55 protein-coding genes (2 of these 55 cut by a window edge) are annotated in these 57,175 nt (G+C 53.8%); 31 read left to right on the plus strand and 24 right to left on the minus strand.

The features are described 5' to 3' along the window. A protein-coding gene (pheT, locus tag H6G13_RS10175) for a phenylalanine--tRNA ligase subunit beta (RefSeq protein WP_190483094.1) crosses the window boundary here: on the minus strand, positions 1–1,339 show its 5' portion. It extends 1,103 nt beyond the left edge of the window; the window shows 1,339 of its 2,442 coding nt (coding positions 1–1,339); it begins with the start codon at positions 1,337–1,339; the stop codon falls past the left edge of the window. 431 nt (positions 1,340–1,770) lie between these two features. Here pheT and H6G13_RS10180 point away from each other — a divergent pair, with 431 nt between their 5' ends. After that, on the plus strand, positions 1,771–3,396 hold the full coding sequence (locus tag H6G13_RS10180; protein ID WP_190483095.1) for a serine/threonine-protein kinase: 1,626 nt from the start codon (positions 1,771–1,773) through the stop codon (positions 3,394–3,396). 74 nt (positions 3,397–3,470) lie between these two features. Here the strand turns inward: H6G13_RS10180 and H6G13_RS10185 are convergent, their stop codons facing one another. From H6G13_RS10185 to H6G13_RS10200, 4 genes are all read right to left on the minus strand, one after another. Further along, positions 3,471–4,088, minus strand: coding sequence for a glutathione S-transferase N-terminal domain-containing protein (locus H6G13_RS10185; RefSeq protein WP_190483096.1), 618 nt, complete (start codon positions 4,086–4,088; stop codon positions 3,471–3,473). A gap of 197 nt (positions 4,089–4,285) precedes the next feature. Beyond that, positions 4,286–4,636: a thioredoxin gene (trxA, locus tag H6G13_RS10190; RefSeq protein ID WP_190483097.1), complete on the minus strand. Its 351-nt coding sequence runs from the start codon at positions 4,634–4,636 to the stop codon at positions 4,286–4,288. A gap of 201 nt (positions 4,637–4,837) precedes the next feature. Continuing rightward, complete coding sequence (locus tag H6G13_RS10195; protein ID WP_190483098.1) at positions 4,838–5,146, minus strand: hypothetical protein; 309 nt, start codon at positions 5,144–5,146, stop codon at positions 4,838–4,840. Positions 5,147–5,159: 13 nt separating this feature from the next. Beyond that, complete coding sequence (locus H6G13_RS10200) at positions 5,160–5,741, minus strand: TetR/AcrR family transcriptional regulator (RefSeq protein ID WP_190483099.1); 582 nt, start codon at positions 5,739–5,741, stop codon at positions 5,160–5,162. A gap of 298 nt (positions 5,742–6,039) precedes the next feature. On the opposite strand from H6G13_RS10200, the gene H6G13_RS10205 reads away from it, so the two are divergent. After that, positions 6,040–6,891 carry an Npun_R2479 family HD domain-containing metalloprotein gene (locus H6G13_RS10205; RefSeq protein WP_190483100.1) on the plus strand — a complete coding sequence of 284 codons (852 nt, stop codon included), beginning with the start codon at positions 6,040–6,042 and terminating at the stop codon, positions 6,889–6,891. A gap of 42 nt (positions 6,892–6,933) precedes the next feature. Here the strand turns inward: H6G13_RS10205 and H6G13_RS10210 are convergent, their stop codons facing one another. Beyond that, positions 6,934–7,353 carry an alr0857 family protein gene (locus H6G13_RS10210; RefSeq protein WP_190483101.1) on the minus strand — a complete coding sequence of 140 codons (420 nt, stop codon included), beginning with the start codon at positions 7,351–7,353 and terminating at the stop codon, positions 6,934–6,936. A 173-nt stretch (positions 7,354–7,526) separates the two neighbouring features. After that, the gene (locus tag H6G13_RS10215; RefSeq protein WP_190483102.1) at positions 7,527–7,742 is read right to left on the minus strand and encodes a hypothetical protein; all 216 of its coding nucleotides are present in this window, start codon (positions 7,740–7,742) and stop codon (positions 7,527–7,529) included. A 187-nt stretch (positions 7,743–7,929) separates the two neighbouring features. Between H6G13_RS10215 and H6G13_RS10220 the strand changes: the two genes are divergently transcribed. After that, positions 7,930–8,265 carry a hypothetical protein gene (locus H6G13_RS10220; protein ID WP_190483103.1) on the plus strand — a complete coding sequence of 112 codons (336 nt, stop codon included), beginning with the start codon at positions 7,930–7,932 and terminating at the stop codon, positions 8,263–8,265. Positions 8,266–8,399: 134 nt separating this feature from the next. Further along, positions 8,400–9,176, plus strand: coding sequence for an SDR family oxidoreductase (locus tag H6G13_RS10225; protein WP_190483104.1), 777 nt, complete (start codon positions 8,400–8,402; stop codon positions 9,174–9,176). 26 nt (positions 9,177–9,202) lie between these two features. On the opposite strand, the gene H6G13_RS10230 is transcribed toward H6G13_RS10225, so the two are convergent. Next, positions 9,203–9,976: an ABC transporter permease gene (locus H6G13_RS10230; RefSeq protein WP_190483105.1), complete on the minus strand. Its 774-nt coding sequence runs from the start codon at positions 9,974–9,976 to the stop codon at positions 9,203–9,205. Positions 9,977–10,342: 366 nt separating this feature from the next. On the opposite strand from H6G13_RS10230, the gene H6G13_RS10235 reads away from it, so the two are divergent. The 5 genes from H6G13_RS10235 (at position 10,343) to H6G13_RS10255 (ending at position 16,454) form a co-directional block, all read left to right on the plus strand. Continuing rightward, complete coding sequence (locus H6G13_RS10235) at positions 10,343–12,298, plus strand: FAD-dependent oxidoreductase (RefSeq protein ID WP_190483106.1); 1,956 nt, start codon at positions 10,343–10,345, stop codon at positions 12,296–12,298. A gap of 18 nt (positions 12,299–12,316) precedes the next feature. Further along, positions 12,317–13,447, plus strand: coding sequence for an aromatic ring-hydroxylating dioxygenase subunit alpha (locus H6G13_RS10240; RefSeq protein WP_242028251.1), 1,131 nt, complete (start codon positions 12,317–12,319; stop codon positions 13,445–13,447). A gap of 60 nt (positions 13,448–13,507) precedes the next feature. After that, positions 13,508–14,332 carry an HAD family hydrolase gene (locus H6G13_RS10245; RefSeq protein ID WP_190483107.1) on the plus strand — a complete coding sequence of 275 codons (825 nt, stop codon included), beginning with the start codon at positions 13,508–13,510 and terminating at the stop codon, positions 14,330–14,332. A gap of 587 nt (positions 14,333–14,919) precedes the next feature. Further along, positions 14,920–15,747 carry a type I secretion C-terminal target domain-containing protein gene (locus tag H6G13_RS29105; protein ID WP_277882502.1) on the plus strand — a complete coding sequence of 276 codons (828 nt, stop codon included), beginning with the start codon at positions 14,920–14,922 and terminating at the stop codon, positions 15,745–15,747. 83 nt (positions 15,748–15,830) lie between these two features. Beyond that, the gene (locus H6G13_RS10255) at positions 15,831–16,454 is read left to right on the plus strand and encodes a chromophore lyase CpcT/CpeT (protein WP_190483109.1); all 624 of its coding nucleotides are present in this window, start codon (positions 15,831–15,833) and stop codon (positions 16,452–16,454) included. Here the strand turns inward: H6G13_RS10255 and H6G13_RS10260 are convergent. Together H6G13_RS10260 and hemF are read right to left on the minus strand one after the other, a co-directional pair. Further along, positions 16,451–16,807, minus strand: coding sequence for an STAS domain-containing protein (locus tag H6G13_RS10260; RefSeq protein ID WP_190483110.1), 357 nt, complete (start codon positions 16,805–16,807; stop codon positions 16,451–16,453). The two genes, H6G13_RS10255 and H6G13_RS10260, sit on opposite strands and share 4 nt — an antisense overlap. 352 nt (positions 16,808–17,159) lie before the next feature. Beyond that, positions 17,160–18,194 (minus strand): oxygen-dependent coproporphyrinogen oxidase, encoded by a 1,035-nt coding sequence (gene hemF, locus H6G13_RS10265; protein WP_190483111.1) that lies wholly within the window; start codon positions 18,192–18,194, stop codon positions 17,160–17,162. 625 nt (positions 18,195–18,819) lie between these two features. Between hemF and H6G13_RS10270 the strand changes: the two genes are divergently transcribed. The 7 genes from H6G13_RS10270 to H6G13_RS10300 all read left to right on the plus strand — a co-directional run bounded on the left by H6G13_RS10270 (position 18,820) and on the right by H6G13_RS10300 (position 24,957). Further along, positions 18,820–19,347, plus strand: a complete 528-nt coding sequence (locus tag H6G13_RS10270; protein ID WP_347277458.1) for an SRPBCC family protein — start codon at positions 18,820–18,822, stop codon at positions 19,345–19,347. A gap of 135 nt (positions 19,348–19,482) precedes the next feature. Then, positions 19,483–20,556 (plus strand): Mrp/NBP35 family ATP-binding protein, encoded by a 1,074-nt coding sequence (locus tag H6G13_RS10275; protein WP_190483113.1) that lies wholly within the window; start codon positions 19,483–19,485, stop codon positions 20,554–20,556. Next, positions 20,553–21,818 (plus strand): rod shape-determining protein RodA, encoded by a 1,266-nt coding sequence (gene rodA / locus H6G13_RS10280; RefSeq protein ID WP_190483114.1) that lies wholly within the window; start codon positions 20,553–20,555, stop codon positions 21,816–21,818. The genes H6G13_RS10275 and rodA overlap by 4 nt, the downstream gene beginning before the upstream one ends. A 199-nt stretch (positions 21,819–22,017) precedes the next feature. Then, a complete protein-coding gene (locus H6G13_RS10285) occupies positions 22,018–22,209 on the plus strand; it encodes an NAD(P)H dehydrogenase subunit NdhS (RefSeq protein WP_190483115.1) in 192 nt (63 codons plus the stop codon). A gap of 40 nt (positions 22,210–22,249) precedes the next feature. Continuing rightward, on the plus strand, positions 22,250–22,894 hold the full coding sequence (locus H6G13_RS10290; RefSeq protein ID WP_190483116.1) for an HAS-barrel domain-containing protein: 645 nt from the start codon (positions 22,250–22,252) through the stop codon (positions 22,892–22,894). A 61-nt stretch (positions 22,895–22,955) separates the two neighbouring features. Continuing rightward, positions 22,956–24,143: an FAD-binding oxidoreductase gene (locus H6G13_RS10295; RefSeq protein WP_190483117.1), complete on the plus strand. Its 1,188-nt coding sequence runs from the start codon at positions 22,956–22,958 to the stop codon at positions 24,141–24,143. Between the two features lie 133 nt (positions 24,144–24,276). After that, positions 24,277–24,957 (plus strand): DUF305 domain-containing protein, encoded by a 681-nt coding sequence (locus tag H6G13_RS10300; RefSeq protein ID WP_190483118.1) that lies wholly within the window; start codon positions 24,277–24,279, stop codon positions 24,955–24,957. 25 nt (positions 24,958–24,982) lie between these two features. On the opposite strand, the gene H6G13_RS10305 is transcribed toward H6G13_RS10300, so the two are convergent. The 7 genes from H6G13_RS10305 to H6G13_RS10335 form a co-directional block, all read right to left on the minus strand. After that, positions 24,983–26,488, minus strand: coding sequence for a GMC family oxidoreductase (locus H6G13_RS10305; protein ID WP_190483119.1), 1,506 nt, complete (start codon positions 26,486–26,488; stop codon positions 24,983–24,985). Between the two features lie 121 nt (positions 26,489–26,609). Continuing rightward, positions 26,610–27,218 carry a heme-copper oxidase subunit III gene (locus tag H6G13_RS10310; RefSeq protein ID WP_190483120.1) on the minus strand — a complete coding sequence of 203 codons (609 nt, stop codon included), beginning with the start codon at positions 27,216–27,218 and terminating at the stop codon, positions 26,610–26,612. A gap of 40 nt (positions 27,219–27,258) precedes the next feature. Beyond that, complete coding sequence (gene ctaD, locus H6G13_RS10315) at positions 27,259–28,938, minus strand: cytochrome c oxidase subunit I (protein WP_190483121.1); 1,680 nt, start codon at positions 28,936–28,938, stop codon at positions 27,259–27,261. A gap of 166 nt (positions 28,939–29,104) precedes the next feature. Then, positions 29,105–30,070 (minus strand): cytochrome c oxidase subunit II, encoded by a 966-nt coding sequence (locus H6G13_RS10320; RefSeq protein ID WP_190483122.1) that lies wholly within the window; start codon positions 30,068–30,070, stop codon positions 29,105–29,107. Positions 30,071–30,096: 26 nt separating this feature from the next. Beyond that, positions 30,097–30,714, minus strand: coding sequence for a DUF2231 domain-containing protein (locus H6G13_RS10325; RefSeq protein ID WP_190483123.1), 618 nt, complete (start codon positions 30,712–30,714; stop codon positions 30,097–30,099). Beyond that, entirely contained in the window at positions 30,711–31,211 is a 501-nt protein-coding gene (locus tag H6G13_RS10330) for a DUF2231 domain-containing protein (protein ID WP_190483124.1), read from the minus strand. Before H6G13_RS10330 ends, H6G13_RS10325 begins: the two co-directional genes overlap by 4 nt. A 506-nt stretch (positions 31,212–31,717) precedes the next feature. Further along, positions 31,718–32,785, minus strand: coding sequence for a hypothetical protein (locus H6G13_RS10335; RefSeq protein WP_190483125.1), 1,068 nt, complete (start codon positions 32,783–32,785; stop codon positions 31,718–31,720). Between the two features lie 115 nt (positions 32,786–32,900). On the opposite strand from H6G13_RS10335, the gene H6G13_RS10340 reads away from it, so the two are divergent. Beyond that, the gene (locus H6G13_RS10340) at positions 32,901–33,629 is read left to right on the plus strand and encodes a hypothetical protein (RefSeq protein WP_190483126.1); all 729 of its coding nucleotides are present in this window, start codon (positions 32,901–32,903) and stop codon (positions 33,627–33,629) included. A gap of 151 nt (positions 33,630–33,780) precedes the next feature. Here the strand turns inward: H6G13_RS10340 and H6G13_RS10345 are convergent, their stop codons facing one another. The 7 genes from H6G13_RS10345 to crtO form a co-directional block, all read right to left on the minus strand. Then, positions 33,781–34,482 carry a lecithin retinol acyltransferase family protein gene (locus H6G13_RS10345; protein ID WP_190483127.1) on the minus strand — a complete coding sequence of 234 codons (702 nt, stop codon included), beginning with the start codon at positions 34,480–34,482 and terminating at the stop codon, positions 33,781–33,783. 102 nt (positions 34,483–34,584) lie between these two features. Next, positions 34,585–35,007 carry an FHA domain-containing protein gene (locus H6G13_RS10350; RefSeq protein ID WP_190483128.1) on the minus strand — a complete coding sequence of 141 codons (423 nt, stop codon included), beginning with the start codon at positions 35,005–35,007 and terminating at the stop codon, positions 34,585–34,587. A gap of 65 nt (positions 35,008–35,072) precedes the next feature. Continuing rightward, positions 35,073–35,855 (minus strand): FHA domain-containing protein, encoded by a 783-nt coding sequence (locus tag H6G13_RS10355; RefSeq protein WP_190483129.1) that lies wholly within the window; start codon positions 35,853–35,855, stop codon positions 35,073–35,075. A gap of 108 nt (positions 35,856–35,963) precedes the next feature. Beyond that, positions 35,964–36,707 carry a 6-phosphogluconolactonase gene (gene pgl, locus H6G13_RS10360; RefSeq protein WP_190483130.1) on the minus strand — a complete coding sequence of 248 codons (744 nt, stop codon included), beginning with the start codon at positions 36,705–36,707 and terminating at the stop codon, positions 35,964–35,966. A gap of 95 nt (positions 36,708–36,802) precedes the next feature. Further along, on the minus strand, positions 36,803–38,473 hold the full coding sequence (locus tag H6G13_RS10365) for a glycosyltransferase family 39 protein (protein WP_190483131.1): 1,671 nt from the start codon (positions 38,471–38,473) through the stop codon (positions 36,803–36,805). 221 nt (positions 38,474–38,694) lie between these two features. Beyond that, the gene (locus H6G13_RS10370; protein ID WP_190483132.1) at positions 38,695–39,252 is read right to left on the minus strand and encodes a DUF2231 domain-containing protein; all 558 of its coding nucleotides are present in this window, start codon (positions 39,250–39,252) and stop codon (positions 38,695–38,697) included. A gap of 72 nt (positions 39,253–39,324) precedes the next feature. Beyond that, the gene (gene crtO, locus H6G13_RS10375; protein WP_190483133.1) at positions 39,325–41,025 is read right to left on the minus strand and encodes a beta-carotene ketolase CrtO; all 1,701 of its coding nucleotides are present in this window, start codon (positions 41,023–41,025) and stop codon (positions 39,325–39,327) included. A 293-nt stretch (positions 41,026–41,318) separates the two neighbouring features. Here crtO and H6G13_RS10380 point away from each other — a divergent pair, with 293 nt between their 5' ends. From H6G13_RS10380 to H6G13_RS10445, 14 genes are all read left to right on the plus strand, one after another. Next, positions 41,319–42,569: a sodium:proton antiporter gene (locus H6G13_RS10380; protein WP_347277459.1), complete on the plus strand. Its 1,251-nt coding sequence runs from the start codon at positions 41,319–41,321 to the stop codon at positions 42,567–42,569. A 180-nt stretch (positions 42,570–42,749) separates the two neighbouring features. Further along, a complete protein-coding gene (gene ptsP, locus H6G13_RS10385; RefSeq protein ID WP_190483134.1) occupies positions 42,750–45,212 on the plus strand; it encodes a phosphoenolpyruvate--protein phosphotransferase in 2,463 nt (820 codons plus the stop codon). Continuing rightward, positions 45,209–46,180, plus strand: a complete 972-nt coding sequence (pfkB, locus tag H6G13_RS10390; protein WP_190483135.1) for a 1-phosphofructokinase — start codon at positions 45,209–45,211, stop codon at positions 46,178–46,180. The genes ptsP and pfkB overlap by 4 nt, the downstream gene beginning before the upstream one ends. A 43-nt stretch (positions 46,181–46,223) precedes the next feature. Then, positions 46,224–48,074 (plus strand): PTS fructose-like transporter subunit IIB, encoded by a 1,851-nt coding sequence (locus H6G13_RS10395; RefSeq protein ID WP_190483136.1) that lies wholly within the window; start codon positions 46,224–46,226, stop codon positions 48,072–48,074. A 171-nt stretch (positions 48,075–48,245) separates the two neighbouring features. Then, positions 48,246–48,767 (plus strand): hypothetical protein, encoded by a 522-nt coding sequence (locus H6G13_RS10400; RefSeq protein WP_190483137.1) that lies wholly within the window; start codon positions 48,246–48,248, stop codon positions 48,765–48,767. A gap of 82 nt (positions 48,768–48,849) precedes the next feature. Then, a complete protein-coding gene (gene gvpU / locus H6G13_RS10405; RefSeq protein ID WP_190483138.1) occupies positions 48,850–49,323 on the plus strand; it encodes a gas vesicle accessory protein GvpU in 474 nt (157 codons plus the stop codon). Positions 49,324–49,813: 490 nt separating this feature from the next. Next, on the plus strand, positions 49,814–50,674 hold the full coding sequence (locus H6G13_RS10410) for an oxidoreductase (RefSeq protein WP_190483139.1): 861 nt from the start codon (positions 49,814–49,816) through the stop codon (positions 50,672–50,674). A 343-nt stretch (positions 50,675–51,017) separates the two neighbouring features. Then, on the plus strand, positions 51,018–51,638 hold the full coding sequence (locus H6G13_RS10415; RefSeq protein ID WP_190483140.1) for a glutathione S-transferase N-terminal domain-containing protein: 621 nt from the start codon (positions 51,018–51,020) through the stop codon (positions 51,636–51,638). Positions 51,639–51,813: 175 nt separating this feature from the next. Further along, on the plus strand, positions 51,814–52,434 hold the full coding sequence (gene ycaC / locus H6G13_RS10420) for an isochorismate family cysteine hydrolase YcaC (RefSeq protein ID WP_190483141.1): 621 nt from the start codon (positions 51,814–51,816) through the stop codon (positions 52,432–52,434). Positions 52,435–52,579: 145 nt separating this feature from the next. Beyond that, complete coding sequence (locus H6G13_RS10425) at positions 52,580–53,155, plus strand: antibiotic biosynthesis monooxygenase (RefSeq protein ID WP_190483142.1); 576 nt, start codon at positions 52,580–52,582, stop codon at positions 53,153–53,155. 105 nt (positions 53,156–53,260) lie between these two features. Continuing rightward, entirely contained in the window at positions 53,261–54,070 is an 810-nt protein-coding gene (locus H6G13_RS10430) for an aldo/keto reductase (RefSeq protein WP_190483143.1), read from the plus strand. Positions 54,071–54,346: 276 nt separating this feature from the next. Further along, complete coding sequence (locus H6G13_RS10435; RefSeq protein WP_347277463.1) at positions 54,347–55,531, plus strand: uracil-xanthine permease family protein; 1,185 nt, start codon at positions 54,347–54,349, stop codon at positions 55,529–55,531. Between the two features lie 23 nt (positions 55,532–55,554). Beyond that, positions 55,555–56,397: an AraC family transcriptional regulator gene (locus tag H6G13_RS10440; RefSeq protein ID WP_190483145.1), complete on the plus strand. Its 843-nt coding sequence runs from the start codon at positions 55,555–55,557 to the stop codon at positions 56,395–56,397. A 68-nt stretch (positions 56,398–56,465) separates the two neighbouring features. Then, positions 56,466–57,175: the 5' portion of an SDR family oxidoreductase gene (locus tag H6G13_RS10445; protein WP_190483146.1), read on the plus strand. The gene runs 178 nt beyond the window's last position; the window shows 710 of its 888 coding nt (coding positions 1–710); the start codon lies at positions 56,466–56,468; its stop codon lies beyond the right edge, outside the window.

Raw genomic sequence — 57,175 nt, forward strand, 5'->3', positions numbered from 1 at the left:
TAGTGCGAACTCGCTCCGCCGGAATCTCGGCAGCAGCCTCGCCTAAATCTGTGACTGGCCCCAGCACCTGGGCGACTCGGTCCAGCCGCAGCTCAATGATACGGCTAGGAGTAATTTTGCCGCTAGCAGTGCGGTCAAAGGCTTGGGCGACCAGGATGCCCCCGGCCAGCTCTTGCAGCAGCTGTAGGGCGCGATCGCAAGCCAGATTTAGCTCCGCCGGGTTGACCCCACGCTCGTAGCGGGCCGAGGCTTCCGTCCGCAATCCCTGGCTGCGAGCCGAGCGACGAATAGCGGCAGCATCAAAATAGGCCGCCTCCAGCATGACCTTTTGGGTGCCGTCAAAAACCTCCGTGTCTTCTCCTCCCATCACCCCAGCTAGGGCCACTGGCCGGTCGTTCGCTGTGATCAGCAGCGTCTCTTGCTTCAGTTCCCGCTGCTGGCTATCTAGCGTCCGTAAAGACTCACCGGGCTGAGCATAGCGCACTCCAATCGTCAGCGTATCACCACCCGCCACCTGCTGCAGCCGCTCTAGATCAAAAGCATGGAGCGGCTGCCCCCACTCCAGCAGCACATAGTTGGTAATATCCACGACGCCGTTAATAGGCCGGGTTCCAGCAGCCTGCAGCCGCTGCTGCAGCCACAGGGGAGAGGGAGCTACCCGGATATTCTCAATCACGGTACCAAAATAGATCGGGCAGGCTGTCTCGTCGGTTAGCTTCACCTGTAGCTCAACCGTTTGATCTGGAATTACAGGCGGCTGATGCCCTGGCAGCGTTAACTTTGCCCCAGTAATAGCCGCCACTTCTCGGGCAATGCCAACCATGCTTAAGGCATCCGCCCGGTTCGCTGTCGAGGTTAGATCTAAAATCACATCGTCTAAACCTAAGAGCGGTCGAGCGTCTTGCCCCGCCTGCATCTCCCCCTGAAAGATGTGAATGCCCTGAGAATCTTTTTCGAGGCCCAACTCTGCTAGAGAGCAAATCATGCCTGCCGAGGGCACTCCCCGTAGCTGGCGAGCCTTAATCGTCAGATCAACCTTAGGCAGGTAAGTTCCCACCGTTGCTACCGGCACATGAATGCCTGCCCGCACGTTAGAAGCACCGCATACAATCGTTGTAGGAGCCTCTGTGCCGATATCCACCTGACAGACACTCAGTTTGTCCGCATCAGGATGGGGAGCGCAAGCCTCCACCTGCCCCACGACGACGCCCTCTGCCCAGGCCCGCCTATCTTCAATATCTTCCACCTCAAACCCCGCCATAGTCAGCGTCTCAGCTAGGGTTTCGGGGGTTAGCTGAATGTCAACCAGTTCCTTGAGCCAATTGAGGGAGATTCGCATCGGATATACCGTAACGCTGCCCGCTGAGCAGCTCTTAATGTTTGTTCATCAACAACCCACCTATTCTACCGCCCCAGATACCCTGCAGGCGGCTGCAAAAATCCTCGATGACCGGATTCGACCTCAGCAGCAAAGAATGCTTAATTAGCACTAAAACCATAATGAAAACTGGCTTAGCCTAATTAAATGCGCCAAGTTAATCAGACTGAGGAATTCTTCAGAGATTCTTTACCGATTTGAGCACACCTTAGGCATATAACCCCCCTACGAATCAGGGAATAATTAGAGTAATGTGACAGTACCCAACGGGCCTGAAGCGGAAAATTCCCATCAACGTAGAAAAACTGTCCCTTGAGCGTGTTTCTTGGTCTCCCCCCGCCACCGTTTCTCCAAGCGACTGCCGTTACCCGAACCTAAATCCGAAACGCAGCATGAGCTACTGTATCAACCCCGCTTGCCCTAATCCCAAAAATCCGCCCACTGCTAATCAGTGTCAGGCTTGTGGGGCAACCCTCCTGCTGCGGGATCGGTATCGCATGTTTCGAGCTTTAGGCAGAGGCGGCTTTGGAGCCACCTTCTTGGCCAGAGACGAGGCGCTGCCCGGCAACCCTCCCTGCGTTATCAAACAGCTGCGTCCTTCCACAGAAGCCCCCCATATCCTCGACATGGCCCGGGATCTGTTTCAGCGGGAAGCCAAGATCCTTGGCAAAATTGGCAACCATCCTCAGCTGCCGCGACTGCTCGACTATTTTGAAATCGACCAGGAATTTTACCTGGTGCAAGAATATATTAACGGGGCGACTCTGCAGCAAGAGGTCAAGCGCGGCGGGGCTTTTACTGAAGCGGGCGTGAAGCAATTTCTGAGCGAAATTCTCCCCATGATTCAGTATGTCCACAACAGCCAGGTGATTCACAGAGACCTTAAACCCGCCAACATTATTCGCCGGGAACAGGACAAAAAGCTGGTTTTGATTGACTTTGGCGCTGTTAAAGATAAGGTCAACCCGGTCAAGGCCAGCAGCACAGAGCAAACCGCCCTAACCGCCTACGCCATTGGCACCCCCGGCTATGCACCCCCGGAGCAGATGGCCATGCGGCCAGTTTATGCGAGTGATATCTATGCTTTGGGCGTCACCTGCATCTACCTGCTCTCCGCTCGATCTCCCAAGGATCTAGACTATGACCCGACCACTGGAGAACTGCTTTGGCGAGAAAAGATCGAGGTGAGCGAACATTTCGCGAGTGTGCTGCAGAAAATGTTAGAAATTTCTGTACGCCATCGCTATCAGTCGATTGACGCTATTCTCCGGGATCTAGATCTAGAGCCCTACATGGACAGCCTGGCTCAGAACATGGCCTTCCAAATGCCGCCTTCGGGCAAAGGCGACCCCCTGAGCGGGCCTATCAGCAGTGCCTCTAGCCCGCTTACCTCCGGCGGCAATTCGACAGGTTCTCCCTCATCTCGAATGGCGGCTGCCATTCGGGCTCGTCGCGATCGCGTCACCTCACGCTCGGGAGCGGTTTTGGGCAACGGTAGAAAACCGCCTTACCTAGGATCTCCTAACCGAATGCCGCCGTCTCATCCCCTACCGCTTTCCTCAACGCCTCAACGCAAGCCCTCTACCCCAAAGCTCACAGCTGACGACATCAAGCTGACCTATGTGAAAGGTCAGCGGGATTTTTCGATGCAGATGTTTGCGCCTCTTGATCTGCAGCGTTCTAACCTTTCTGGCGTTAATTTCAATCAGTCGAAGTTTGTTAAAGCAAACTTTCAGGGCGCAGATTTATCAAGCGCCAACTTTGGCAAAGCTGACTTGCCCCAGGTCGTTTTTCGCAATAGCCGACTGAGCCGCGCCTATTTCAACTTCGCTAATTTGGAAAATGCCGACTTGCGCGGAGCCGATCTCAGCTACGCTTGCCTGTCGAACGCAAACTTACGCGGGGCCAACCTGTGTGGGGCTGACTTAACCGGAGCTACGATTACAGAAGAGCAGTTGGCCATGGCAAGAACGAACTGGTCCACTGTGTATCCGAATGGCCGTAGGGGGATTCTTTGACGAAGGAGCGGAGGGCAGAGGGAAGAGGGCAAAAGAGATGGGCTCAATTTCAAAAAGCTTTCGCACGTTTTGATTTAGGCAACATTGGGCTGCAAAACAGCCATGCCTTTTTGTACGGCAGGCCGCTCAGCCAGGGTAGTTGTCCATTTTTGAACTTGAGGAAAGGTTTCTAGGGAGATGCCTAGGTGATCGTAGGCAGCGACCCACGGATAGGTGGCAATGTCTGCGATGGAGTAGTCGCCCGCTAGAAACGGGTGATCTGTCAGCTGCTTTTCCATCACTCCCAGCAGGCGGAGGGTTTCTTTTTCATAGCGATTAATGGCATAGTCAATCGTTTCGGGAGCAGATCGACGAAAATGCCCTAGCTGACCAAACATAGGGCCGACACCGGCCATTTGAAACATCAGCCACTGGATCACCTGATGTCGTCCCTGCAGGTCTTGAGGCAGCAGTTTCCCTGTTTTCTCGGCCAGGTAGATCAAGATTGCACCTGATTCAAAGAGGGTTACGCCTGTTTCCTGGTCTACAATAGCCGGGATTTTGCCGTTGGGGCTGATAGCGGCAAAATCTGGTTCAAATTGTTCTCCCTTGGAGATATCAATTTTGTGGACGGTATAGGGCAGCCCAACTTCTTCAAGCAAAATGGCAGGCTTGCGGCCATTGGGAGTGGTAAACGTATAGAGGTCAATCATGGGTTTTTGTGCTGTACTGCTGAAACAACTGCCCAGTCTAGGGTTTTTACCGCTCTGAGAGTTTTTCTCAAAGCAGAGTTATCCCAAATATTAGGGCGACGTAGGGAGTGGGCTGGCTGAAAGCGCTCAAGCTAGAGCAATAGGTCAGTCCAAATCAGGGCAGGGGAAATATCGAAGCGATGCCCCCCTGCCTTGGCTTAAGCGGTTACGTTTGCGGTAATTAGGCTATTGAGCTTAGCAACCAGATCGGCTTTGGATAAAACCCCTGCGATCGTATCTACCCGCTCTCCTCGGCTGAAGAAAATCAGGGTTGGGATAGCCATGACGTGATATTGCAGGGCTAGATCATCGTTTTCGTCTACATTGACCTTGGCAATCTTAGCTTGGCCTGCAAACTCAGCGGCCATCTCTTCAATAATGGGGTTCATGATGCGGCAGGGGCCACACCAGGCTGCCCAAAAGTCAACGAGAACAGGAACGTCACTTTGTAGCACCTCAGCTTCAAAATTTTCTGAGGTCAGGGTCAGGTATTTTGCATCATCAGCCATTAGGGGTTTTCTCCTTTGGTAAGTTGGCGGTGAAGGTAGCATTGCCCTAGCGGGCTAAACTCAAATTCTTTGCCCGCATTAAATTAACTATTATCTCAGGCTGGGCTTGTCAATTTGCACAAGCTCTAATTTCTATTTTGGAACAAACGTTCAAGTTTTGTCTGAGAAAATTCTGAGAAGCAGCGTAATTTCACACTGCCTTTATTTGTGCCGACGCTTTTGCGAACGGCGCTCTTGTCGGGAAATATGACAGGCGGTTAGACCCGCTATCGGTGGGGCCACGACTAGGTAGGCTAGCCAGATTCTGGAGGTCATTTTCTGTCGGTGCTGGTCAACGCAAGCAATATCTCTAGGAAGGCAGCCGTAGGGACGCTGAAGGCTGCCTTCAGCCAGCCGCATGGCCAGAAGATGCATGCCAAACCAGAGAAAAAACAGCAGTGCTATCCCCGCTAAAAAGACAGCAATGTCTGAAGCACGAAAGGCAGTATGAGGCTTGAGCGGGTAGGGCACAGGTAGATGAGGGCTAGCTCAGCACGGTCAAGATTGCCTTGACAATATCACGCAGGCTGTGAGGGTCGGGATCTACCTTGGAGATGACCTGGAGGCCCTGCACACTAGCGGTCAGATAGCGGGACAGGGTTCTGAGTTGGGCGTCGCTGGGGATCTCACCTCGATCTTTGGCCCGCACCAAAGCGCTGTAAAAAGCGTCCTCTAGCTTTAAGAGGGTTTGCTTTAGATAGCTAGCGACTTCTGGGTCGTGAGGACTGAACTCAATAATTGTGTTGGTCATGAGACAGCCCTGGCACGGGGAAGCGTTTTCAATACACAGCACTATGCTCTCAAAGTAGTCAGCGATGGCTTGGCGAGCCGCACCAGGAGCCTGCAGCCGGTCAACGGCCTGCTGAATGAAGGTGTTGCTGTAATGTGCGATCGCACTTAAAAACAGCTGTCGCTTATCGCAAAAAGTATCGTAGAGGCTGCCCCGGTTAATGCCCATAGCCTCTACCAGATCCTGGACGGAAGTTGCCTCGTACCCCTTCTGCCAGAAGACCTGCATTGCTTTTTCTAGCACAGCTTCTTGATCAAACGCCTTTTGTCGCGGCATAGGAAAACTTGTGGCATAAGAATAGAGTTGCTGCCCTTGTCATAGCAGACTTGGAACGATCGTTCAATGCTATGATCAAATTATTCAAACTCGTAATGAATACGGCTACCTAGACATCTAGAATCCTCCTGCTTAAACGGGCATTAGCCCAAGGAAATCGAGCAGCGCTGTTTGAAATAGAGCTGTTTTTCTAAAACTGCTAGACCTGCTCAGACTCTAGACTCAGGGACTGCCCCTATATTTTGTCTAGTCTTGGATCTGCTAGCTGCTACCATCCTTCTCCTGACTCAGGTGCGCTATGTTGAATCCCAACAAAATTCTGATTAATTCCTTTGTAGAAGCTCTGCGGGAGGGCTACTCGTCTACCTATGGCGGTCTCAAGCCCGACTACGCCGACATCATCGCTTGGGTTGGCAGCATGGGGCTAGAAAACATCGCCAACGGCAATGCGCTCTACCACAATGTTGAGCACACTATATATGTCACCTTGGTAGGCCAAGAGATTTTGCGCGGCAGGCACATCCGCGAGGGGGGAGTGTCTTGCGAAGACTGGCTCCACTTTATGATTTCTCTGGTGTGCCACGACATTGGCTACATTCGAGGCGTCTGCCGCCAAGACAGCATTCCCAAAAATACCTTTGCTACGGGTCGAGACAACGAAACCGTTTCTCTAGCGGCGGGGGCAACCGATGCTGGGTTAACCCCCTACCACGTAGACCGGGGCAAGCTCTTTGTGGAAGAGCGTTTTGGCGGACACTACCTGATCAATGCCGAGGTAGTGAAGCAAAATATTGAGCTCACTCGTTTTCCGGTGCCCAGCGACAGCGATCACCAGGACACCGTGCGCTATCCGGGACTGGTGCGGGCGGCAGATTTGATTGGTCAGCTAGCCGACCCCCGCTACCTGCAAAAAATTCCCTCCCTGTTCTACGAATTTGAAGAAACTGGGGTTAACCAACAATTGGGCTACCGCAACCCAGAGGATCTGCGGCTGAACTACCCTAAGTTCTATTGGAAAACGGCCTACCCGTTTATCCAAGATGCCGTGCGCTATCTACAGCTGACCCAGGAGGGTAAGCAAATTTTGGCTAACCTCTACTCCCACGTATTTGAGGTAGAGCACGAGTCTCATCTCGCCTCTCTTATGTAGGATCGGCTTAGCCAGGGTCTGCCAAAGAGAAGCTGCTCAGAATTAGCAGACCTTGGGGACTCGCCGGGCTGACGCGTAGCGGCGCTGGGCCTGCTGCCAGAGGGCCATGAGCTGCTGCTCCAGAGACTTCTCGAGTTCGGTGACAAAGATGCCCTCGTCGCTGCTGGCAGACTCTGCGATCCAAACCCCATGTATGGTGACTTCTAACCAGCTGCAGGACAGGTCGTCACTCTCGCTGTCGCAGCGGTCAATGGCAATTGCTTCTGTCTGCCGCGATAGCTGCTGCAGGTAGGCCATTCCCGGCAGATCCGCCGGTAGGGGCAAGGAGGCATAGGTCGGCTGCACTGCAATCGACTGCCCTAAGCGCAGGGTCAACAGCATTCGCTGTGCCACGAGGGCTTCAACGGTTTGGGCAACCTGCTCTAGGATAAGCCCGGTATCTGTGTATGTAATCTTCAGCATGGTGAAGTCTTGAAAATCCGAAGGTGCTGAGAGTGCCAAAAACCAAACAGAGGAATGCGTAAGGCGCAAACCGGCGGGGAGCGTGAGCTTGGCGATAGGGGAAAATACAGCACACAAACCCCCGCTTCCCGGTTGGGAGAAGCGAGGGCTGGATAAACCTTAAAAGAGTCGGGTTAACCCAGCTGAAGTACAGAAGAAGAACTGCACTGCTCGCTTCGCCTATGTCGCCCGTACCAATCGGCGGACAGATCTCCCCCGCCAAATTGGTTAAACAGGTTGTACTTAAAGCCGCGATAGGTGGATAGGAGACCTGCGATCGCACCCATCAGGCCGATGCCGCCGCAGAGGGAGGTCATCACTTGCAGTCCGGTGGGTAGAAATCTTCTCACAGCAGGTCTCCTTGAGCAGTACAGCCAAAAAGCTGGTTGACTAACGTGAATTTCCTATGTCAATACTACAGGTGTAGCATGAAAGTGTCTAGACTATTGTTAGCGGTTCATGAGTGGTTGCTGACCCAGCCTGCTTGTTTCATAACCGCTTTAATCTACCTGTGTCGTTTTGGAGGTGCGCCTTCGTATGCCAACCCTGTCTCGTGTATCAACCAGTGAAATGGAAGTCACCAGCATCCGTCTGGAGCGTGACCTGAAGGAGAAGCTGAAGCTGCTGTCAGGTAATCGCGGCTATCAGGCGTTGATACGGGACGTGTTGTGGCAATACGTAGAGCAATCCTCGGGGGACTATCAGCCCCAAATCACCCAAGATGAGATTCGGGCCAGTTTTGAAGCCAAAGCCGAACGACAGGAACTCTGTGCCCTGACCGGCACGCTAATTCAGCCCCAGGAACCGATGTTGTTGGGGCTGACCCCCCAAGGAACGCTGGTGCCGCTCAGTCTGGGCAGTTTGTCTCGCTAACGGCTGACCCCTGCTCTCAGGGCGTCATCCGATCTTTTTCTAAAACTTCCTTCTAAAAGAAACGCTTGAAAGAAAGATGCGCCCTGGCAAGCCTGCATCGAGAATGGGGGCAGTTTAACTAGGCAGGAGGCAACATGGAGGATGCTAAACCCAATCAGGTGGCGCTGGTCACTGGCGGTGCGCAGGGGATCGGTCGAGGGATTGTGCAGTGGCTGCTGATCCGGGGCTGGCGGGTTGCGATCGCAGATATCGATGCCGAAGCCGGAGAAGAGTGCCTGCAGATCTTCAGCGACTACCAAGATGCCGTTACCTTCATTGAGTGCGATACTTCCCAGGAAGCCTCAGTTCAAGCCTGTTTGGCCGCCACGCTAGAAAAATTTGAGCGGCTAGATGGGCTGGTTAACAATGCAGGCATCGCCAACCCCCTCAATGACCCGGTAGAAACGCTAAGCCTGGATTACTGGAACCGGATTCTCGGCACCAATCTGACTGGGTACTTTCTCATGGCAAAACATGCAGTACCCTCCTTACGCCAGAACCAGGGGGCCATCGTAAATATTGCGTCTGTGCGAGCATTTCAGTCTGACCCACACCAAGAAGCCTATGCAGCAGCTAAGGGCGGCATCGTGTCTCTGACCCATGCGCTGGCTTTGAGTTTAGGACCAGCGGTGCGGGTCAACTGCATTAGCCCCGGCTGGATTGTCGTCAGCGACTGGAAAAAAGCCAGTGAGCGCCAAGAGCCTGATCTAAGAGAGGTTGACCAGGCTCAGCACCCAGTCGGTCGGGCCGGACGCCCGGAAGACATTGCAGCGATGGTAGAGTTTTTGCTTTCCGACAAAGCCGAATTTATCACCGGCCAGAACGTTGTCATTGACGGTGGCATGAACCGCAAGCTGGTCTATGCCGAGTAGAGACGCCCTGACCCTGCTCTTGGACTTTATAGCCGTCGCTCCACCAGCAGCATTCGGTAATAGGCGACCCAGCCTCCAGCCACCATAACCAGGGCAAAAACCAGCAGAAACCAGAAGTGGTTGGCAATGTCTCCCAGCGTCGCCCCCTCTGCCGAAACCCCGTACAGGGCCTCAATCATGTGATAAACAGGGTTAAAGCGGGCCAAATCCAGCAGAGTCTGTGGAAATAGGGCTGCAGGCAGAAATGCACCGCCCAAAATTAAGAGGGGCACCCCAAAAGCTGCGATCAGGGAATTGATATCTTCGGTGCGGCGGGCGAACTGGGTGCCTAGGATAAAGCCCACCCCGACGTAGGCCGCAATGCTGAGAAGGATGATCAGCAGGCCCAGGGGGATAGAACCCTCGAAGGAGCCCCCTCGGGCGACTGCGATCGCATAGACCAGCACCGTCTGCCCCAGCCCAATCACGCAGTAAGCCACAAAAATTCCCAGAAAGTAGGAAACTCCGCTGAGAGGCGATAGGAATAGCCGCTTCAAAGTCTGCTGCTCTCGCTCTGCTACCACCGTCGCGACGCTGCCGCCCAAGCAGCTAAAAAAGAGAGCTGCCCCCACCAAAGTTGCCGGGATAGCATTAGTAAACGCTTGCTCAGTCGAAATCTGGGCACGGCCCTCTAAAATAATGCCGTTTAGCACCAGCACCAGCACCGGAAAAATCGCCCAGAAGATCAGGCTGCGCTGCCGCCGCCCCAGTTCAGTCAATATCCGCAGCGCTACGGCAGCCACTTCCCGGAAATACTTCATCTAAATTGTGCAGATTGTAAAGCTGCCTTAATATTACAGTCAGGTTCATTCATTTTTTTGGAGACCGTTAATGGAGGCGGGAAAACGAGCTGTTTCACTGGCAGCAGAAATCAATCTCCTGCAGGTTCCTGGCAATTTCCCATCGTTCGCACTCAATTCGCAGGATTAATCGAACACGTTGTAGCTTTATATGGCAATATTGCTGGAGTCTGGCCAAGTTTTTAGCCGTGAAACCCTTTAGACACAGCTTCCCTGCAATAGCAACCGTCTCCTGAGCCGCGACCTTTTTCCACCCCTAATGCTTCCCACACCTAGGTCAGGTCTAACCTGCCTATCTTCTCAGCCCATGAAGCCTCTGATTTGTCGATGAGTCAATCGTTAGAAACGTTGGTTTCTCAATCTCTCTCTCGCCGCAACGTGCTCAAACTCTTTGGGGTCGGGGGCCTTGCAGGGCTACTCAGCTACTCCCGACTTACTAAGCCGCAACCCACGGTTTTTGAGCAAGACCAGATCGATCTACCATACCACGCCGCTCGCCCGCTAAAAGCAGTAGTGGTCGGCGGCGGGCTAGCCGGATTAGCAGCTGCCTATGAGCTGAGCCAGCGGGGCATCGCTGTCACGCTGCTGGAGCGATCGCCCCAGCTAGGCGGCAAAATTGCCAGCTGGCCGATCCAGGTAGGCGAAGATGCCTTCATGATGGAGCATGGCTTCCACGGCTTCTTCCCGCAGTACTACAACCTGTTTAGTCTGGTCAACGAGCTCGAGATCCAAAGCAACTTTAAGTCTCTCAACTACTACTCGGTCGTTTACAAAGACCGTTACCAGCCTGAGGTCTTCCGACCCAGCCACTCGGCCTTTCCCTGGAACGTGATCGATCTGGCAATTTCTTCCCCTAATCGCCTGCGCTGGGGTATCAATCTCACCCATCTCAAGCACCTCCAGGTGTTTCGCGAAATCACCGGGTTTCGCACCCCCCAAACCTACAACCGGCTAGACGATATATCCGTTGCCGACTGGGTCGCCGAAGATTTTCCCCGAGGTCTTTACGATCTCTACTTTTTGCCCTTCGCCAAGTCTAGCCTCAACTCACCCGACGTGATGAGCGCGGGAGAGCTGATGCAGTTCTTCCACTTCTACTTCTTTGGCAATCCGGAGGGGCTGGCCTTTAACGGTACCTGTCAGGATATGGGCCGCAGCCTGGTTGATCCCATCGTGGCTTCCATTGAGGCAAACGGGGGACGGGTGCTGACTGGGGTAAGCGTCAGCCAGCTCCATTGGCAGGAAAACCAGCTATCGGGGGTGACGTACCAGGAGGGTGGCGTTGCTACCAGTTCAGTGCCTTTTTGGGTAGAGCGCAATCCGCTGATCAGCACCGAGGATATGGAGTACTTTGGCGCAGGCGATCGGGTATTTGCGATCGCGCCCCAGTCCTCAGCTGCCCTCTCCCTCACCTGCACCCACCAGGGCTGCAGTGTGCAGCGCACCGTAGCCACCACCCAGTCTGGATTTGCCTGCCCCTGCCACGGAGCCGCCTACGATGCCGAAGGCAAGGTTCTAGCTGGGCCAGCCCGCGAAAACCTGGGCCAGTTTACGGTGGTCAAACGCCAGGGCGACCAGGTTCAGCTCGTAGCTGCTCAGGCTGGGGGGACAGCTCCTGCCGGGGAAACTCTAGCTGCCGACTACTACGTGCTGGCCACCGACATTCCCGGCATCAAGCATCTGTTCTCCCTGTCCGATGGGCCTGCTGAACCAGTTTTAGCCAGCCAGGTAGATCAGCTCCAGGTGGCCGACCCCTTCGCCGTAGGGCGATTCTGGTTTGATCGCGACTTTGACTGGGAGCATAGCTGGTTTACCTCTCTATCTGGCTATCGGCTCACTGACAGCATTACCCTCTACCACCGCATTCAAGAAGATTACATTGAGTGGGCTAACCGCACAGGCGGCAGCGTTGTCGAACTACATGCCTACTGCTATAAGGAAAAGGAGTTTCCTAACCAGCAGGATTTGCTCAGCACTTTTGAGACTGAGCTTTACGAGATTGTGCCTGCACTAAAAGGGGCAACCGTGCTCCACAGACAGCTGGTTAATCAGAAAAACTTTGCCGGGTTCCCGCCAGGCAGCTTCGCCAATCGCCCGGAAACCCAAACGGAGGTGCCCAACCTGCTGTTTGCTGGAGACTGGGTGAAAATGCCTTTCCCCTGCGGTTTGATGGAGCGGGCGGTCAGTAGCGGCTTACTGGCTGCCAACGCCATCTTGAAGCAGGAAGGCGCTCAACGTCGTCCTATCTTGTCGGTTAACCCCGAAGGGGTGCTAAAAATTTAGTTCCTGGTGAGGCGTGTGATGGATATCTCAATGGTGGTTCCAGAGGCAAGTCCAGCCGATTCTAGCTCGCCTGTAGCAAAGGCTGAAGCAGATGTAGAAACAGGCCAAACCCCTCTGCGACAGCTCGGCATCAGCCCCAACCACTGGTATGTGCTGGCCCGCAGCAGCGAGCTACAGGCCAATCCCCTGGGCCTAACCCTGTGGCAACAGCCGATCGTGCTATATCGCGATCGCAACGGCCAAGTTCATGCCTTAGAAGACCGCTGTCCTCACCGCCAGGTCAAGCTCAGCCAAGGCCAGGTCAACGGCAGCGAAATTGTCTGTGCCTACCACGGCTGGCATTTCAATGCAGCCGGGGCCTGCTCCCACGTGCCCTACCTAGAGGCCAACCAAAAACTGCCCAGCTGCACCCTCCGCACCTATCCGGTGCGGGAGCAGGATGGCTTTATCTGGGTTTTCCCCGGCGACCTGGCCCAGCTCGATGCCCAAAAGATCGAGCCCCTCAGCCTGCCAGAATGGGATCACCTCAACTACATCGCTACTGTCTCAATGATCGATGTCCAGGCCCACTATTCCTTTCTCATCGAGAACCTGATGGATATGTATCACGGCCATCTCCATCAGGACTACCAGGCCTGGACTCAGCCTGTCTTGCAGAGCCTAGACGCTACCGATGCGCGAGTTGATGCCCACTATCAGGCCCAAAGCTATTACCGCATTGACAAAATTTGGTCGATCTCCCAGCTCTTCATCCCGGCCCTGCGCCAACTCCACCCAGAGCCACTAGATGTCAGCTATGCCTATCCCAACTGGGTGGCAACCCTGGGCCAAGACTTCAAGATCTGCTGCCTATTCTCGCCGGTAAACGTCACCCACACCCGCGCCTATCTAATTCACTTCACATCTCTACAGGCCTTTCCCAATCTTCACAAGCAGCCTCAGTGGTTTCGCCACTGGCTAAAGACCCGTTTGTTTGGCTCTGCTCAGAAAATGCTGGACGGCCTAGTCGAGCAGGATGTAGTGATGCTGGAGCAAGAGCAGCAGGCATACCTCGAAGCCCCCCACCGCAAAGGTCCCGAACTCAATCGGGCCTTAGTCAGCGTTCAAAAGCTAATCCGGCAGCAGGCTGCCCAGGGGTGTAGCCAATGAGGGCAATGCCCCGCTTACAGCTACATTCTTATAACTACAGTAAATCTGAAGGCAAAGCCCATGACGCCTACTCCCGATATTCTGGCCCTGGACTTTGATGGGGTGATCTGCGATGGGCTGATTGAGTATTTTCAATCGGCCTGGCAGGCTTATTGTCAGCTCTTTCAGCCCGCCTCTCAAGAGCCTGCCCCAGATTTAGCTGAAGACTTTTACGCCCTACGCCCTGTGATCGAAACGGGTTGGGAAATGCCCATTCTGCTCCATGGGCTGTGCTCTGGCCTCAGCCGCGAAGCCATTTCTGCAGACTGGCCCACCATGGCCCACCAGCTGATTACTGAGGCAGGGCTAGACAGCAAAACAGCCTCAACCGCAGTCGATAGCGTGCGAGATCGGTGGATTCAAACTGACCTAGACGATTGGCTCAGCCAACACCGCTTTTATCCGGGCGTTATTGCTCAAGTGCAGCATCTCATGGAAGCTGGCGTTTACCTGATCATCATTTCTACCAAAGAAGGCCGCTTCATTCAACAGCTGCTGAGTCAGCAGGGCCTGAACTTAGGCGCAGGGCAAATCCTGGGGAAGGAAGTTAAACAGCCCAAATACATCACTCTCCAGCAGATCCAAAATAGTCCGCCGATTGGGGCTGCTGCCTCTGTCAGCATCTGGTTTGTCGAAGATCGGCTCAAAGCGCTAGAGCTGGTTGAGAAACAGTCCGATTTAAGCACCGTAGAGCTATTTCTAGCCGACTGGGGCTACAACACCCCCGCAGAGAAAAACCTGGCGGAGCAGTCTGAGCGAATTCATCGGCTGTCGCTCTCTCAGTTCACTGCGCCCTTGACAGCCTGGCCCAATCGTCATTTGGACCTAAGGGGTTTGCCTGAATAGATTTTGAGCAATAAATCTAGCAGGGCCTGGCGAGATCAGCCCTAATCTGTAGCCAGTGCCCTAAGCGTTTTGTATTGAGGAAAAATTTAGCATGGGTTCTTTCTTAGGGCATTTCTTTTACCCTCTACTTATCAAGTTGCCGTATATCTACCTCAAGTTCTGTCCCCAGTAGTAGGAAGTATTACTTAGGCAAGGCTTTCATACAAACCGGACTTCAGCTGCTAACTTCAAGGATAGAAAGGAGTTTATAAACTTTCAATGAATTAGAACTCCGTATTTCCCGTAGGCCTGTTGGCTCAATTGATTAATTGTTATTCTTGTTACCGGGTGGATCTATATAAGTCTATTAAGAAATCCTCAGATGCTGGCGTTTCCTGTAAGCTGCACCTTGCCGGTGACGTTTTTACATCTGTAATAAGGTTCTTAGCGCGACCTGTAAAGAGCCAATGATCTTGATGTCAGACACTATGAGCAACGAGAATCCTTTTGCCCAATCAGTGGGCTTTTTCAGCGATCCTTCTGGGGTTTTGTTATTCCCACAGAAGGGGGTTTTTAAGGAAGTGCTTGAGCCTTCGACAACCTATCCATTGGATGATACAAAAACTGTTCCAGCGCCAATCTTCTCTTCGCCTGAGGCCTTAGAAGGTGTAGCAGACGATACGATCGCAGCCGATACCGAAACTGTTTCCCAACCTTTTTGGTCGCCCATAGGCACAGAAACTCTGCAGGCGTATACCTGGTTTGGCCCCTGGGGACCTATAGGAGCCCGTTTCGAGATTCCCAGCGTTGCCCATTGGGGCAGCCCCAGCAAAGACTTCTTAGCAGGGACTGACCATGCAGAGGCCATCTACGGGTTAACCGGGGCTAACCTGCTGCTAGGCGGAGGCGGGGATGATCTGCTGGTAGCAGGCCCCAATGGCGATGCGCTTTTAGGGGGTACCGGCAACGATGTGCTGATCGGCGGCGCGGGCAATGACTCCCTAGAAGGGGGCGCGGGCAACGACTGGCTCTATGGCGGCGGCGGTGCCAATACCCTAACTGGCTGGACGGGCCAAGACGTCTTTGCGTTTCTCTTAAATGGATCAGATGCGCTCCTGGGGACGCTAACTCCCGCTGGATCGACTGTGCCCGGTACTGACTTCCCCAGTAAAGAGGCCTCTGTTAGCAGCCCTGACGTAATCACAGACTTTACCATTGGCGAAGATCTGCTCTTGGTTGGTGGTCTACTCAATGAGTCGCTGCCCGCAGACTTCAATCCCTTTGAAGCTTATGTGCAGCTGACTCAGATGGGCAGCAGCACCCTAGTCACGGTCAACCAGGTGGATAGCTTGGGAGCGGCTTTTTCAACTGACATTGCGGTTCTCAACAACGTTGAGGCTCACCTCCTAGATGCCAGCAGTTTTACCTTTGCCTAGGGGATGTGGGTTGCTCCCTAAGCCTCTGAGTAGGTCGGTTTCCTAATCGCCTATGATCAGCCTGTTCAATAGGCTGATGGATTATGGCAACCCTATCTTCTAAGCTGCTGACGTTAGGCCGCTATCTGGCGGGTGAGTTTGAGAACCGGGCACAATCTTTGGCAGAGCCTGCTTGGTACGTTCATCTCAAAGTATGGCACCGCCCTATCAGACTGTTTCACGAAAACAGCCTGACTTTTTTTGTTGAGCAAGTGAGCGTCGCCTCAGGCCAGCCGCCCTACCGACAGCGAATTCTTCGACTATACGAAAGCGATAGCCAAATTAAGGGCCAGTATTATGGGCTAAAGAATGCGGCTCAATTTAGAGGCGGTGCGATCGCACCACAAATTCTCGCTCCCCTGACTCCAGAAGATCTGGTGGAGCTGCCCACCTGCTGCCTGAGTATCGAGTCGCAGGAGCTTCCAGAGGGCCAGTACAGCTTTAAGGCAGCGCTGCCTGCTGGCAGCCTCTGCTCCTTCGAATACGCGGGCAATACTAGCTACGTCAGCCTAGGGTTTGCCATCGGCCCAGCCAGCAATGCCGCAACTCTAGAGTTGCGCGTTTATGACAAAGGCATTGAGCCTAGTACAGGCAAAGGGCTCTGGGGAGCTCTTATGGGTCCCTTTTGCCTAATTAAAAATGCCGACTTCGAGGGCGGGCAGCCTTAGCCAGCTACCCCAGGGGCAGCCCCTAGAGCCTCTGCTTCAGTCTCAAAAATCTCAAACACCGAGTCCATCATGGTGACTTCAAAGACAAGTTTGGCGTCAGGATGGACATTGCAAATTCGGAAGCTACCTTTGACCTTATCTGCATCCCGCATCCCAGCAACTAGGGAGGTCAGGCCAGAACTGTCGATGAAATTAACCTGGCTCAGATTGACTACGACATGGGGGCTAATGCGAGAAATACACTCCTGCAGCTTCAGACGAAACTGCCAGGCAGTGGTGATATCCAGTCGGCCAGTGGGGGTCAGGATAATGACCGTTCTGCCATCCTCTGCGGTATGTGTTCTTTGATCCATTTCCTTCCTTCCACCTCGACTAGGACACCAGGGTGCCCCTTTCACGATAGTTAAACGGGGCAAAAAGTTCCGGCTTTTGGCTCACAAAACCCTTGTCCAACCTTAACCGCTCTCGCCAGCTCTGCAAAAACCAGTTGCAAACCAACGTCAGACAGCAGAGGTGTCCATAGGGTGCCCAGAAACCGAGCTCCGCACAACAGCCCCTGCTAACTTTCCTTCTCAAATTGTAGGAATCAAACTGAGCAGAGTAGGTTAAATCCTGTAAACCTGCCCAACCAGAGTTAAAACTCTGGTTGGGCAAAAGCTAGCTAGATTGATCAAGAACAGTTTGCCGGGTACCCTTAGCTGTAGGCTAAGCCGCAGGCCAGTTGGCCCAATCTTGAGGTTTAAGGAAAACATCGTACAGCCGGGCCTCAGGTGTGCCGGGCTCGGGAGTATAGCCGTACTCCCAGCGCACCATGGGCGGCAGCGACATCAAAATTGACTCGGTACGACCATTGGTCTGTAGCCCAAAAATCGTGCCCCGGTCGTAGACCAGGTTAAACTCCACGTAGCGGCCCCGCCGATAGAGCTGGAACTGCCGCTCATGATCACTGTACTGGGTGCTGCTGCGCTTCTCCACAATGGGGGAGTAGGCCGGGATGAAGGCATTGCCACAGGCTTGGGCAAAGGAAAACAGCGTTTCCCAGTCACGCTGGGGCAATTCGCCCACCTGCTGACTGTGTTGTGCTGCTGGTCCATCGGCATCAGGCCCGCGATATAGCTCACCGCGGCCATCCTGATAGTCAAAGAAAATGCCGCCGACGCCTCTCGTTTCCTGGCGGTGTTTGAGATAGAAATACTCATCGCACCAACGCTTGAAGGTAGGGTAATAGGCGTCGTGGTAGCGATCGCAAGTCTCCTTGAGAGTGCGGTGGAAATGTACCACATCTTCCTCAAAGGGATAGTAGGGGGTGAGGTCGATGCCGCCACCAAACCACCAGACTGGGCCTGCCTCAAAGTAGCGGTAGTTGAGGTGAACCGTTGGTACATAGGGGTTGCGGGGGTGGAGCACCATTGAGGTGCCGGTGGCGTAAAATCCATGGCCTGCCGCTTCGGGTCGCTGTACCAGGATCGAGGGCGGCAAGTTTTCCCCCCAGACCTCTGAAAAATTGACGCCGCCCTGCTCAAACACATCTCCCTGCTTGATTACCCGAGAGCGTCCACCGCCTCCTTCAGGGCGTTTCCACTGGTCCTCCTGAAAGGTGCCACCCCCATCTAGCGTCTCAAGCTGGCGGCAAATACTGTCCTGTAACTGCTGAAAGCCTTGGCTAACCCGTTCACGAGAGTCAGTTGGAGCAGTGGCGGGGTTGGAGGTGGTGGCTGGGGAGACAGAGGAGCTAGTCATAAATTGATTCGCGAGGAGGTTTGTAACCAAAGAAGGATGAAAAGTTGGCTTAAAAGCCTCAGAATCTCTTTTCAACTCATCAAGGAGGCTCAGCCGCTATTCCGATGATTTCCCTACTCCTGTCTGTAGCCCGTAAGGTGCTATTTAGGACAGAAGCCCCAAGGGAATTTGTGGGTGTGTCACACTAGAAGCAGCTTCTCACTCTAGTGAGGCCCTGGGTTGAGGCTCCGAATTGATCTACACAATAGCGCTATTGGTAAGGACCCATTAGGTGCGATCGCAAGGCCGATTCAGGCATAGCCCCAGAAACATCCAAAACATCAAGGTGAGCTCGGTTTTGCATGAGTTTGGTTTTCCAATGTTTGACCTCACAGTGCTTGACTTCACGGTGGAGGGCAAAAGCTCACTGGTCAACCGTTTCTCAGACTATCGCGAATTGCAGCTATTAAAACGAATTCAGAACAAATGTTGCAAGTCAAAAATTTTTACAACAACTAGCCCCTAGAGGTTTCCAAACTTAGCCTGCCAGGCTTTACTAAAATATTTCGTCTGTGATCCCTGCTGTCATCCTATCTTTGCCAACCGTGTCTCCCCGTTTAATACCTTTGATTAGGAGGTATCCGCGATGTTTCAGGATTGGGCTATAAACAGTCCTTTGACGTCTGCAAGGGCTTTTCTAGCAAGACTGCGCCACCAGAGGACTCTAGATCGATCCTACTGGACAGTCAGTTCGGCGTCAGTAGATACGCTCTGGCAAACTATCATGAACCTGGCCGATGTCTCCTGGCACCCCCTGCTAAGCAGCACTAATGCCCCCAACGGCCTCAGTCCCAAGCCAGGTCTAATTTACCGAGCTTTTACCCGGATTTGCCCCATTCCCGTCAGTATTTTTGTTGAGCGGGTGCTGCCTCGTGAGCTGTTGACGGTTCGCCTGTTTCCCGTTCCCGGCTTAGAAGAGCGGGTTACCTACGAAATCAAATCTACGGTCATGGGCACCCAAATTTCGTATTCTGTCACCCTGCGGGGCTGGCTCTCGCCACTGGCTTGGTCCCTGTTAAAACCCTATGCCGCTAGGGTCGCCTCAGCCTTAGCCAATGCCGCCGAACAGACGTCTACACTAGGAAAACGCAAACCCAGTTCCCAGCCCTGGTGAAGCTCGGATTTAGGTTTCAGATTTAGGTTAATGATTCGCCCTGCTAACCGATGGCGGCCCTGAGCTATTAAGATCAGTTAATCTCTGTAAAGTAACGACACCGCGTCTCCGTCCGGCTCGGCCCTTAACCAAACCATGAGCAATTCCCTATCTGTCGAATCTGTCCTGGAAGTGCTGCAGCCAGTCCAGGATCCTGAGCTGCAAAAGAGCCTGGTTGACCTTAATATGATCCGCAATGTAGCGATAGCAAGCGGCCAGGTGAGCTTCACCCTGGTGCTGACTACGCCCGCCTGTCCCCTGCGTGAATTTATTGTTGAAGACTGCGAAAAAGCAGTGCGGACACTGCCTGGGGTTGTTTCAGTCGATGTCGAAGTAACAGCAGAGACACCTCAGCAAAAGGCCCTCCCCGATCGCACCGGCATTGCTGGAGTCAAAAATATTGTGGCTGTCTCTAGCGGCAAGGGCGGCGTTGGCAAAAGTACCGTTGCTGTCAACATTGCTGTATCGCTGGCCCAGGCCGGAGCCAAAGTCGGATTGATTGATGCTGATATTTACGGCCCAAATGCCCCCATCATGATGGGCCTGTCAGAAGCCGAAGTGTCAGTGCGGCAGGGCAGTCAGGGCGAGGTGCTCAACCCAGTGTTTAACCACGGGGTCAAAATGGTCTCTATGGGCTTTTTGATTGAACGAGACCAGCCCGTAATCTGGCGAGGCCCTATGCTGAATGGCATCATTCGGCAGTTTCTCTACCAGGTTGAGTGGGGCGATTTAGATTACCTGATAATCGATCTCCCCCCCGGCACCGGCGATGCCCAGCTGACCTTAGCCCAGGCAGTGCCAATGGCAGGTGCAGTGATTGTAACTACGCCCCAGTCGGTAGCGCTGGCCGATGCCCGCCGGGGTCTACGCATGTTCCAGCAGCTGCAGGTGCCAGTTTTGGGCATTGTGGAAAACATGAGCTACTTCATACCACCCGACATGCCTGACAAGCAGTACGACATTTTTGGCTCCGGTGGCGGCAAAAATACTGCCCAGGAACTCGATATTCCCCTGCTGGGCTGCGTTCCCTTAGAAATGGCGGTACGCCAGGGTGGCGATCAGGGCGTGCCGATTGTGGTGGCCTCTCCCAATTCGGCCTCAGCCCAGGCACTGCGGGCAATTGCTCAGCAGGTTGCCGCTAAAGTTTCTGTTGCTGCATTAGCTTCATGATTCAAGTTTCTTCTACTTTTCAAAGACGCTGGCGATTTCTACTCCAGGGCTGGCAGGGGGTAGACTGGCTCCTGATGGGGCTGCCTGTTGCCTTGGTAGCCTTTGCCACCTTAGTCATTAGCAGCATTCAGCGCAACATGGGCACTCCAGAGCTGAGCTGGAACCATGGCTGGCTAGGCGTTCTCGGTATACTGGTGGCGCTATGGATTGCTCGACTGCGCTACGAGCATCTGCTTCAGTGGCAGTGGGTCATCTACGCTGTCACCAACGTTACGCTCCTTCTGGTGATGTTTATTGGCACCATCGGCTCTGGGGCCCAGAGTTGGATCAACGTAGGCAACCTTTATATCCAGCCCTCTGAGTTTGCCAAAATCAGCATTATCATCACCCTGGCAGCAGCACTGAGCGGCCCTAGAGCTGGTAGTTTGCTCGGCGTTGCCAAGGCCCTGGCAATCGTAGCATTGCCCTGGGGTCTGGTGTTCATTCAGCCCGATTTGGGCACCTCCCTGGTATTTGGTGCCATTACCCTGGTAATGCTCTACTGGGCAAATGTCAATCTGGGTTGGCTGTTGCTGATGGGCTCTCCTCTGGTGGCTGCGCTGCTGTTTCACTTTTCTTTGCCGGTCTGGCTACTTTGGAGCCTGGCAATGGGCATTACCGCCTGGATGACGCTGCCCTGGCGTCTGTTTAGTACAGTGATAGCAACGGCCGTCAACCTGATTGCAGGTAAGGTAGGCGACGTGTTTTGGGGGCTGCTGCACGACTATCAGAAAGACCGCCTAATCCTTTTTCTAGACCCGGATAAAGATCCGCTGGGTGGCGGTTATCACCTGATTCAGTCACGCATTGCTATTGGGGCTGGGGAGTTGTGGGGCCGGGGCTTAGGGGAGGGCACTCAAACTCAGCTGAGCTTTATTCCTGAGCAGCACACGGACTTTGTATTTTCTGCCATTGGGGAAGAGTGGGGCTTTATTGGGGCCATAGCAGTACTGGTTGTATTTTGGTTGATTTGCCTGCGCCTGGTGATCATTGCCCAGAACGCCAAGGACGACTTTGGCTCTCTGCTGGCCGTTGGGGTGCTCTCGATGATCTTGTTTCAGGTGATTGTTAATGTGGGTATGACTATTGGCCTGGCACCTATCACCGGCATTCCGCTGCCCTGGGTCAGTTACGGCCGAGCTTCTATGCTGACGAATTTTATTGCGCTGGGCATTGTTGAGTCGGTCGCTAACTATCGTCGTCGACTCAAGTTTACGGACTAGCAGCGCTGGTAGGCAGCTGTTCTCCCAGGGGAGATCAGCTCTAAAGGGCCTAGATTTTAGGGGTTGGAGACACGATGGCTTCTGAGATGGGTCTGATTCCTTAAAGAGCAGCTCTGCCGAACTTGTTGCGATCGCTCAGAAAAGATGTTCAGAAAATATACTAAATAGAAAGTCCCGTCGTTTGAGGAGCGCTATCTCAATGATTTTCCCCGGTTCTGTGGTTCGCATTACCAATGTTGACGATACCTACTACGGCTTTCAGGGGTTGGTGCAGCGCATTACGGATGGCAAAGTCGCTGTTCTGTTTGAAGGCGGCAACTGGGACAAGCTGATCAGCTTTCAGATGTCAGACTTAGAAGCCGTTGACACCTCGAAGCGCCGCAAGAAGTAGCGCTGTATTCACCAAACTCACCCTGTTAGAGGTTACGCCGATGCGTCTGCCTTTGCCCCAGTTCTCGGCTCACGCTAAGCAGCCCAATCATATCGCTGAGGTTGTCGAGACGGCTACCACTGAATTTTTGGCCCAATGCCTGGAGCCAGACACCCTCAGTTTTCCGGTCATGCCGCCGTTTGGTAGCTGGGTTAAGTCTTGGGACGATGAGTCGGGCAATCAGATTTATGGGGTGGTGTATCACGCTACAACCAGCCCCATCGACTCGGTGCACCGGGCTAGGGCCTTGGGGATGTCTCTCGATGACCTGCGAGAGCAGCAGCCGCAGATTTTTGCCATGCTTAAGACTGAGTTTCGGGTGGCGATTGTCGGCTTTCAACCGCCTAAACGGGGCGCGGTGGCTTATCAACATCTGCCGCCTCGCCCGCCTCAGGTACATCAGGCTGTGTACCGCTGTGACTCAGATGAGGTAATGGCTTTTACTGAGCAGCTTGATTTTCTTCGCACTTTGATGGATATGCCGGGGGCTCCGGTAGATGGGCTAATAGCAGCCGTGATCCGCCACTGTTATCAGCTCCGCAAACTCGATCGGGATTGGTTAGTGCAGGCCGGACGCACCCTGAGCGTGCTGCTTAAAGACGACTATGACCGCCTGCGCGTGATCTTAGGTCAGATTCATCCTTAAAGGCTGCATTATTTTGTAAGGGCATTTTTGTGCCCTTACTCTGCAACTTTAAGGAATCTAAATGCAAACCTTTGACTGGATCGTGGTCGGCAATGGTCTAGCTGGAGCAGCGTTGAGCTATGAATTGACGAAACAGGGGTTCTCGGTGCTGCTGCTGGATCAGGCCCTAGAGCCTAGCAGCGCCACTCGCTTCAGCTACGGGGGCATCCCCCACTGGTCGGGCACCACTGAGCTGACCCGGCAACTCTGCCAGGAAGGAATAGTGCGCTATGGCAGCCTGTCGGAGGAGCTAGAGGCCAATATTGAGCTGAGAGAACTGGATTTGCTGCTAACAATTTTGGCAGGGGACGATGGGGAGGGAACAGATCCTGCCAAGATCCTGGCAGCTTACACGCAATTTGAGACGCCACCCCGCTACATCACTCCCGAGGAAGCCTGCCAGATTGAACCTCAGCTTGATCCGACTGCTATAGCTGGCGCTTTGACCGTGCGCCATGGCCATGTCAATCCCCAGGCTCTAGTTGCTGCTTATAACCGGGCTTTTGCTCGGTTAGGGGGGACGTTGATCATTGCGCCCGTGACAGGTCTGGTGCGGATCAAAGATCGGGTGACTGGGGTGACGACCGCAGAGCAAGCCTATGCCGCCCAACAGGTTGCCATTGCTGCAGGGGGGGAGAGCCGAGCCCTGCTGCAAGCAGCGGGTCTTTCAGTGCCGCTCTACTACACTCAGGCCGAACTGATTGAAACACCGCCTGTTCCTTTTCGCATTCAGGCCCTCGTCATGCCTGCCGAGACCAAGCGCTTTCAGATGGAAGCTGAGGCCAGCGCTCCCGAAACCGATTCTCTCTGGGATGAGCCGGGTCATGAAATTGCCCCTGCCATTCTTGATAGTGGCGTGATTCAGTTTCAAGATGGCTCTCTGCGAATTGGTCAGATTAGCCGTGCCCTGACAGCCCCTGAGCCGGCGGTGGATGCCCTGGAGAGCGAACGGGTAATGCGCGCCACTATTACCCAGAAAATTCCTGTGCTCAAAGATGTCCCTGGTACCTGGCAGCGCTGCCGAGTGCCCTTCTGCCGGGATGGCCTGCCGCTGGTTGGCCCTGTTTCTAAAATGACCGGGCTGCATTTGTTTTCAGGCTTTAGCAGTCCCTTTGCTCTACTGCCGCCGATCGCTGTCCGGTTTGCCCAGTGGGTATCGGGACAGCCTGATTCGCTGATTGAGCAGATGCAGCCGGACAGGTTTCAGTAGCGATTGTCCTTTACCGCAGCTTTGGCTAGGTAAGGGTGTTTGCTTCTTCATGGTATTCCCTTGACCCTCCAGCTCACTAGAGACTTTATAGTAGCTATGAGCTGAAGGGAAAGTAGTTAACTAGATGAGCTTTATGGTGTCTCGTTCTCTCAATGCTTTAGGTTTGGTGCTGGGTGCGGTTGCGATCGCAACGCTGTCTTCCGCCTGTGGCGAACCCTCCCGCACGGATACTGCTATAGGTCAGATGGATCACGGAGGCCACATGGATCATGGAGGCCAGATGGATCACGGCTCGATGGATCACAGCTCGATGGATCTGGGGCCAGCCGATGCCGACTATGATTTGCGCTTCATTGATGCCATGATTCCGCACCATGAAGGCGCGGTAGAAATGGCTAGGGCCGTCCTAGAAAACTCTCAACGCCCTGAACTGAGAGAATTGGCCACTGAGATTATTGATGCCCAAGCTCAAGAAATCAGTCAAATGCAGCAGTGGCGACAGGCCTGGTATCCTCAGGTAGCCAACACGCCGATGGCCTGGCACGCTTCAGCAAAGCACATGATGCCGATGTCGCCGGAGCAGGTCAGCGCCATGCGCATGAACATGGACCTGGGAGAGGCCGATACAGAGTTTGATTTGCGCTTCATTAATGCCATGATTCCGCACCATGAGGGCGCTGTGGTCATGGCGCAAGACGCCCTACAAAAGTCTGAGCGTCCAGAAATCCAGGCCCTAGCACAGGAGATCATTGCTTCGCAGCAGGCCGAGATTGAGCAGATGCAGCAGTGGCAGCAAGCCTGGTACGGCCAGTAGCTTGAAGGGCGTCAACTTCAGGAAGCTAACCCTGCAAGCGCTGGATCAGGTGGTCACCGACACGCAGAGCATTGGCAATCACTGTCAGACCGGGGCTGATGCTTGAGCTGGAAGGGAAAAAGCTGCTGTCTACCAGATATAGATTGTCAATCTCGTGGGTGCGGCAGTTGATATCCAGTACTGAAGTGGCCGCATCTTCGCCAAAGCGACAGGTGCCGCACTGGTGGGCCACTACCTGGATAGGCATGGTGCTGCGAGGGTGGGTGCTGCGGTTAAAAGCAGAGGAGGCCGCTGATTCTACAGCCTTCAGCACATCGATCCAGCGGTACACCAACCGGTCATGGGCTTCGAAGTTGTTGGGCTCGTAGTCTAGGTGCAGCTTTTCACCTGCCAATCTGACTCGATTGTTGGGATCGGGCAGGTCCTCGGTCTGCAGCCACCAGGAGATAGAGCGAGTTGCTAGCTGCCGCAGCCCAAAGCCAGGCAGCACCTTGGCTAGACCAGAGAAAACTGGGGGAGACTCAGCAAAAATCACGTCCTGCAGAATGCCGCCCCCGTTCTGAATGTGGCCCATTGGGTAGTCGAAGTTTTCATCGCCCCAGTAAAAGTCGTTAATGTACGCCGTTCTTTGATAAGAGCCCGGTAGGGTCGAAGCACTGATCTGTACCATCACCGTGATCTGCTGCTTCATTAGGTTGCGGCCTACCAGGTCAGACCCGTTCGCCAGACCCTTGGGGTGCTTTTCGTTTTGCGATCGCAACAGCAGCGCCGCCGAATTAATCGCCCCGCAGGCCAAAACAACAATGTGCCCCAAAAACAGGTAAGCCTGATCGCCAATTTCAGCCTGCACCGCCTTAACTTCTGATCCAGAAGGATTGGTGTGTAGGGAAACTACCTTAGCCCCCGTTTTGAGCGTAACATTGGCATGATTTACGGCTGGGGTGGTGCCCGAATCCTCTGAATCGGTTCTGCCTTGATCGCCTAGCCCCAAAGGCAAATAAGCCGGATTTAGACCCTGCTTGGAGAGAAGGTCGCAGACCTGCTGAACATGAGGTTCGTGGGCCACCTCTGGAAAGGGAAAGTCTTGACTATGAGGTGGTTCGGTGGGGTCGTCGCCCGCTTTGCCGTGGACTTGGTAAAGCTGCTCCGCCTCGCTATAGTAAGGCTCAAAATCCTGATACCTCAAAGGCCAGGCCGGAGAAATGCCGTTCTGGTGCTGGACCTCTTCAAAGTCGCGATCGCGCATTCGTAGGAGGGCACCGCTGTAGACTTTGGTGTTGCCCCCAACCGAGTAGCTAGTTTGAGGAGAAAAGGGTTCGCCGTTGCGGTCGTACCACTGCTCGGGCGCGTGATATTGCTCTTTTTTAAAGACTTCTATATCTTCGAGTTCCGAACTTTCTTTAGCTAGAAATTCGCCCCGTTCCAAAATCAAGATCTTCTTACCGGTAGGGGCCAACTTTCGGGCTAACGTTCCACCGCCTGCACCCGTCCCGATAATAATGACATCGTAGTGCTGGTCATCAACAATCATGCTGATTCTCCCGTTGATGGATAGGGTTAATGATTAGCATAAACAGCTAGAAATAAGGTTTTTAGTGATTTGTTGGATCACGCTTTGCTTGACCCAACCTACAAAAATTGCTGCCTTCTCCCTACTGCCAAACGTAAATTAGGACGTACAGAACAATCCAAATCACATCAACAAAGTGCCAGAACAGAGAAGTTGCTTCTACGCCGAAATAGCCGTTGTCGTAGTTGCCAGGAACGAATGAGCGGGACAGCATTATCCCCTGCAAAATCAAACCCGTAAGCACGTGCAGCCCGTGAAATCCGGTCAGCAGGTAGAAGGTACCGCCAAAAACGCCATCCGTAAAACCAAAGGGTAAACCGCTCCACTCCACGGCCTGCCCGTAGAGGAAGTAAGCGCCCATCGCTATTGTCGTTAGCAGAAACAGGCGAAACCCCCACAGCTTCTTGTCATGCAGGTATCGCTCGGCTACATAAATGACAAAACTGCTAGAGACTAAGATGACCGTATTAATGGCAGGCTCACGGGTTTCTAACCCAGTAACGCCTGACGGGTACCAGTCAGTTATCGTCGTTTTGTAGACAACGTAGCCCACAAAGAAGCTGATAAAAATGACGCTTTCTGATAGCAGGAAGGCAATCAGACCAAACTTGCTGTTGCCTGCCTCATCATGTTCCTGTTCCTGTCTCACCTCAGCTTCGAGGTCTTGTGCGATCGCTCTTTCTGCAGTCATGGCTATACCTACCTATACCGTGTCTCGGATATCCCCTCCCCTATGCCTCGCCCAGCGCTACCGAACCCTTCGTCGCCACCAGCGGCTCATCTTTGCCATACCCATATGGCCCTGAGATGACCGTCGGAATCTCCTCAAAGTTCTCAACCGGGGGCGGTGAGGAGGTCAGCCACTCTAGCCCAATAGCTCGCCAAGGGTTGTCCCCTGCTTTTTCACCCTGAACCCAGGAACTCACCATGTTGAGGATAAAGGGCAGCACCGAGATACCCAGGAGAAACCCGCCCAGACTGGCAATCACGTTCCAAAAGGCAAACTCAGGGTCGTAAGAGGCGACCCGGCGCGGCATACCCATTAACCCTAAGGGGTGCATGGGCCAAAAGGTCAGGTTGGTGCCCAGCAGCGTTAGAGCAAAGTGCACTTTACCCAAGCCTTCGTAATACATCCGCCCGGTCATCTTGGGGAACCAGTGGTACAGACCAGCGTAGATGCCGTACACAATCGTGCCGTAGATGACGTAGTGGAAATGGCCCACTACAAAGTAGGTGTTGTTGACGTGAATATCGATCGGCACCGAGGCCAGCATGATGCCCGTAATCCCGGCGAAGACGAAATTAACGAAACCTGCGATCGCAAACAGCATCGGCGTTGTTAGCCGGATTTTGCCGCCCCAAAGGGTTGCCACCCAGCCAAAGATTTTGATGCCCGTGGGCACCCCAACCAGCATAGAGGTGACCATAAACAGAATCCGCATCCAGCTTGGGGTAGCGCTGGCAAACATATGGTGAACCCACACCGTAGCGCTGATGAAAGTAATCAGAATGGATGAAACCGCAATCACCCGGTAACCAAACAGTGGCTTACGGGCATGAACCGGAATCACCTCTGAAAAAATGCCGAAGACGGGCAGCACCATAACGTAGACCGCCGGATGAGAATAGAACCAGAAAAAATGCTGGTACAGCACCGGGTTGCCGCCCCGCTCCGGCGCGAAAAAGCTAGTACCCGCCGTGATATCCAGCAGCAGCATCACTGCGCCAGCGGTTAGAGATGGCAACCCATAGAGCTGAATCAGCTGCGCTGCCAGCACCGACCAGACAAAAGCAGGCATTCTAAACCAGCCCATGCCCGGTGCCCGCATCCGAAAGATAGTCGTGACAAAGTTCACACCACCCATAATTGAGGACACGCCCGAAATCGCCACCGCTAGGAGCCACAGCACCTGCCCATTGATCAAACTGCCAGAAGGATTTTGCAGACTAACTGGCGGGTAGGCCCACCAGCCCGACTGCGACGGCCCGCCGGGTGCTAGAAAGCTGCCAATCATCAAGACCCCGACTACCGGAATCAGCCAGAAAGACACCGCATTGAGTCTGGGGAAGGCCATATCCCTGGCCCCAATCATCAGCGGCACCAGGTAGTTTCCGATGCCCACCAGCACCGGAAACGTCCAGAGAAACAGCATGACCGAGCCATGCATCGTGAACAGTGCGTTGTAGACAGTGCGATCGATTAGATCGGCTTCGGGGGTGATCAGCTCTCCCCGCATTACCATCGAAAACAGGCCGCCGACCAGAAAAAAGAAGAACGACGTAACGATGTACTGAATGCCGATAACTTTGTGGTCAGTGCTGAAAGTAAAAAATCGCTTCCAGTTGTCCGGCGCACCTGGATAGGGTTGGGCGCGGGCGACTTCAATCGCTTCGACGGGGGCGTTGGTCATAGGAATAGAGACTAAGGGGCGGAGGGCGAAAGGCAAAAAGGAAGAGGAAAGGGAAAGGCCGAAGCCAGGAGGCAGAAGGAGAGCCGGAGGTTGGGGGACGTAAGGGAAAAGGCGAGTGAGTCAGAACGTATTTCCCCTCTGCCCTCTAGCCTCTGCCCCCCACCCCTTAAGCTGGCGGACTCTTAGGCACAGTCTGTGACGAATAATTTACGACTGGAGGGGGCGCAGGAACCACCGATGCCCAGCCCCGCAGAACTGCCGTTTGTTCAGTGGCTCTGGCATATTCAGTGGCAGCTGGGTTGTAAGCCGCAGTTAATGGCTGGGACGCCGCATCGGCTAGCCACTGCTGGTAGTCTTCGGGGGACTGCACCACCACATCGGCTTGGTTGGCAGCAAAGTAGGTGCCGCTAAAGAGGGAATCGCGCAAGCGGTACTGGCCCACTCGGGTAGGGGTAAACTCCAGCTCCATGCGATGGTTGGGAACGATATCTTGCTTGATTCGAAAGGCGGGCACGTAAAAGCCGTGGATCACGTCCTCGGAGCGAAGGGCGAGGCGGACTCGACTATTGACAGGCAGGTGTAGCTCTGTGCTGGTAACGTCTTGATCGGGATAGCGAAATACCCAGGCCCACTGTCTAGCAGTAACCTCGATTTCTTTGGGGGCAGCCTGCTGCAGCGAATCTTTGATTTCCTCTTGAGGGGTTTCGTCGAAGGGGGCGGCGTAGGCTGAGTCCATCATCTGGGGCAGGTGCAGATGCACTAGGTCTAGAGAGCCGCGCAGGTTCATTTTTTCGTAGGCGCTAAAGCTGGCAAAGGAGAGTCCCAAAACCAGCACCACTGGGACTATCGTCCAAATCACTTCCAAAGTCACGTTGCCTTCGATATGTGGGCCATCGCTAGGATCATATTTACTGACCCGGTGGAAGATGAGCGAGTAGACGACTGGGCCCAGCACGCCTAGCAGAATCGCTGTGCCCAGCCCAGTGAAAAGGCTAAACAGATCGTCAATCAGCTTTGCCTCTGCTGTCGCCTCGGGGGGAAACCAGGAATAGGACTCTTTAGCCATCCAAATACTGATAGCGATGGTAAGCCCGGCATAGATAGTCAGAGTTGCGATCGCACGAAATTTCATGAATTCAAGAAATTAGGGCAAAAAAATTAGGGAAGCAGGCTTCGGGGCAGCAAATTAGGGTCTTCGCCTACTTTGATGAGCTGATCGGCCGTAACGTGAATGCCAAACTCACCGCCTAGGTGAGCCCCCAACGTACCCTGGAGGAACATTAGGGCAAAAATTGCCAGACCTGCGCCCAGGTAAGTCCACTGCACCTGTCTGGCCATATCCTTGCGCCAGGCAAACCGCTGGAAACCTCGCCAGACGGTCATACCCACAATGAGAAATAGTAGGAGAACGCCCCCTAGACCATGCCAGACCATCGTCGGCATCGCCAGCAGGCCCCATTGACTCTTCACGTTTTGAAAAGGGTTTGACAGCAGGATTTCGTAAAATCCAGAGGCAACGGTAAAGAACGTGATCACAGCGGCCGCTACCAGGTTGTACCAGCCCACATCAAACAGGCCTGAACGGGTCACTGGAATGGCCAGATACTTAAAAACCGCTTTTTCAACCGGGAAGAAAACCCCAACGATATCAAAGGAAACTGCCACGATAAAAAGCCCCAGCGTCAAATGCACCAGGTTGGGGTGAATGGGCACGACATAGGGCAGATTGTTAGACCCTAGCTGGTCGCCTAACTGGTTTACTAAATCTGATCTCATGACAGCTTGCCTCCTCGGGTTGCCTCCACTACAGGCGCTGTATGCAGTCCATAAACCCACACCAGCACATCACCCAAATAGGTCTGAAAAAGAACCAAGATAGCCAGCAGCAAACTCAGAGCAAGGTAAGGAACCGGCAGAGTCTGACTCCCCCGTGACCGAATCACATAGCGCCATCCGGTGACAGCTGCCAAAATTCCTGACAGGGACCACCCCAATAATGTGTGCAGATTTAGCGTGGAGATGGCAGCATTGTAAGGTTCAGAGAGCCCTGCCTCAATTTGCCCAAAGATAACGGCGATGAAGATTGAAACAGTGGCAAAAACTAAGTTCCACCAGCTCACCTCAAGCAGCTTTGAATTTCGGGTAAAGTAGCCGACGATATCGCAGACAAAAGCAAACAGCACCATCGCAATCACAAAGTGGACCACGATAGGGTGAATTGTGTCGGGGTAGGGAAGATTGTGCTCGTTTAACGGTGGCAGGTACTCAAACACAGTGTTCTCCAAGACACACTTTAAGGTCAGACAGAAGAGTCGAACAGACAGATCAGCTAGGCTTTTACTTCCAGTATGTGGCGTTCGACCGGAAGGCAGGCTTTTCGCTGAAAGTTTTAAGGTTCTCAGCGCCTAGCCAGATTGCAGCTGCCCTACAGCTGCCAAGGTAACGCATAATTCTCCTGTCGAGGATTAATCATGCTGGTCTGGTTTTGGGCCATGAAGTATAGGTGTGGACTGATCTAGACAGCTTCTTAAGATTTAACAATTGCGATCCTAATCTTCCCGGAAGTTGGCAAAATCATCATTTGGAGAGATTGTCCAAAATGCAACAGGCCTTCACTAGCGAAATCCCGTTGCGCTGGTGAAGGCCCGTTGCTCTCTCCAGCGGAGGCCCCGTTACTCTCTAAAGATGTTTCAACCAACCATTCGTTAAACGTGCAAAACTACGAGCCGTAGAGGCGGGCCTAACCTCAAAGCCCGGCCCTTGGCTCCATGAATGGAGCTCAAAGCCTACCTTCATCAGAGCCACTGTCGTCGAGCAGTCGCCAGCGGATGGTGCGCGATAGGGGACTGTCGCTGTCGCCGAGCTGGATTTCCACAATTTCGCTGGTGAGCGGGGCGAGGGCGTTGAGAAGCGATCGCAAGTTGGGCGTGCTCTCACCGCTATCGACATAGACCCGTTCAGCCAACTTGTTGAGACGCTTCCAGGTGGTGTAGAGTTTGGCAGCGGTTTGCTCTAGCTGGGCCGCTTGGGTCACCATATCGGCAGTGGCGCTCAGACAGCCTACCCGCAGAGCCTCTTCTAGGGCCGTCTCTAGCTCAACGCCGCCGTCACTAATTGACTGCACCTGGTTTGCCGCCCCCAAGTATTTCGCTAGATAGCGGGCCTCCGAGGTGACCTGCTTGAGGGTTTCGATATCAGGGTTGATGGTGATTTCGGTTTTTAGGGTCTGCTGGTGCAGCTCAGGCAACTTCTCCATTTCCCGCACTAGTGGGGCTAGGTAGCGAGTGGGAATGGTGTTGTTGGCTGCTTTTTCCCGAACTTCTTCGGGCAGCAGCTCAGAGGTCATGGCCGTCCACTCATCGGAGATCTGGCGCACCTCCCGGCGGGTGATGTGGTCGCCTTTGCGGGCGGCATCGCTGACCATCTGCTGCACCTCAGGCGCAGACTGGGCCGTCTCGACAAAGGCCCGCTTACTGAACTGATTTACGTCCTGAGGCTCTAGCAGGCCTTCCTGCAGCAGCGCATCGGCACTGTCGGCCAGCTCAATCAGCGAGTAAGCCTGGCTCTTGGTAATCTCTCGGTCTTTCAGCCAGTTGAGAAAGCCGGTGCCGCGACCGTCGCCGCCCTGCCTCTCTCGGTCGCGCACCGTTCGCAAAATTCGGCCGCGCCAGATGTCGGTCTGCAGGTCGAAGCGATCGCACACCTGCCAGGCCACCTCAATCTGCCGCTTAAACTCCGGCTCAGAAATCTTTTCATCTTCCGGATCGGGTAGCTGAAAGTTCAGATCTACATCCTTCACCGGATTTCCTTGGGTCAAGTCTGCCGTGTATGGCACAGCTGGGGTCATGCTCCAGTCGCCTCAGGTCACAAGAAATCGATTATCCCACGGCAAGTCAGTTTCCCAGCAGGCAACTCACAGGCTCATATACTAGGCTTGCAGGATAAGGGGTAGGGGGCCATATATGGCACGTTCTTTTAATCCGACTTTGTTTTGGCTGCAGTGGATGCTGGGCACAGCAGTGATCTTTGCGATCGCAGTCGCCCTCTTCAACGTCTTTGGCCTGCTCAGCACTGCCATCATTCTGCTGGGCTTTTGGCAGGGCTGGCTGCTGCGCCACCGGATAGCCATCTGGCGCTGGTGGGTGATCACCCTTGGGTTTGGCATAGCTGGGTTTGGCTGCGTCATTATGCTGACGCTGTGGCTGCCGTATTATGCACCGCTGTTTTCGCTACGAAGTCTGGTGATAGGCGCGGTGATGGGCGCGATGATTGGGCTAGGTCAGGCGCTGCTGCTGCGTCGGCAAATTTCCGGCGCTTACTGGTGGGTGTTGATTAGCGCCGCTGCGGTGGCCTTTGGCGGTGGCTGGGTGATTGATCTCAACGTGAGGCAAGTCTTCAACCTGGAGGTGCCCTACACCTCAGTCATCAGCCCCATCGCGCAGGCTCTGTTGCCCAACCCAGCGATGATCCAAAGCCTGTGCCGCTACTCAGAGTTTTCCGTGTCTCCTCCGCCTAATCCCCTGCAAAGTCCAAACTGGCTCTACGACTGCCGGGCCGTGAACGTGGGAATTGCTTTTGTGAGCGGCTTGATTGGCGGGGCTATTAAGGGCGGTGGGATGGTTTGGCTGATGGGGAAGGCAGAGGGCAAAGGGATGCGGGGACAGGGGGACGCGGAGACGCAGGGAAGTTGAGATAGGGGAGGGTGGGGGAGGTGAGGAGATGGGGGCGGTAAGAGGCCGTAGCTAGATATGAGAGAAGGCGGATCCTCCATTGGGCATTCCCCTGCTCCGCATGGGAACGAGAACAACCCCAGTTTTTGGCTCACGCCACCCATTCATCCCCTCAACCCAACCGAAAGCGCTCCTCTGAAATTTCTCGGTTTCGCAATAGTGTTAGCTGCATATCAACTAGCTCGGCTAGCTGAGTCTGAAGCGCGTCTACCTGCTTTTGAGCAGCGACTTTTTTGTAGAGAGCTGCTCGGGCTAGGTCTTCTCGCTGCTTTTGCAGGGCTTTTTGGGCCACCCGCTGCCAGCTATCCACTTCCTGTTCGGTCTGCTGAGCCTGAAGGCGCAGAGTCTGATAGGCAGCAGCAATGTCACCTAGAGCTTTTTGAAACAGGGCAATGGCTTGTTCGGGGGAGCGATCTTGGGCAGTATTTTCTATCAGCCGCCGGACTTCGGGCAGCCGCAGCTGCTCCAGCCGCAGTCCAAAGTTAGCCAGCTGAGGACTTTCACTGCGTCCGGTTTTGCACCAGTTAGCAAAGTGTTCGCAGTTGTTGAAAAAGAGGTCGTAGCGGCGCTCGCCCAGGCGACTTTCAGCTCGCTCCATCACCACATCGGGCACAAAGGAGACAGGCTGCACTACCGTGTAGACGGGTTTGCCCTGGGCAAAGGTGTCGAAGTGGGTGCGGGTGACAACGGCCTCACTGCCGGTCTTGCGATAGTGAATCACCGTATTATCACCGCAGTCGATACCGTGGTGTTCATAGAGGCCGGGAATGCCGACCAATTCGCGCATTACATAAATCTGGTCGCCCCGCGCCATAGATCTTCAGCCAGTCGGGCTAAAACGTCTTAGGAGAGTCTAACGCAGCAGGACTGCTCACCGGACAGTTTGCTGCTGTTAGGGCAGTAAACTGTCCGGCTTCTAAGGGGTTAGGGCGGCTTTAAACTCGTTCTCGAACTCTACCGAGGGCGATTCTACAGTGGTAAAAGAGGCCGCTATGCGAGAGCGGTTTTCTAATAGTTCTTGGAGGGGAGATCGTTTTTCCTCGGCCATGTTGATTTGAATATTGGGACCTGATCGGGCCAAACGAATGATGATGCCGTTTTGAACAGGTGCCTCAGCAATTCGCTTACCCTCTACATAGGTGCCATTGGTGCCCAGACTTCTGATTTCCCAACCGCTGTCGACGCGGTGAATTTCTACGTGATGACGAGACACTACGGCACTGTAGAGAATGACATTGTTGTCGGTGGAGCGGCCGATGCGAATGACGGATTCCTTCTCAAAGGTCCAGTGCTGGACAGGCGTTTTGTTTAGAGGGTGAAGCAGGGAAAGAGTAATCACATTACATAAGCCAAACTAAGAAATGGCCGCTCAAGTGATCGACGCCTGAAGTTATCCTTCAAGATTCAGCCAACCTGAAAAAGAAAAGACACTTTATCTCCCTTACCCAGAGCGATACGATCGCCGGTTCGCAGCCGGTGACGGTTGCCTACAGGCAGCGGCATATTGTTAACGTAAGTGCCGTTTGAGCTGCCGACATCTTCAATATAGTAGACGTCCCCTTCTACTCGAATAGCCGCATGCGATCGCGAAACAATTTCTGAGTCGGGAAAACCAGAAACATCAATGTCAGGAGGAACGCGGTCGTTGGGTTTACCGATTCGCACCACGGTTACATTGGCTGGCAGCTCTAGCAGGGCGTTGGTCTGAATATGCAGCAGGCGAGCCTGGATTACCTGCAGTTGAGTAGTGCTGTAGGCTCCCCCCGGAGCCGGCGCTGACGGAGCCATTGTTGGTGCTGGTGCGGGTGGGGCAGGCTGAAGGTCGGGCTGGGGATCTAGTACTGGAAAGGGGTCTAGGGCCAGGTTGTCAGGCTGGGGGTCGGGCTGAGGATCGAGCTGGACGGCAGCAAAGGGAAGGGGTTCGGGCTGCACCAGGGGATCGGGGGGCGTGAGTTCGGGTACCTCTGGTGAGTTAACCTCTGATCGGGCAGGCTGGGTTGGGGTTGCGGTTTCTTGGGCTGTGGCGGTTCGTAGGTCAAAACCGCACTGGCCGCAGAAGCTAGCGTCTGCCTGGATAGAGGCCCCACAGCTGGGGCAGGTAGCTAGAACAGGCAGCGGGGTATAGCAGGCTTCGCACTGAACGGCACTGTCAGGGTTTTGGTGGCTGCAGTTGGGGCAGACAATCATGGTGTATTTTTTGATGCTGAGATCATGATACGAGAGCCAAGCATTCTTAGCTGCTGGGAATTGCCGAGAGTTTCTTCTCCTTAAAGGTGCCCACAGCGGTGATACTGATCACAGATTCAGAGCTGCTCCGGCCTCGCTATCGAGCAGCCACCACAGTTCGCCCTCGGGCTGAATTAGCCGGGAAGGATACATCTCGGAGTCGGCCTCTGCCGCAAAAACCTGGCTCAAAGCCTGCTGCTTGTTGGCCCCAGCGGTTAAAAACAGAACGGAGCGGGCGCGGTTGATCAGGGGCACTGTAAAGGTGATGCGGGGCTGACCGTCTTTATTGCCAACGGTTATCAGGCGATCGCGCACGTTTAGAGCCTCGGTGTGGGGAAATAGCGAGGCGGTGTGACCATCATCTCCCATGCCCAGCAGAATCAGATCGAGTTGGGGAACTGTCTCTGTGGCTTCAGGAAAAACGGCTCTCAGGGTCTGCTCGTATTGATGGGCCGCTGTTTCAGGATCTTTGGCTTGGGTGGGCATGGGGAAAATTTGCCCTAAAGGAATGGCCACCTGATCTAGCCAAGCAGCTTTGGCCATGCCTGCATTGCTATCGGGGTGATCAATGGGTACGTAGCGCTCGTCACCCCAGAAGATGTAGAGCTTTTGCCAGGGCAGATCTTGCTGGGCTAGGGCTTCGTAGAGGGGCTTGGGGGTGCTGCCTCCAGCCAGGGCCAAGGTGCAGCGGTCGCGTTCTGCGATCGCATCATTGATGACCGACAGCACCACCGTTAGCGATCGCTCGATCAGTGCTGCTTTATTCGGCAGAATTTCAACGTGAGGCGGGTTTACAGAAGAAGTTGAGGGCATAAGAGAGGGCTTTAACCCGGTTAATTGCAGAAAAATGGGGTCTTGGGTGCAGGCTACCCTAATTTTCTTCAGCTGCCGTCATTGCTTAATGCATTCTAATGAATCCCGTTAATCCCCAGAGAGCGCTCAAACTCATCTATCCTGCTTTGATCTCCAAGCCGCCAAAGAAACAGATGAGCATCATTAAATTGGATCTGAACAGGCTGGTTTTGCTGCTGTGCTAGCAGCTGCCGAAAAGCATCGGAAGGATTTAGCACAAACACGCTGCTAAAGCCCGCTGGAATTTGGGGGACATGATAGATATCGGGCGAACCAATCAACAGCAGCTGAACCTGAGGTTTTAACAGATAGCTCAAAGCCAAAATATTGCCAAAGTTGACCCCAAAGGAGTCGCTAACTAGCAGCGGCTGAGGAGCGGCATTAATCGCCTCTGCCACCTCCGGTAAGCGGTAGTTAATAACTTTGGTCCAGGCTGTTTGAGATTGGGTATTGAGCGCGCAGGAAACGACGCCAAGCGTCAGCAGCAGAGCCGTCGCTGCTCGCCAAAACTGGCGCTGGCAAGGGCGAGGATCGTGCAATTTTTGGGCCAGCAAAACAGCTACCAGAACCTGTAGGCCCAAGTAAAAAGGCACTAAATACCGACCCGAGAGCGATCGCTGCCCGCCCAAAACCAGATCAGGCAGCGCCAGCGGCAGCGCGACACAGGCCATCAGCACGGCTACAAATAGCCACACTCTCGGCGGCGTTGTGCGGTAGAGCGTATAGCCTGCATAGACTACCAACAGGAGCAGCAGCGGCAGGCTAAGCTGGCTAGTCCAATGGTCAAAGCCAAAGTCTTCATGGGTCAGCAGAAAAGCCCGCTGCAGGTGCAGGCCCCACGCTTTGAGCCAGGTATCTACGGGGATGGGAACAGCAGTCCAAGAAGTCCCAGGGGCCTGGTTGACTTGAATCACCCGCAGCCAAGGCCCAAAAGCCAGCACCCCTAAACCCAGAGCCACACTGCCGCGCACCACCGATCGATTCAACCGCAGGTCGTTAACCAACAGCAGGTAAACCCAGCTAGCAGCCCCTAGCATCAGCATCAGCGGCTGCGTGTAGAGGCCCGCCGCCAAAAGGAGCGTAGCCAGACCCCAAGCGGACCAGCTATTTAGCCGCAGCGCCCGCAAAAAAGCTGCACTAAACAACAGCGTCAACACTGACCACAGCCCATATTCTCTGGCTTCTTGGGCATAGAGAACGTGGTATGGCGAAACTGCAGCTAGGGCTAGGGCCAGCCCTGTGGTGAGCCCAGCTAATGGTCGAACAGCCGCTTTTTCACCGGGCCTCAAAAGCTCCTGACAGAGCCAGTACAGCGCAGGAAACAGCAGTAGGCCAATCAGCACGGACAGGCTTCTTAGGGCTACCACGGAGGAGCCAAAGATTTGCACCCAGCCTCTAGCTAGCAGGTAGTAGAGGGGTGGATGCTGGGCATCTTCTAATGCCAAGGAGCGCACGACATCGACGACGGTTTTGCCGGGTGCCGGGTGTTGATAACGGGCCACATCTGCAATGCTTACTAGCCTGCCTGTGAACAGGTCTTCTCTAACTTCCTGGGCGGTGAAGCCAGAAACTCGTAGAGAGGTATAGGCTTCGTCATGCCAGTAAAGCGGTTGGTCGAGGTGGGTGAGCCGGAAAAAGAGGCCTAGCACCAGCGCGATCGCAACGACTAAAGACAGCCATCCGTAAGCTTTTTCGATCTTGAAGCGTGTCTGTCGTAGCCAGTTCATCGCCCATCCACTCCAAACTGATGTTGCCTTTGCAGGCTCAGCCCCTACAGGCGTCAACGCCATCAGTTTTAGCATTGCCCCAAGCAGGGGAAAAGTCGAGTGGATCACCTGCGCTTCTGTGCCTTCAGTTAAAGAGCAGGCTGTTAGGGCGGCTTTAAACCACTAAGCCTGCCGAAACGCGCGTTTCGACAGGCTTTTAACTAATTTAAAGCGCTTGACACTTAGGAGGCGTGGGTTTCGCCAGGCCCGACAATACCGACCTTGTGCCGGAACATCAGCTCACCACCGTACCAGCCGCTGGCCAGCAGCAGCGTAGCCACCACCCAAGAAATCGCTAGGCCCCAGGGCACAATAGCCCCCTCTGGGTTGCCCCAGCGAATCAAAAGATTCACGATCGTCAGCACCAGCACGCCTACATTGAGCAGCATGTGAGCCCAACCGGCCCGCCGCCGCCGCACCCGAGGAATATTGATAAAGTCGGACATGCCGGTGATGGCAGCTGCGATCGCAGTTAGCAGACCCGCCCCAATCAGCCACAGCGAAGCCTCAGACCAAAAGTCTCTGCCAGTCAGTAAATAGCCTAGGTCAGTACCGGCAACGCCACTGAGAAAGGCCACTGGAAAAATCACAATGATCGGATGAATAGGGTGGCCAAAAATCTGCACTGAGCTAGTAATGCCAGTGCCCCGATACTCGGTTTCTCGGCTGTCAATCAGCAGCGGGATGTCGGGATGGGGAACCCCACTGCCTTGGCTAGAGCGCTGTTCACGAGTGTCCATAGAAATCTCCTTGCGATCGCACACAATACAGTTGCTTACTGTTCTTGGGGTAAAAACCCCGCCAACCCGAAACTATCGGGCCAGATTCGTAACTGCCGTAAACCGGGACTTTAACCAGCTACCCGCCTCTTTAATATTTTGGGTAATTGGCTTTTGCGCGTTGATAAACACGCGGGCACAGTTGCGCCCCGGCAGGCCCGAAATCGAGCCGCCCGGATGGGTGCCTGCCCCGGTCAAATACAGACCCTCAATCGGGGTCTGGTAGTTGGCAATTTCAGGCAGTGGACGGAAGAACACCATTTGATCCAGAGTCATATCAATGTGGTAGAAATTGCCTTTGTGAACCCCCAAGCGATCGCTCAGATCAGCAGGGCTCTCAACTCGGCGGGCAATTACCGCATCTTTGACATTGGGCGCATACTCAGAGAGCTTGTCGATCACTCGATCCGCCACCTGGTTTTTCAGTTCTTCAGTCCAGCCTGTGCCAAACTTGCCTGTGCCCTCTGCACCGTGAATCTGATAGGGCGCATAGAACTCAACCCAGAGAGTGTGACAGCCCGGCGGAGCCATCGACGGGTCCATCATTGTGGGCACCACCACATAAAGCGACGGATCTTCAAGCGGAATTTCCCCAATCTCTGGCAGCGCGTGGGCAATTTCCACCTGCCGCACCGAGTCAGCAATCAGTACCGAACCCGTCAGGTACTCATCTCGGTGGTCGTGGTGAACAAATCGAGGCGCTTCGGATAGAGCACAGTCAATTTTGACAATGCTGTCATTGTTGTTGGCAATGCGCCGCTCCAGCCGCTCCCGCAGGCCCTTAGCATAGGCCGCCGAATCGGCAGGATCCACCATATGCAAAAACAGCCGCTGGGCATCGATATTAGAGATGACGCCCTTGGTAGCCCGATACTCCTGACCGCCTGCCACCCGCACCCCCTCAGCCCGACCATTGTTGCCGATGAGAATCTGCTCAACTACCTGGTCGCAGAGGATCGTGCCGCCATTGTCATTCACCATATTGACCAGAGCCTGGGTCAAAGCTCCCGTACCACCGCGGGGTCGGGCCATACCCGGATCGTGTCGCAGCCCCATCATCATCGCCCCAATCGCCAGCGTCTTATCCGAAGGAGACGATCCCAGTTCCGACGCCAAGCGAGCCAAAGGCGCTTTTACAAACTCCGCATCAAACCATTCACCCAGCGAATCCTTAGGGCTGCTCAGCATGGTGCGGATGAGATCTAGAGCCTTATCCACACCGCCCACTAGAGACAGCAGTTCCTGGATATTGCTCAGCCCATAGTTGCCCAAAATATCAATTACAGACTTGGGCGGCGCATTGAAAATTGGCGTGATAGCCTTAATCACCTGCTGCCAGTAGGCCATGTACTCGCCATACTTTTCGGCATCTCTAGGGCTGAAGCGGGCGATTTCCTCACAGGTTTTTTCGACCGAGCGGTGGGCGAGAAAGTAGCTGCCGTCGGGGTGAGGGCAAAAGGTCACTGGGTCGCAAAAAAGATACTCCAACCCATACCGAGTGAGTTCGAGCTCTTCCACCACTGGGCCTAGGTGAATAAATTCGTGGTCAATAGCACACAGGTTGAATTGAAAGCCCGGTGCATCCTCAGGTAAAGCCTCTTCTGTCGTTGCCGCGCCTCCAGGGATCGATCGCTTCTCCAGCAATAAAACGCTGTAACCTTCCTTAAGCAGATAGCCAGCGCAAGTCAGACCATTATGGCCAGCGCCAATCATAATGACGTCGTAGGTTTGCATGAAGATCGAGGATTAGGCGACCCCTTGATAGTAGGGAACCTGCGAGCAAGCTCCCCTATATCCAAAGGTTGATCTTGATAACATCCCTCGAGGGAGCAAACTGAGCCTCAAAGTACCTGCCGTAAGACCCTTTAGGCAGATTTGGATAACTGAAATTTTTCATAGGAGAAAAACACTTCGTCCCTCCAACGCTTTTCTTAAAATCTGTCGGAGGAGATTTTGCAACGGCCTAAACGCTCACTAGAGTAGCTAGGGGGCGCTGATTCATAGCCCCTCATAACTGAGGCAATTGCGTGGATACTTACATACTGATCATGTTAGCGATCGGGCTGTTGCTGCTGGTCATTACGCTGAGCTCGGGATGGCTCAACCGATTGCCCCTCTCCTATGCTCTGATCTATCTGATTGCAGGAATCGGGCTGAGCCCCTATGGACTTAACTTGATTCAAGTTCGGCCTGATGCTGAGTTTTTAGAGCGGCTAACAGAGTTTGTGGTGCTGATCTCTCTGTTTAGCTGCGGACTCAAGATTAGCTGCCCGCTGCGCCACTGGAACTGGAACGCAACGGTGCGGCTCATCGGGGGGTTGATGCCGCTGACTATCGCCGCCGTGGCAGCAACGGCCCACTACGGGTTGGGCATGGGTTGGGGTGGGGCCGTCTTGTTGGGCGCAATTCTGGCCCCGACCGATCCGGTGCTGGCTTCCGATGTGCAGCTAACCAGCGTCAACGACCGCGACACGCTGCGCTTTGGTCTGACCTCTGAAGGGGGTTTAAACGATGCCTTGGCCTTTCCCTTTGTGTATTTTGGCCTGCACTGGATTGAAGACCCTAAGTGGCATCATTGGATTTTAGAGTGGACCGCCGTCGATCTGCTTTGGGAGATTGGGGCAGGTATTGTCATGGGCGTGGTGGTGGCAAGAATTGTGGCCAAGACGTACCAGCAGCTACAGCGAATTCGCCCTAGCGACGAAGTGATGGAAGTGTTTGTGTCGCTGGGGACTGTGCTGCTAGTTTACTCGCTCACCGAACTGGCCCACGGCTATGGTTTCATTGCTGTGTTTGTAGCGGGTGTTGTGGTGCAGCGCACTTACGATCCAGAAAAACAGCAGGTGCACCTGGAGTTTACCGAAACGATAGAAAAGCTGTTGGAAGTCGGTACCATTCTGCTGCTGGGCAGTCTGCTGCGGATCGAACCCATGCTGCGTTTTCTGCCTCAAACCTTATTGATCGCCGGACTGCTGCTGTTTGTCATTCGCCCTATAGGAGCCTGGATCTGCACCACCGGAGAAGGGTATCGGCCCATTGTGCGCGGCTTGTTTGGCTGGTTTGGCATTCGGGGGGTAGGCTCGATTTATTACCTCACCTTTGCCCTAGGAGAAGGGCTAGAGGGGGGCGTAGGTGAACAGATAGCCTGGATTACTTTGAGCACTATTGTGCTGTCTGTAGTGCTACACGGCGTCACGTCTACTCCTTTAATGAAGTGGTATGAACGGCAGACAGGCCGCCAACAAAAGCGGGCCAGAATGAGCGTGCGTAATCAGTAACAGCTAGGGACTTCTGTTATTGACTTTTGTCTCTAACTAGTCCCTAACTATGAACTTTCCCAACGGAAATACCCTCAAAAAGTCTGAAAAACCCAAGAATGTAATTCAGAGATTCAGTTTTTCTGAGTGAATCTATTCACACCTAGTCTGCCTTAGGGAAGACACTAAAGAGGGCTTATCATGATTCAGTTGGGGCTGCAGAACGTCTGCTTAAATGCTGATGTTGGCAGTAAAGAAAAAGCGATTAGAGCCGCAGGCAATCTGTTAGTTGAAGGCGGCAATATCCAGCCCGGCTATATCGAAAGTATGATGGGCCGCGAGGCCACTGCAAACACCTTTCTCGGCAACGGCATTGCCATCCCTCACGGTCTGCCCAAGGATCGGGAGCTGATTCTCCGGACGGGCATCTCAGTGGTGCAAATTCCTGATGGTGTGGAGTGGAACCCAGGAGAGCGAGTGCATCTAGTCGTCGGCATTGCGGCTAAATCTGACGAGCACCTGCAAATTCTTACCAACCTGACTCAGGTGCTAGATGACACTGCCACCATTGAGCGGCTAACCCACACTCAAGACCCCCAAGAAATTATCGAGCGGCTGACTCGGGGCCCGGGTGGCTCTAGTCGTGGCTCCAGCAACGGAAGTGCGCTTGAGGCTGATTTTGATCAGTCTGTCGATTTAGCCATCACCGGAAAAGCTGGTCTTCATGCCCGTCCGGCCACTGCCTTTGTCAACTTAGCCAAATCCTTTGCCTCAGAAGTAAAGGTGCGCTATGGCGACCAGGTAGCTAATGGTAAAAGTCTGATGTCGCTGCTGAAGCTGGGCGTGGAGCAGGGCCAAACTATTCGAGTGATGGCCCAGGGAGCAGATGCGGCGGCGGCGTTGCGATCGCTCCAAGCCGCTGTCGAGGCTGGCTTAGACGAAAAAGAAGAAACCGCCCCAACCCAGGCCGTTGCGCTGCCTGCACTGGCGCTGGAGTCAGATGCGATCGCAGGGGTTCCCGCCTCTCCTGGCATCGCCATTGCCCCCTTCTATCCCTATCGTCGCAGCCGGATCGTCATTTCCGACACTGCCGCCGACCCTCAGCAGGAAAGCCTCAAACTCAGGTTAGCGGTTGACCAAGCCAAGGCCGAGCTAGCCGAGCTACACGCAGACGTCCAGCAGCGCTCTGGCGATCAAGCTGCAATTTTTGAGGCGCACCAGGAACTGCTGTGTGATCCTGATCTGCTAGAGGCAGCTACGGCCTACCTGCGGCCCAACCACAGTGCTGCCTGGGCCTGGCAGCAGACCTATGAAGAACGGGCCAAGTCCCTAGAAGGCTTGAAGGATGCTACCCTCGCCGGTCGAGCCGCTGATGTGCGCGACGTGGGCCAGCGAGTACTGAGATATTTGGCTGATCGGGTAGAGGCAGGCAGTCAGCTACCCGACCACCCCGTGATTCTGCTGGCCGACGACCTGGTACCCTCCGATACCGCCGGGTTTGATCCTGGCGTAATCCAAGGCTTTTGCACTGCTCGTGGGGGCGCGACCTCTCACACCGCGATCATTGCTCGTGCGCTCAATATTCCGGCGGTAGTGGGGGCCGGGGAAGCCATCTTAGACCTGCCGAGCGGCACCCAGGGCATTCTTGACGGCAATGGCGGCAAGCTCTATGCTCATCCCTCCAAGACCGATTTGCAGCGAGCAGAGCAGGCCCAGGCCGAGCAGCACGCCCTGCAAGACGTCGAGCATCAGGCCCGCTTTGCCCCGGCTCTGATGACTGACGGGCACCGGATTGAAGTGGTGGCCAACATTGGTTCGCCGGCAGAGGCGGAACAGGCCGTCAATGCTGGAGGTGAAGGGGTTGGCCTGCTGCGCACCGAATTTCTGTTCTTGGGTCGCGAGCAACCCCCCAGTGAAACGGAGCAACAGCAGGCGCTAGAGAGCATGACCCGCGCCCTCAATGGCCTGCCTCTGATCGTTCGCACCCTCGATATTGGTGGCGACAAGTCCCTGCCTTATCTCAACTTGCCTGCCGAAGAAAACCCCTTTCTGGGCGTGCGCGGCATCCGCCTCTGTTTGCAGCAAAGCGAGCTGTTTGAAACCCAGCTACGGGCGATTTTTCAAACGGCTAAAACCAGCTACCTGCGGATCATGTTCCCCATGATTGCGACGCTGGAGGAGCTGCGGGCTGCCAAATTTATTGCCGAGTCGGTGCGGGCGTCTGTGAGTGGGCCGCCGGTCGAAATCGGCATGATGGTCGAGGTGCCCTCAGCGGTACTGATGGCCGCAGAGTTTGCCCGCGAAGTCGATTTCTTTTCCATCGGCACTAACGACCTGACCCAGTACCTGCTGGCAATGGACCGGGGCCACCCAGCCCTGGCCAAGCAGGCAGACGGTCTGCATCCAGCGGTGCTGCGTGCGATCGCACAAACCGTCCAGGCCGCTCAAGCTGCCGGTAAGTGGGTCGGCGTCTGCGGCGGCGTTGCCAGTGAACCCCTAGGCGCGCTGATTCTAGCAGGTCTAGGCGTAGCTGAACTAAGCGTCAGCATTCCCAGCATTCCGATGGTGAAAGCGGCGCTGCGCCGCCAGTCGTTTGCCCAAACGCAGCAGTTGGCCCAGCAAGCGCTGAGGTGCTCCACTGCCTCAGAGGTGCGCGGCCTATGACCTGCCGCATTGCTACAGTCACCCCCAGCCCCGCCATTGACCAGACGGTTGCCATTGCCAACTTCGCGGCCAATGCCGTGAACCGGGTGGACTGGGAACAGTCTGATGCTGGGGGCAAGGGCATCAACGTGGCCTCATTTCTAGCGGATTTTGACCAGTCGGTCAGCGTCACCGGATTTTTAGGCCAGGACAATCTAGAGCTGTTTCGGCGGCTGTTTGAGCAAAAGGGCATTTGCGATCGCAGCATCGCCATTGCCGGAAAAACGCGGGTCAACATCAAGATCGTGGACGATGCTCAGCAACAGGTGACCGACATCAACTTTCCCGGAGCTGTGCCTCAGCCCAGTGATGTAGAAGCGCTCTGGGGCGCAGTAGACGAACTGGCCGCTGACCACGATTGGTTTGTGCTCTCTGGCAGTTTGCCTCAAGGGCTGCCCGTTACCCTCTACTGGGATTTGGTGTCGCACCTAAAGCGCATCGGCAAGACGGTCGTGCTCGACACCAGCGGCGAACCCCTCAAGGCAGCACTGGCCGCCCGCCCCGACCTGATTAAGCCCAACCTGAGCGAACTGCAGGATCTGCTAGGCCACCCGCTAGAGAGCGAAGCCGATATTCTGCAGGCGGCTAGTGAGCTGCTGCTGCGAGGGCTGAGGTGGGTCGTGGTATCGATGGGTGCTGAGGGGGCCTATTTTGTCACCGCTGCTGCCGCCTTTCACGCTCAGCCGCCGTCTACCGAGGTCAAAAGCACCGTAGGGGCAGGCGATGCGATGGTGGCAGGCACTGTAGCGGGCTTGGTGCAGGGGGCTGACTGGGCCGAATGCGCCCGCTTGGGCACCGCGTTTTCCCTCAGTACGCTGGGCCTGCTGGGGCCACACTTAACCAATGTTGAGACGGTGCGGGGACTGTGCGATCGCATCTCCCTGCGCCCCCTCACGCTGCCCAACCTTGCCCTTAAAGAATGCCTTTAAAGAATGACTGACGCGCCTTAAAGAATGACTTAGGAAACGACCGATGACAAAACTCGTTGCGATTACTGCCAGTGCCGCCAGCAGCGCCCACACCCAAATGGCGGCTGAGGCGCTGCAAAAAACCGCCCAAGCCTTGGGCCACGACCTAAAAACCGAGATTCAAGAAGCCAACGGCAGCTCCACTCACCTCTCCCAGTCCGACATTGACCAGGCTGAAGTGGTGATTGTCGGAGCCGACCGCTTTTTAGAGCGCGATCGCTTTTCCGGCAAGCCTACCTACGCCGTTTCTACCAGCGAAGCCATCCGCAACAGCGAGCTGGTAATCCGCAATGCGATCGCCCTGCTCGACACGCTGCCCAGCCCACGGCAGCCAGCACGAACCCCTGTGGCTGCAGCGAGAACTCAGCCAACCTCGGGCCTGCGTGCCCAGCCCAACTCTGGCTCGCCTCAGCTCACCGACGACCAGCAGATCACCCCAACGTCCAAGTTCCTTGTAGGCATTACCTCCTGCCCCACCGGCATTGCCCACACCTTCATGGCTGCCGAAGCCTTGAAGCAGGGCGCTGCCCGACTAGGCCACGACATCAAGGTAGAAACCCAAGGCTCAGTCGGAGCTAAAAACCAGCTCACTGACGACGAAATTGCTCGTGCTGATGCCGTTGTCATCGCCGCCGATACCCACGTCGATCTCTCTCGCTTTGGCGGCAAGCCCGTCTACGAAACCTCCACCAAGCAGGCCATTCACGACTCCAGCGCGGTTATCAACACAGCCCTAGCCACTCCGGCTCCGGGTGCGGTCAATGGCAGTGGCCGAGGCAGCGCGTCCTACTTAGAATCAGTTGAACAGGCCAAGGCGGAGCGATCGCAACAGCGATCTGGCCCCTACAAGCACCTCTTAACCGGCGTCTCCTACATGCTGCCGGTGATTGTGGCCGGGGGCCTGATCATCGCCCTCTCCTTCGTCTTTGGTCTAGATCCAGCGGAGGGCAGCTTCGGCGCAGCCCTAATGGCCATCGGCGGAACCTCGGCCTTTGCTCTGATCGTGCCGGTGCTCTCAGGTTTTATTGCCTACTCTATCGCCGACCGCCCCGGCCTTGCTCCCGGCTTCATCGGCGGTATGTTGGCTGCAAACCTGCAAATGGGCTTTTTAGGCGGCATTTTAGCAGGCTTTTTGGCCGGTTACGTAGCCAAATTCATCCGCGACAAGGTCAACCTGCCTGCTAACTTTGAGGGCTTAAAGCCAGTCCTGGTAATTCCTCTGCTCGCCACTCTGATTGTGGGACTGCTGCTGTTCTACGTTTTCGGCGCACCTATCCGGGTGATCATGGAGAGCTTGACCGGCTTCTTGCAGGGCTTAAGCGGTACTAATGCTGTGCTGCTGGGTCTGATTTTAGGAGCCATGATGGCAATTGATATGGGCGGCCCAATCAACAAAGTGGCCTATACCTTCGCAGTGGGCCTGCTGACCACCGACCTGTTTGGGCCAATGGCTGCCGTGATGGCTGCTGGTATGACTCCGCCTCTGGGTCTGGCGGTGGCGACATTTGTCAGCCGAGGTCGATTTAACAAAGCCGAACAGGAAGCGGGCAGAGTCGCTTCGGTGTTAGGCATTTCGTTTATTACCGAAGGGGCGATTCCCTTTGCTGCTAATGACCCGATTCGGGTGCTGCCTGCCTGCGTTCTAGGGTCAGCGGTGGCAGGTGGCCTATCGATGCTGTTTGGCTGCACCCTACGGGCTCCCCACGGCGGCATCTTTGTGCTGGCAATTCCCAACGCGGTGGGCAATGCAGGGATGTACATTGTTGCGATCGCAGTAGGCACCATAGTCACCACCCTAGCCGTTCTACAGCTCAAGCGGCGCTCTACTGCCGAACAAGCTACCGTCAAAGCTTAAGGGCTTCGGGTCATAGGTCATGGGAGAGAGTTGATCAATAATGTCTTCCTAATAACAACCGCAGCCTCCTTCAGGTGAAGGAGGCTTTTCTACTCATTTTTATAGAGGATCAAGACATACATCCTTTAACAAGGAATTTGTCGTCTATGAAAAGGAGGAGAGGTGGATCCTATGGAACTCCGCTCACCATTCAATCGCTTCAAGCGAATCTTTGCCGTTGCAGGTAGCGGTGTCTTTGCCATTATTGCCTGGGTAGCTACGGCTAAAGCTCAAGTCTCAATTTTTGAAGACCCTCTAAATACCCGTCCCGGCGCTGCAGAAACCATTATTCCAACCCAAGATCCAATTCCTGCCCCAGAAGATTTGCGGTCACCAGATGGTTTCATTCAGGCTTACGATCAGCCAGTTACTATCACGCTGGTCAACAATACTGAGGCAGAGATTGTTTATCGAGTCGTTGACCACACCGAAGAGCGGCTACTGGCAGGGAATGAATCAGTAGATTTAGCGGATATTCCCATCCCCGTTACCGTGACCTTTTACACAAGAGACGGTCGGCTGCTCAATGCCGAAGTGAGCACAACCGCTGACGCCGAGAGCCAGGTACAGCTAACCCTTTCGGGCACTACCCTGCTGGCTGAAAATCAAAACTCAATGATTGTTCAGGACAGTGGCTACATCTTTCTGCAGTAAACTTCCAGCAGTTTAGTCCACGTCTCATCGAGGTGCAAATTCTGCATCTCGATGGCTTTATCAGGAGACTATTTTTATGGACATGACACAACAAGTTTCACGTTCTGCCCATCCTCCTAACTCAATGGATCGGGCAATCAGAGCATTCGCTGCCATTCCCGAGCGAACCAGTCTCCAGATAGGCATTACCTTATGTGTTCATGGGATGATTATTTCTGGTTTTCTAATTAGCGAAGATGCTTACTTTCAAGGGTTAGCAGAACGGATTAACGAAATTAAGGAAGCTCCAGACGAAACAAAACAAACGCTGACCGAATTTGTCAGCCAGCTCCATGAAGGCTTAAAAGCGCAAACAGGCAATACAGAAAATCAGCTGCTGCCGGAGTACATTCATTTACGCGAAGCCAAGATGTATCCCTCTCAAGGAAAAGGGATGCCTAGCTACGGCGAAGCACTCTGGCGAGGACGCATCAGCTCAGTGGATGGGTTTTCTCTAGGTGAGATTTTGCCCTCCAATTTAGACGGGCTATCCTACACATCCTTTGCCTCTAAGTAGTTGTGATTGAGCTGGTGCGCTTCGCGCAGGCGACCCCGCTGCGAGAGGTGCACCTCTCGCAGCAGTTTTAGAATTAGAACCGGAAGCCGCCGTCTGTACCGGTAATTTTGTCCGGTCACCCAGGCAGCTTCATCAGAGGCTAAAAATGAGATCGGGTAATATTACACGGGTTTTAGATATCAAACATTGTGGGCCGAATGTAATCCTTACTACATAAGCTTGAAGACATTATTTCTTCATTAGGGCAAATAACTAATACACAAATTTCGCAAGAATCGCCTATTTTTTATCTTGCATCTAAATTATATTTTCTCAGTAGCTTCTACCAATGGTGATCGCCGAGAAAGAGAATCTGGCTCATCATCCCAACGCTTTTAAATTGAAATTGTAGAAATACATTGTTCAAACGCCAAACTTACTCGTTATAAGGCCTGTAGAGTAATTATCTCTACTTGCTCAGTTTGACTTGTAATATCTAGATGGTACGGCAATGGCAACAGCTGATTCACGAGTTTGGCTAATTACAGGTACCTCAACAGGTTTTGGGAGAGTGCTAGCAGAGCAAGTGCTGAAAAAGGGCGACAGCCTGATTGCAACTGCTCGTAATCCTCAGCAGATTGAGACCTTAGTAGCAGACTATAGCGATCGCACTCTTGCCGTGCAGCTAGATGTAACCCACGAGGAACAGATTAAAGCAGCCGTTGAACAAGCCGTTGCTACGTTTGGTCATATTGATGTGCTCGTTAATAATGCAGGTTATGGATTAATTGGAGCATTAGAAGAAGTAAGCAACGAACAAATTCGTCGCAACTTTGAAACAAATTTGTTTGGTGCCATCGATATGATGCGGGCAGTTCTGCCAGTCATGCGCCAGCAGCGTAGCGGGCACATCATAAATATGTCTGCGATCGCAGGTTTCACTAATGAACTTGGGTTCTCTATTTACGGCGGTGCGAAATTTGCCATTGAAGGCATATCAGAGGCCTTACAAGGTGAAGTTGCTCCCTTCGGCATCAAAGTTACCCTTGTCGAACCAGGCCCCTTTCGCACCGACTTCATCGGGCGATCGCTAGATCGAGCGACCCATCAAATGGCAGAGTATCAGCCCACGGTCGGCAAGTTTCTTCAGTTCCTCAACACCATTGAAGGCAAGCAGCCCGGAGATCCGGTAAAAGCTGCTAAGGCCATTATTCAAATTGTCGAATCAGAAAATCCACCCCTGCGATTAGTGCTAGGCCACTATGCCTACAGCAAATTCCGCCAAAAGATTGAGTCGCTAACTCAGGAATTAGATGCCTGGGAAGACATAGCGGCTAACACTGATTTTGTAGATACGCCAGTTGTGCATTAAGGACACCACACTTTCACTGAAATAACGATTCCTGAAAATCGTCTGGATTTGTTTGAGGACTCTCCAACCGCGAAGACCTTTGGGCTCCAAACCAAAAGCATGAACAAGTTTTTTGGGAGGTCATACGAGCTCAACTCAGTAGCAAAGAACTCTGCTCTAAAGCCTACGTAGTGCTGTTGCATAAATCCAACCTTGCAGGACAAGCCTAACCAGCATCAAAGAATTGTAGAGAATTTAGATACAGTTTGGCCCAGAAGTTGAATATTGTCTTTTTAATAGATTCAGTACACAATGGCGATGTGGCCGAGCAACGTACTTCCCCTTACTCAGGAAGCATGATCGAATGAAGCTGTTTTATATGCCTGGAGCCTGCTCACTTGCCCCTCACATCGTTTTGGAGTGGATTGGCAAACCATTTGAGTTAGGTCGAGTTGAGCGCGGCAAAACCCGCGAGCCAGAGTTTTTGGCTGTAAACCCTGCCGGCAAGGTGCCTGCTTTAATCGAGGAAGATGGACGGGTTTTAACCGAAGCAGAAGCAATTTTGCTCTATTTAGCTGAGAAATTTCCAGATGAGCAGTTAGGCGCAAGCCCAACAACAGAAGCGCAATATGAAATGCACAAGTGGATGTCTTACCTCACAGGAGATGTTCATCCTGCTTTCTACCCCTACTTTTTGCCTCAGCGGTACATTGCCGATAAGCATCAGTACCACGCAATTCGAGAAGCAGCCTACAAACAAATTGATGCGTGTTTTCAGCTACTCGATCGTTACATGGAGGGTCGCAACTACATGGTTGAAGATCGTCGTACTGTGCTTGACCCATATTTGTTCGTTTTTTGTCGCTGGGGAAACACCCTACAAAAACCTTTCACTGATTATCCAAATTTACATCGATTTCTGATGCAGATGGCGAATGATGAGGGTGTGCAGCGAGCGATGCAGGCAGAAGATATTACTCTTTAATTCAATTTGAGCAGTTTCGAAACGAATGAAAGCAACTTAGGATTAGCGATTGAGCTCTCCTCTAAATACAGGCTTTGTCTCCATTAACGCGACAAAGGAAAGGTCAGAGACAAAAGCTCTCTTGCCTCTGACTTCAACTGCAACAGGTCACAAATATACAACTAGGAGAAATCCCATGGCCCCGTTCAAATACAATCGCCTAGATAAGGACAACGCTGCGGTGCTGTTGGTTGATCACCAGACTGGTTTGTTTTCACTGGTGCATGACTTTGTTGCTGCTGATTTCAAGAACAATGTGCTAGCACTGGCAGGTGTAGCTAAGTTTTTCAATCTTCCTACTATTTTGACGACCAGTTTTGAGCAGGGGCCAAACGGTCCCATTCTGCCCGAGCTGAAAGAGAAGTTTCCTGATGCGCCCTATATTCCTCGCCCTGGACAAATTAATGCTTGGGACAATGAGGATTTTGTCAAAGCCGTCGAGGCGACAGGCCGTAAACAGCTCATCATTGCTGGCATCGTTACAGATGTTTGTGTTGCATTCTGCGCGCTATCTGCAATCGAAGCTGGATATGATGTATTCGTCGTCACAGATGCATCGGGCACCTTCAACGAAGTCTGTCGTGACGCAGCCTGGGAACGTATGGCTAGTGCTGGAGTGCAGCTAGTCAACTGGTTCAGTGTGGTGTGTGAACTGCATCGTGATTGGCGTAACGATGTCACAGGCCTAGGTAGCCTTTTGGGAAGCTACATTCCTGACTATCAGAACTTAATGACTAGCTATTCTGCAAGGCACTAAAGCTGCCTCAATAGGGGTTGTACGCCTGGATGGGCATGCTTTGCTGTGCTCATCCTAAAAACATATTTGTTCGCAATTTCGAGATAGACGCACTAGTAGGGTAAGCATTGCTCACCCTAGGACCTGATCATCTATAGACAGCGCTATGTTGGAAAAACCGTTAATTGGTAAGGATGAAGAAAGCCAACAGGTAACAGCTGTTATCTCTCACATCGTTCGACCGGGACGAGAGGAGGGCTACGAGAAATGGTTTCACGGCATTGCTACAGAAGCACGAAAATTTAAGGGGCATCTAGGGGTCACTGCAATACGTCCTCACGATCATGCTCATCCTGAGTATGCCGTTATTCTTCGATTTGATCACTACAACAATCTCAAGAAATGGTTGGAGTCTGATGTCCGGCATGATTGGATTGAACGGTTGCAGCCATTGATTGAAAAATCAGAGACGATTCAAACGCTTACTGGATTAGAAACTTGGTTCAGCTTGCCCAACAAGCTCCTCAGAACGCCTCCGCCTCGCTACAAAATGGCGCTGGTAACGTGGTTGGCTGTCTTCACTACTCTGGCAATTCTCAGCCGTCTGCTAGCACCGCTCCTATCCAGGTTGCCTGTTTTGCTTAACCAGCTAATTACAACTGGGCTAGTAGTCGCTCTGCTGACCTACCTGATCATGCCGCGTTTGACCCGGCTCTTTCGCAAATGGCTATACTCAGCCTAGACGAGCTCTGAATACGTGTGACAGATATTTTGTTACTTACCAATCAAGCAATTTCTGTTTTTAGAATGGTTGACTTAAAACCACAATATCGATTTAGAGGCTGACATGAAACCAGTTAACAAGACGTTTCTTCTAGGCGGTGAAATCGAAGTCAACCGCCTTGGCTACGGAACTATGAGACTAACTGGACAACCTGGAAATTTTGGCCCCTATCCCGATTGGGAGCAGGGTAAGGCCCTGTTGAGGCGAGCAGTCGAGCTGGGCGTCAATTTCTTTGACTCGGCTCGCTCCTATGGGCCTGAATGGGCAGATACCCTTCTTGGTGAAACCTTTTACCCCTATGCGTCAAAAGTCGTTATCGCGACTAAAGGTGGAGTTGATAAGCCTACCCCTGATCGTATTCAGGTAGATGGTTCGCCAGCAACGCTCAACAAAGAGATTGACAATGCACTGACTAATCTGAAGCTTGAGCAGATTGACTTATTTCAACTTCACCGAGTCGATCCAAACACGCCCATTGAAGTCTCTGTTGAGGCACTTGGAGCAGCACAGGCTGCTGGCAAAATTCGCTTTATTGGCCTTTCTAATGTGGACAGAGCACAACTAGATCGCGCTTTATTGGTAGCGCCCATTGCCTCAGTTCAAAATCGCTTTAACCAGGCAGAACAGGAGAACAACGCACTCGTAGACTATGCCGCAGAGCAGGGCATTGCGTTTATCCCTTATGGGCCTTTAGGAGCAAACCCGATGAAGCAAGGGGCAACCTTGCCTGCCCAGTCAGCCCTGGCGTGGCTATTGCAGCGTTCTCCTAACATCATTGTCATTCCTGGAACAACCTCTATTTCACACTTAGAGGAGAACGTAGCTGCTTGGGATCTGCTTGAATCTGAGACTTATGGTTCTAGGGCTATTTAACAACTTTGTAAATGGCTTACCTCGCTCACTGATAGCCCGAAAAAGTTTGGGACAGTATGAGGAAGAGGCTGCACCGTTGTGCTTTAACTGTTGGCTGTGGGAGCATATGCCGTATCAAATTAGAATAACGGGTGGGTGAGTCAGTATATCTATTCCCATCTGAGAGAGAGCAGCATGATTGAGGACTCAAACCAACCTCCCAAAACAACAGGCCCAGATGTAACCGACCCTACTGCTTACAGGTTTCGTCTACGGGATATTCTCCTGGGGGCGCAGATGCTCTTTGTGGCCTTTGGAGCCTTGGTGCTGGTGCCGATCCTAACGGGGTTGGATCCCAACGTAGCTCTCCTCACAGCAGGATTGGGTACGCTCGTCTTTCAGCTAATTACTAGCGGCAAAGTGCCTGTTTTTTTGGCCTCTTCCTTTGCGTTTATTGCCCCCATTCAGCTTGGCATTCAGCAGTATGGTTTGGCTGAAACCCTCTCGGGACTAGCAGCCGCAGGGGCGTTTTATTTGGTGCTGAGCCTGCTTATCTTTTGGCGCGGCCCTGGTTTTTTGATTCGGCTGCTGCCGCCAATCGTTACCGGCCCTGTCATTATGGTGATTGGTTTGTCGCTGGCCCCGGTCGCCATTGGCATGGCCTCTAATGCGGGAGAGACTTACGGGGAAGGGGCGGCACTAGGGGTTGCGGCAGCGGCGCTGCTGGCTACTATGTTGACGGCGCTGCTGGCGCGGGGTTGGCTGCGGCTAGTGCCGATTTTGGTGGGCATTGCCGTTGGCTATATTGCGGCGCTGCCTCTGGGGATGGTCAGCTTTGCACCTGTGGCAGAAGCGCCCTGGTTTGCCCTACCAAGCTTTACGGTGCCGGTGTTTCATCTGCCCTCGATCTTGTTTATTTTGCCGGTTGCGATCGCACCTGCCATTGAACATTTCGGAGACATCATTGCCGTCAGTGCCGTTGCCAAAAAAGATTACTTGAGAGATCCTGGTGTTCACCGCACCCTGCTGGGAGATGGTTTGGCAACAACCCTGGCGGCTCTATTGGGCGGCCCACCCAACACGACCTACTCCGAGGTGACCGGGGCTGTCGCGCTAACCAAAACCTTTAATGCTGGGATTATGACTTGGGCGGCGATTGTTGCGATCGCACTCGCCTTTATCGGCAAACTCGGTGCCCTGCTTCGCACCATTCCCGCTCCAGCCATGGGCGGCATCTTGGTGATTCTCTTTGGCACGATTGTCGTGATCGGCATTAACAGCTTAGTCCAAGCCGGACAAGACCTGACCCAGCCCCGCAACCTAGTAATCGTCGCCATCATTCTCATTTTTGGCGTGGGCGGCCTGTCACTTGAAGCAGGCGCTTTTGCCCTAGAAGGCATCGGTCTGTGCGGAATAGTGGGCGTTTTGCTCAACCTGCTGCTGCCATATCCAGCGGAAGAAGAGACAGGGCTAGAGCAGTAGCCATTACAAACTCGGGCCGCTACATGAGCACCCCAGCAGCCATTTCTGTCCGCGCCTGGAAAGTAGCAGGCATTTTACTGGAGCACTACACCTACACCTCAGGTGCGGTCGAACCGCTGCCCAAGCACGTCCACGAAGACTATCAGTTTGGCCTGAGCTTCGACTGTCAGGGAGAGTACACCTATCGGGGGGCAGCCCATGCAATTCCTCCAGGAAGCTTGAGCGCTATTCACTCTGGGGAAGTTCATGCGCCGAGCGATCGCACCTCTCTCCCGGCCCCTGCCAGCTTCTGGATGATGCATGTTCATCCGGCCTTGCTGCATGAGTTCGTTACTGAATTGGCCGAAAAGCCGAAAAGCCTGCCTTTCTTTGCCAGCCCATCCATCACAGATTCGACCCTGAATCGGCTGTTTCTAACTTTGCAGCATACTGCTCACCAACCCAGTACCCGGTTAGAGCAGGAAACCGCTCTCCACCAGTTCTTCTTCTATCTCATTGCCAACCACGCTGCCAATCGCCCGGCTGTTCGTCCTCTCAAACCAGCCCCTGATGCCGTGGAGCGAGCCCGTGATTATTTACATTCTCAATACGCTCGAAACATCTCCTTAGAAGAGATGGCAGCGGTTGCAAACCTAAGCCAGTTTCATTTTTGCCGCGTTTTTCGTCAAGCCATTGGCCTATCTCCCGGTGCTTATCAGACACAGCTGCAAATTGCTCAAGCCAAAAAACTGTTAGTGCAGGGGCTATCCGCTTCAGAAGTAGCCGTAACCACAGGATTTTACGATCAGAGCCACCTAAGCCGGCATTTCAAGCGCTTAGTGGGAGTCACCCCCAGACGCTACATCAAGAGCGCAAGAATTTCCTAGATTCACCAAAGGCATTGGTCTATTCTTGCTTTACCAAATTCTTGCGTTAGGAAAACCCGCCCAAAATCATGCCAGAAATTAGTCGTCGACATATGCTTGCGGCTGGAACAGCAGGCGTAGCAGGGTTTGCAGTTGTGGCAACTCAAGCGGCTCAAGCCAATCAAGATTCACCCGCCCCTCAAGTCAGCGCCAACCCTAACGGACGCTTTGCCGACAAAGTTGTGCTGATCACAGGAGCCACTTCAGGCATTGGCGAAGTAACAGCGCGGGCATTTGCTGCTAAGGGAGCCACAGTTCACTTCTGCGGTCGGCGGGAAGCACTGGGAGAGCAAATCGCCCAAAGTATTCGCGCCACAGGTGGCCGAGCCACTTACCAAAAAGCGGACGTCCGCATTGAAGACGACGTGAAAGCGTTTGTAGACGGCTGCTTGGAGCGGTATGGGCAACTTGATATCGCCTTTAACAATGCGGGTATTTTCGTCCCTACATCGGCAACCGTTGCCGACACCGACGTGGCCGCTTGGAACGACGTGATGACAACGAATGCAAGCGGGGTCTTCTACTCAATGAAGTACGAACTTCCGCCAATGGTGCGTCAGCAAAGCGGCGTTATTATCAACAACGCCTCTGTGTCTGGGCACGTTGCCTTTGGCACTATCTCTCCCTACACTGCCAGTAAACACGCCATCATCGGGCTAACCAAAGTTGCAGCCGTGGAATACGCAGCCCAGAACATTCGAGTTAACTCTATTTCTCCTGGGGCAGTCGATACGCCCCA

It is taken from the genome of Pseudanabaena sp. FACHB-2040, assembly GCF_014696715.1.
GTDB lineage: Bacteria > Cyanobacteriota > Cyanobacteriia > Phormidesmidales > Phormidesmidaceae > JACVSF01.

Bases quoted from the DNA above. Each gene is read 5' to 3' on its own strand.
- H6G13_RS10180 (WP_190483095.1), top strand. From the start codon at position 1,771: ATGAGCTACTGTATCAACCCCGCTTGCCCTAATCCCAAAAATCCGCCC.
- H6G13_RS10185 (WP_190483096.1), bottom strand. From the start codon at position 4,088: ATGATTGACCTCTATACGTTTACCACTCCCAATGGCCGCAAGCCTGCC.
- trxA (WP_190483097.1), bottom strand. From the start codon at position 4,636: ATGGCTGATGATGCAAAATACCTGACCCTGACCTCAGAAAATTTTGAA.
- H6G13_RS10200 (WP_190483099.1), bottom strand. From the start codon at position 5,741: ATGCCGCGACAAAAGGCGTTTGATCAAGAAGCTGTGCTAGAAAAAGCA.
- H6G13_RS10205 (WP_190483100.1), top strand. From the start codon at position 6,040: ATGTTGAATCCCAACAAAATTCTGATTAATTCCTTTGTAGAAGCTCTG.
- H6G13_RS10210 (WP_190483101.1), bottom strand. From the start codon at position 7,353: ATGCTGAAGATTACATACACAGATACCGGGCTTATCCTAGAGCAGGTT.
- H6G13_RS10220 (WP_190483103.1), top strand. From the start codon at position 7,930: ATGCCAACCCTGTCTCGTGTATCAACCAGTGAAATGGAAGTCACCAGC.
- H6G13_RS10225 (WP_190483104.1), top strand. From the start codon at position 8,400: ATGGAGGATGCTAAACCCAATCAGGTGGCGCTGGTCACTGGCGGTGCG.
- H6G13_RS10230 (WP_190483105.1), bottom strand. From the start codon at position 9,976: ATGAAGTATTTCCGGGAAGTGGCTGCCGTAGCGCTGCGGATATTGACT.
- H6G13_RS10235 (WP_190483106.1), top strand. From the start codon at position 10,343: ATGAGTCAATCGTTAGAAACGTTGGTTTCTCAATCTCTCTCTCGCCGC.
- H6G13_RS10240 (WP_242028251.1), top strand. From the start codon at position 12,317: ATGGATATCTCAATGGTGGTTCCAGAGGCAAGTCCAGCCGATTCTAGC.
- H6G13_RS10245 (WP_190483107.1), top strand. From the start codon at position 13,508: ATGACGCCTACTCCCGATATTCTGGCCCTGGACTTTGATGGGGTGATC.
- H6G13_RS10255 (WP_190483109.1), top strand. From the start codon at position 15,831: ATGGCAACCCTATCTTCTAAGCTGCTGACGTTAGGCCGCTATCTGGCG.
- H6G13_RS10260 (WP_190483110.1), bottom strand. From the start codon at position 16,807: ATGGATCAAAGAACACATACCGCAGAGGATGGCAGAACGGTCATTATC.
- hemF (WP_190483111.1), bottom strand. From the start codon at position 18,194: ATGACTAGCTCCTCTGTCTCCCCAGCCACCACCTCCAACCCCGCCACT.
- H6G13_RS10270 (WP_347277458.1), top strand. From the start codon at position 18,820: ATGTTTCAGGATTGGGCTATAAACAGTCCTTTGACGTCTGCAAGGGCT.
- H6G13_RS10275 (WP_190483113.1), top strand. From the start codon at position 19,483: ATGAGCAATTCCCTATCTGTCGAATCTGTCCTGGAAGTGCTGCAGCCA.
- rodA (WP_190483114.1), top strand. From the start codon at position 20,553: ATGATTCAAGTTTCTTCTACTTTTCAAAGACGCTGGCGATTTCTACTC.
- H6G13_RS10285 (WP_190483115.1), top strand. From the start codon at position 22,018: ATGATTTTCCCCGGTTCTGTGGTTCGCATTACCAATGTTGACGATACC.
- H6G13_RS10290 (WP_190483116.1), top strand. From the start codon at position 22,250: ATGCGTCTGCCTTTGCCCCAGTTCTCGGCTCACGCTAAGCAGCCCAAT.
- H6G13_RS10295 (WP_190483117.1), top strand. From the start codon at position 22,956: ATGCAAACCTTTGACTGGATCGTGGTCGGCAATGGTCTAGCTGGAGCA.
- H6G13_RS10300 (WP_190483118.1), top strand. From the start codon at position 24,277: ATGGTGTCTCGTTCTCTCAATGCTTTAGGTTTGGTGCTGGGTGCGGTT.
- H6G13_RS10305 (WP_190483119.1), bottom strand. From the start codon at position 26,488: ATGATTGTTGATGACCAGCACTACGATGTCATTATTATCGGGACGGGT.
- H6G13_RS10310 (WP_190483120.1), bottom strand. From the start codon at position 27,218: ATGACTGCAGAAAGAGCGATCGCACAAGACCTCGAAGCTGAGGTGAGA.
- ctaD (WP_190483121.1), bottom strand. From the start codon at position 28,938: ATGACCAACGCCCCCGTCGAAGCGATTGAAGTCGCCCGCGCCCAACCC.
- H6G13_RS10320 (WP_190483122.1), bottom strand. From the start codon at position 30,070: ATGAAATTTCGTGCGATCGCAACTCTGACTATCTATGCCGGGCTTACC.
- H6G13_RS10325 (WP_190483123.1), bottom strand. From the start codon at position 30,714: ATGAGATCAGATTTAGTAAACCAGTTAGGCGACCAGCTAGGGTCTAAC.
- H6G13_RS10335 (WP_190483125.1), bottom strand. From the start codon at position 32,785: ATGACCCCAGCTGTGCCATACACGGCAGACTTGACCCAAGGAAATCCG.
- H6G13_RS10340 (WP_190483126.1), top strand. From the start codon at position 32,901: ATGGCACGTTCTTTTAATCCGACTTTGTTTTGGCTGCAGTGGATGCTG.
- H6G13_RS10345 (WP_190483127.1), bottom strand. From the start codon at position 34,482: ATGGCGCGGGGCGACCAGATTTATGTAATGCGCGAATTGGTCGGCATT.
- H6G13_RS10355 (WP_190483129.1), bottom strand. From the start codon at position 35,855: ATGATTGTCTGCCCCAACTGCAGCCACCAAAACCCTGACAGTGCCGTT.
- pgl (WP_190483130.1), bottom strand. From the start codon at position 36,707: ATGCCCTCAACTTCTTCTGTAAACCCGCCTCACGTTGAAATTCTGCCG.
- H6G13_RS10365 (WP_190483131.1), bottom strand. From the start codon at position 38,473: ATGAACTGGCTACGACAGACACGCTTCAAGATCGAAAAAGCTTACGGA.
- H6G13_RS10370 (WP_190483132.1), bottom strand. From the start codon at position 39,252: ATGGACACTCGTGAACAGCGCTCTAGCCAAGGCAGTGGGGTTCCCCAT.
- crtO (WP_190483133.1), bottom strand. From the start codon at position 41,025: ATGCAAACCTACGACGTCATTATGATTGGCGCTGGCCATAATGGTCTG.
- ptsP (WP_190483134.1), top strand. From the start codon at position 42,750: ATGATTCAGTTGGGGCTGCAGAACGTCTGCTTAAATGCTGATGTTGGC.
- pfkB (WP_190483135.1), top strand. From the start codon at position 45,209: ATGACCTGCCGCATTGCTACAGTCACCCCCAGCCCCGCCATTGACCAG.
- H6G13_RS10395 (WP_190483136.1), top strand. From the start codon at position 46,224: ATGACAAAACTCGTTGCGATTACTGCCAGTGCCGCCAGCAGCGCCCAC.
- H6G13_RS10400 (WP_190483137.1), top strand. From the start codon at position 48,246: ATGGAACTCCGCTCACCATTCAATCGCTTCAAGCGAATCTTTGCCGTT.
- gvpU (WP_190483138.1), top strand. From the start codon at position 48,850: ATGACACAACAAGTTTCACGTTCTGCCCATCCTCCTAACTCAATGGAT.
- H6G13_RS10410 (WP_190483139.1), top strand. From the start codon at position 49,814: ATGGCAACAGCTGATTCACGAGTTTGGCTAATTACAGGTACCTCAACA.
- H6G13_RS10415 (WP_190483140.1), top strand. From the start codon at position 51,018: ATGAAGCTGTTTTATATGCCTGGAGCCTGCTCACTTGCCCCTCACATC.
- ycaC (WP_190483141.1), top strand. From the start codon at position 51,814: ATGGCCCCGTTCAAATACAATCGCCTAGATAAGGACAACGCTGCGGTG.
- H6G13_RS10425 (WP_190483142.1), top strand. From the start codon at position 52,580: ATGTTGGAAAAACCGTTAATTGGTAAGGATGAAGAAAGCCAACAGGTA.
- H6G13_RS10430 (WP_190483143.1), top strand. From the start codon at position 53,261: ATGAAACCAGTTAACAAGACGTTTCTTCTAGGCGGTGAAATCGAAGTC.
- H6G13_RS10435 (WP_347277463.1), top strand. From the start codon at position 54,347: ATGCTCTTTGTGGCCTTTGGAGCCTTGGTGCTGGTGCCGATCCTAACG.
- H6G13_RS10440 (WP_190483145.1), top strand. From the start codon at position 55,555: ATGAGCACCCCAGCAGCCATTTCTGTCCGCGCCTGGAAAGTAGCAGGC.